Genomic DNA, 57671 nt, shown 5'->3' with positions numbered 1-57671 from the left:
GACAGCGGCAGCACCACGGCAAGAACATTCGATAACGGCCTCTACGTTGATTTCTGCCACTGTGCCATGACATCAACTCCCACGAACCTGGAGACCCATAACATGCGCACCATAGTGGCAGCCACCTACACTGCCAGCACAAGGGTTGCCATCAACGTGATCCCGGACTGGGAATATTTCGATTCGGGAGCCGGACGCAAGAAGATAATACGTATCCCACCGGGCACCCTTAACAAGAAGGTCAATGATATGCTGCATGACATCGCCCTGTACCTCTGCGAGTCCGAGCACATACTCTGGATGTGCGAGCGGATGGAGGAAGGCAGTTTCTTCATCATGGACGGCCCCATATATCCGAAGCGTCTGATGTACTGGATGGTGGTGCCCTCGGAGGAGATACAGGTCCGCACCGACCATCATTGTGCAAGGATCATGCAGAACTATATCGACATCATGGACCACCACATGGAAAAACGGAGGCCTCTTATCGGTTTTGTCAAGAACCCGGAGGATATGCAGGTTATGCAGACCCTTAAAAAACAGGAAACACAGCTTGACCTTCCATGGCTGCTGGATGCGCAGTTCTTCAAGAACGCACTGTCCCCGGAGAGAGCAGGCATACGAGGTGCCGAGGCAAGGAAGCACATAACCTACACCAACTGGTTCCTACAGCCAAACCAGTTCTACGAGAAGATGCTCAGCGCCACGTCCCCCCTTGTGAAGGACAGGCTCTCCCACAGGTTCCCTGCAGAAGATTATGCACTTGCTTTCTTCATGGTGTTCGTGCCCTCAATGGGTACGATATTCAAGATAGAGTCCCCATACGGCCTTGTCAGGGACGAGGAGATGAGGAACCTTATCACAAGGAAAGTGCTCTATGATGTGGCACTGAACGGCATACCAAGGACCCTGGCAAAGGCCGACTCGCTGGCAAAGATACAACTGTCCGAAAGGCGCCAGATAATTGACAGGTTCAGAAATTCCAGAATAGATACAACTTATAACGAAATACGATGGGGTGAAACGGATGAGAGATGAGGACATACTGTCCTTTGTTTCCAGGGTCAGCAGCGGCACCGGGACTACAAAGGTGGTTATAAGGACCAATGAGAAGGATATCAGGGAAAAGGATACTCCCTCTGAAGAAAAAAAACATCCTTTTGAGGATTATGAGCCGGGCGAGAGAAACATGCAGAGAACAGATAACGGACTGGATGCTGCGATCGGGATAATCACCACAGGCCTTGAGCCCCTGGAGATCAACGATACGGGAGCAAGGATAACCGGATATATCACCACCTCCTGCCGCAGGAACGTGCGCCTGGGGACCTACGTCCTGGTGCCCTACGGGGACGAGGACCTTTTTGCAAGGATCTGGAAACTGCAGTATGTCCAGGAATACGCCGTGGACGATGCCACCGAGATCCATTCCCGCAGGATGCTCCGGTTCAACGACACCGATGAAGTGGATTACAAGTTCCTGGCATACCTCGACCCCATCTGCATACTCTACGAACAGAGAACAAAGAACGGCAGTAATTCCCTTGCAAGAAGGATGGGGGACAGGATACCGCGCCCCAACACACCCATACTGCCGGTCACCGATAAGACAAAGCTGCAGACCGGGCTCAATATCCCCGGCGAGGGCATATTCCTGGGACACCTGAGCGTCGGCGGGGAACTTGTAAAGACCCATGCAGTGCCTCCCACGGTCCCTTATTACCTCAGGAACGACTATTCCATGGGTGATCCCCTGATATTCAGGCACATGCTGGTCTGCGGCAGTACAGGCACAGGAAAGACCTTCCTTACCAAGAACATCCTGAGACAGTTCATGAGCGAGAATAACAGGTACAAACTCAGGGGCTCCGAGGAAAGGAAGAATCCCTGTCTGGTTATAATGGACCCGCAGGACGAATATTCCCAGCTCTTCGAGGACAACCCCGAACTGACGCAGGAGGATGATTTCGCCTTCAGGGCCGAGAAGGTGAACTTCGGGGCCTGCAGGCACACAAGGACATTCGTGGCAAAGGTGGATGGTGAGGGTTATAAAGGCAGGTCAAGGGCAGAGCAGGTGGAGTTCACAATACCCTTTGAGATGGTACGCAACAATTCCTGGCTCATAGCCCCGGTGGGCATGACAGAACTGCAGTATGTAGGCGTCGACCTTCTGCTTGATGATTACTTCAAGAAGAGCATACAGCACACCTATAGCGGCTTCATGGACTTCATCGATGACGATGCCTCAAGGGACCGCTATGTGGAGAGCGGCAAGATACACGAGTCTTCCTATGACGGCATTGTGCGCAGGGTGAAGAACCGCGCCCTTGCAAGGGTATTCGACCAGCAGGCAAGGCCCATCACCGAGCTCCTTGGCCAGATATTCCGATCCGGCCAGGTGAGCGTGTTCCCCACCGAATACATCACAAGCACCCGCATACGGGACCTGATAACCCTCACGCTGATGAGCACCATAGTGGATAACAAGCTCAGCACATCAGGGGACACGGCCGTCAAGGACACACCCATCATCCTCGGACTCGATGAGGCCCATCGTTACCTTGCACAGGCAGGAGGAGAGCACTCCAGGCGCCTCATATCCAAGTTTGCCGATGCCGCGCGCCAGGGCAGGAAAGAGGGACTGGGGCTCTTCCTTATAACCCAGGACCCGCAGGATATTGATGATACCGTCTTCAAGCAGATCAACACGCGCGTTATCCTGAACCTGAGCAACGATGCCGCTATCAGCGCAATGAAAGTCAAAAAAGAGTTCGAGAAGCGCATTCCGTATCTCAAGAAGGGACAAATGATAGTGCAGAGCCCCGATAACAGTGATATGGTGGAGATCGTGGGCCTGTCTAGATGTGTGGTGAAGCATGTTTAATACCCATGCTTCATACCTTCCCACCGAAACGTATATATGAGGAAAGTACGTATGGGAGGTTCGCTCACATAAACATACAGCGCGGGCCGGTAGCTTAGCCAGGAAGAGCGATGGACTCTTAATCCATCGGCCAAGGGTTCAAATCCCTTCCGGCTCGCATTAAACTTCGTCCTTTTCTGATTTTCCGTCATATCCCGTCATAACCGTCCCTCACTTTTCTTCCGGATTACCTTCAGTTGTGAAGATGGCTGTAAAACATTAAATCCGATCAGCCCAATGTAGGTTCATTTTCTTGATAAAGGTGAGAACATGCCAAAAGTAAGCCTTGATGTCCCTCAGGAACTCCTTGACGACCTTAACCGCCATGTGGGCAATGACAAGAAATTCGTGTCACAGGCAGATGCCATAAGGACAGCCATCCGCAAGATGCTGGACATGATGGACGAGATTGACCGGAGGCACGGCCGGCTGGAAGAAGAAAATAAGTAATCTGTTTTTTACCCTGTTCACAGGCTCCTCAGGAACTCAACGCATTTTGCGCCTTCCTCAAGACTGCTCATTTCAGTGACCATCATGCCTTTGTAACCGGATAGCTTTCCCATTACCGTTTTCCAGTCGATGCTGCCCTCTCCCAGGGGAAGGTGCTCGTCATGGCCGCCGTGGTTGTCATGGATGTGAATGTGGACGACCCTGTCCAGGCACCTGCCAAGGAACTCGTCCACAAGCCCCATGGTGTTGGCATGACCCAGGTCCAGGGTCATGCCCGCATTCTTCCTGTCCACCTGTCCCAGTATGTCCAGCATCTCATCCGGCTGCCTGCCGAATATCTGGGGAAGGTGAGGCATGTTCTCAACGGCGATGACCATGTCCTGATCCGCTGCGAAGTCGCATAGCTCCCTTATGCACCGTATGCTTGTCTGCAGGCAGTTGTCAGGAAGCCGGGCGCCATAAGGTGAAAGGTATCCCGGGTGCAGCACTGCTATTTCCGCAATGCCGGATGCCAGTTTCAGATGGTTTTTCATCTGGCGCATGATCTCTGCCAGTATGCCGGGGTTGAGGCTTGCAAGGTTCATATCGGAAAATGGAAGGTGGATACTCAGCTGTAGTCCGGTGGTCTCCAGGATATCCCGGACATGTCCCATGTTCTCAGGCGTCAGGCACTGCGAACCCTCCTGAACCATCTCCCATCCTGAGTATCCTATGTCTTCAAGCTCATAAGCCCACTCGAAGGAGGGGCCGACTATCGCACGGGTGGAGAAGCTGAGGTTCCTGATTCTCATAGTTGTTTACGTTCCGTCAGACACTTGTGATATCCAGTTCGAAATTGGCTATACCGTTCTCCGTGGGAGGTGTCAGCCAGTCAAAGAACCTGAGGAGTTCCTCAGGTGAATCGGCCATGATACTTATTTCTATGGAGCCCAGAGGTTCCTCCTGTGCAGGAAAGTTCAGGCGGCCCACGGTGGCTACCTGCTTGCTGATGATAAAGGATGTCGATCTCTCATTCTTTGACATGCCTTTGTATAACTGGGTGCGGGCCGTGTCAATTATCTGCTCCTGCCTGATCATGTAATGGATGTTCACAAGAGAATGTATGTCCCCCTTAAAAGAAAAGATGCCACTGAATTCTGATATCTCCTCATAGGCTGGCTCACTTTCCGGGAACATGCTCTTGAGCGCCGCACGTACGATCTCCCTGTCTTCGGTGGGATTGGCCCCTGCTGAGACTGCGACCTCTATCATTGTGCTCCTTCCATCAGCGCTGCTATCTTATCCCTGAACTCTTCCAGGGTGCCGTTATTGGTGATCACCAGGTCTGCTATTTTCATGGCCTCTCCCATGCCCCAGCCCAGCTCACGCCCGTCCCTTACCTGCAGGGCACTGATATCCTGCATGTCATCGCTTCTGCCGCGTGCTTTAACCCTTGTGAAGCGCGTATCAAGATCAGAATCGATGGAAACCAGTGTAAAATCATCCCCGAAAGCCTTCTTGAAGCACTCGACCTCAGGAACACTCCTGACACCGTCTATGGCAATGAGATCCTTGTTCGCAGCCCTTATCTTCGGGATACAGCGCCTGGCTACAGCATCCCTGCCTTCCGTCTCACGCAGCTCGGTGCCGATGCCGCCTGTGTTCACATCAGTGGGCTCCAGTCCCCTGCGCATCACTTCTTCCCGGATCGCATCACCCATGTTTATAACTGTGATGCCCTTGCTGCGCAACACGGAAGATGCCTCTGACTTTCCTGAAGCCGGCATGCCTACAAAAGCTAAGATCTTTGTCATTTAATTAACCTGTCATAATTTGTGGATCAGGACGTAAGAAGAATTATCCGATATCCTTTATGTATTGTATAGGTCTTTCCCCATACATCCTACTTATATATTAGTATCCCCTGATACAGGGAACGCCGGATAGTTCCTATCATGCATGGTGCCGGTAAAAGAAAATCGCTCAGGTAAATATGAGATAAATGCGGACGAACAGGGTTTTATGAAGATAGAGAAAGTGCATTTCCCGGGGAACATTTTCCTTGCTCCCATGGCAAATGTGACAAACATGCCTTTTCGCCTCATGTGCAGGAAATATGGCGCATCAATGACATATTCTGAAATGATAAGTTCCGATGCCGTAGTCTATGAGAGTGTAAAGGCCTTTGACAGGGGTCTGAGCTGCGAGGAGGAGAGGCCTTTCGGGATACAGATATTCGGGAATTCCCCTTCTATCGTGTCAAGGGCAGCCTTGGCTATAGAAGAGACATATCATCCGGACCTGATAGATCTCAATTTCGGGTGCCCGGCACATCTGCTTGTAAAGGACGGGTTCGGCTCAGCCCTGCTACGATCGCCTGAGATCATTTACGAGATAGTCAGGGAGCTCTGCGAAACTATCTCCACACCTGTGACAGCAAAGATACGCGTACTGGAAGATATGGAAAGAACGCTGCATATTGCAAGACTGATAGAGAAAGCCGGAGCCTGCGCCATAACTGTCCATGGAAGGACCCTGGAGCAGCAATATACCGGGAAGGCGAGCCACGAGTACGCAAAGAGGATAAAGGAAGAGCTATCCATACCTGTGATAGCGAACGGTGACATCGTTGATGAGGCTTCAGCTTCAAGTGTTCTTGAGCACACGGGCTGTGATGGGATAATGATAGGAAGGGCTGCAATGGGTAACCCTTTCCTCTTCAGGAGGATCGCTCATTACCTGGAGACCGGGGAACTGCTGGAATATGACGAATGCCTCCAGAGGATCGCAGATCTTGAAACCTATATGAGATCACTTCAATACTACGGTATGACGCACACAGTCAATCTCAGGGCCCATGCCCAGTGGTTCACTAAAGGCATTCGCGGGGGCAAGCATATCAGGACAAGGATAGCAGAAGCAAAAGACATTGAGGGGATAATTAACAGCGTAAAGGAAATGTGTGTCGATGGACCCTGAAATCCCCATTAGATTAATTTAGGGGTATTTCAATAAAAACAATTTTAATTAAATTCATGGTGTAAATCACCGAAAGACTAAATAGTGATAAATCGATTCTACACAATTAAACATGGCATTTAACGGCAGATGTCGAAAAAAGGTGTGCGGCAAGCCACATAAATAAGAATCTGCTATTGTGCGGCACTCTGGAAAGGGCATGCCCTGAAAAAGCGCTCTTTCCTGACCATTGATCTGATTATACTACTATGGAGAATTCTACAATGAAAGAGATAAGAATACACGGCCGGGGAGGTCAGGGGTCGGTCACTGCTGCTGAGCTTCTGGCAGTTGCTGCTTTTGCGGACGGCAAGTTCAGTCAGGCTTTCCCAGCTTTCGGAGTGGAAAGAAGAGGAGCACCTGTCCAGGCCTTCACAAGGATAAGCGATGCTCCCATAAGACTGAGAAGCCAGATATACAACCCCGATTATGTGATCGTGCAGGATCCGACACTGCTTGAGTCTGTCGATGTGGCCAGTGGCCTGAAGGATGACGGGATCCTTATAATTAACAGTGATTTCGATCCGGAAACATTCAAGCTCGATACAAAGGCAAAGATAATGACAGTCAATGCTACAAAGATAGCACTGGACATAATCGGAATGCCAATAGTCAATACCGTCCTGCTTGGAGCCTTTGCCGGAGCAACCGGTGAGATCAGGCCGGAATCCATAATGGGAGCAGTCAGGGAAAGATTCCCGGGAAAGGTCGGGGAAAGGAACGCACAGGCAATTATGAAAGCATACGAGATGATGGAGGGACAGAAGTGAAGATAGTACCCGGAGCCATTTGCGAGGCAGGCACCAGCAGGGTCAACAAGACCGGCGGATGGAGGACCTTCAAGCCTGTCTACGACTATGACAAGTGCATAAAATGCAAGCTGTGTGAGCTGTTATGTCCTGACAGTTCAGTTAAGCCAAGGGAAGATGGTTACTTCGAGTTCGATTACGATTATTGTAAAGGATGCGGCATATGTGCCAACGAGTGTCCGAAAAGCGCTATCACAATGGTCCTGGAGGAGAAATAATGGCACGCGAAACCAAGATGGACAAGCAGAAAATGGTCGTCGTGGAAGGATCATATGCAGTTGCAAATGCAGTCAGGGTATGCAGGCCAAATGTCATATCCGCTTATCCGATCACACCGCAGACGCACATTGTCGAGGAACTCTCCAAGTTCATCGCAGACGGCGAGATACCAAACTGCGAATACATTAACGTAGAGTCCGAGTTCTCGGCACTCTCAGCCCTTATAGGATCCTCAGCTGTAGGTGCAAGATCCTACTCGGCCACAACATCCCAGGGACTTGAGCTCATGCACGAGGTCCTGTTCAACGTGGCGGGTATGAGGCTACCTATTGTCATGACCGTTGCAAACAGGGCAGTCAGTGCACCCATCAACATATGGAACGATCATCAGGACTCCATATCCCAGAGGGATACAGGATGGATCCAGCTCTATGCCGAGAACATACAGGAAATCTCCGATATGACTGCGCAGGCTTTCAAGATCTCCGAGGACAGGGATGTCATGATGCCATGCATGACCTGCATGGATGGTTTCATCCTCTCACATGTGTACGAGCCTCTGGTGCTTCTTGAACAGGAGATAACTGATGAGTTCCTGCCACCGTTCAGGCCGGAGCGTATCCTTGACTCTAAGAATCCCCTGACCTTCGGTGCGTTCGCAGACCCCAACTTCTACACTGAGTTCAGGTACCAGCAGGAGCGCGCCATGCAGAACTCCCTGAAGAAGATCGAGGATACAGCCAACGAGTTCTATGATATGTTTGGCAGGCACTTCGGAGGGCTTATCGATGAGTACTGCACTGAGGATGCAGACATAATAATAATGGCAATGGGCTCCATTATAGGAACCATCAAGGATGTCATCGACCGTCTCAGGGAGAAGAATGTCAAGATCGGACTGCTGAAGGTAAGGGCCTTCAGACCATTCCCTGCACAGGCTATCATGAATGTCATCAGGGATGCAAAGGTAGTTGTCGTGCTTGACAAGAACATCTCGCTCGGTATGAATGCCGGAGCCCTTTTCATTGAAACGAAGTCCGTACTGTACAACACTGATATCGATGTACCTGTCATAGGATATATGATAGGGCAGGGCGGACGCGACATACCCATGAGCACTATCGAGAAAATAATTTCCGACGCAGAGGAAGTAATGAGATCAGGTATCAAGGTAGAGAGCCAGTTTACCGATCTGAAGGAGGAACTTGTATGAAATCAATATCACTGTTAGCTCCGGGACACAGGGGATGTGCAGGCTGCTGTGATGCAATGGCCGCGAAGTTCACCCTGATGGGTGCCGGAGAGGACTGTATTGTGGTCAGTCCTACGGGATGTCTTGAGGTCATGACCACTCCCTACCCGGAAACGTCATGGGATGTACCCTGGATACACTCACTTTTCGAGAACGCAGGAGCTGTTGCCTCGGGCATAGAGGCTGCACTCAGGGCTCTCGGGAAGCAGGGCACAAAGGTAATTGCGATGGGTGGCGACGGCGCGACCATGGATATCGGGCTGCAGGCCCTGTCCGGTGCCTTTGAAAGAGGGCACAACTTTACCTATGTGTGTATTGACAATGAAGCCTACATGAACACCGGCGTGCAGAGAAGTGCAGGCACTCCCTACGGAGCTTCCACGACCACAAGTCCCGCAGGTAAGGTCTCATTCGGAAACCCCAGGCTGAAGAAGAACATGCCTGCGATCATGGTCGCACACGGCTCACCCTATGTAGCCACAACCTCCCTTGCATACCCGAAGGATATGATAGCCAAGGTCAAGAAAGCAACCGAGATCGAAGGCCCCACTTACATCCACTGCCATGCGCCGTGCACAACCGGCTGGGGATTCGATACCTCCAAGACAGTCGAGGTTGCCAGGATGGCCGTTCAGACAGGGCTCTGGCCGCTGTATGAGGTAGAGGACGGCAAGGTTACCAAGGTCCGCAAGATAGGTGCCAATAAGAAGCCGGTCGAGGAATATCTCAAGATGCAGCGCCGTTTCAAGCATCTCTTCACCATGGAAGGCGGTGCTGACGAGGTCGCAAAGATTCAGGCTATAGCTGACAAGAACATTGAAGAGTTCGGCCTCTGATCGGCCCGCTCTTCAACTATACTTTTTTATACCTATACTGCTTCTTTACCTGTTATCAGGATATAGGTTACTTTTACATCCATTGCTGCAGCTTGTCCTGCCTTCGCGTCAGTAAATAAAAGTATTTCTATAGATGCATTATTATTTTATTTTCGAGTGGAAGCAAACGGGTTCTGAAAAAGTGATAAGAACTATTGATCCATATAGGCATGCATGGTCTCACAAGCCCCGGCACTTGTGCCTGACAACACGGAGAACTTCGACCGCATCTTCGAAATACTGAAGCAGGAATACCCTGGCGCTGCCCCAGCCCTGCATTTCAGCAATCCCCTGGAGCTGCTCGTGGCTACCATCCTTTCTGCCCAGTCCACGGATCGCCAGGTGAACCAGGTAACGCAGAGCCTTTTCAAGGAGTATCGCACGGTTGAGGACTATGCTTTTGCAGACCCTGACAAGTTCGGAAAGGAGATATATTCCTCCGGTTTCTATTACCAGAAAGCAAGACACATCATCGCAAGCGCCCGCATTATGCTTTCTGATTTCTCCGGCAAGGTTCCGGATACCATGGAAGGCCTGCTGCAGCTTCCCGGGGTCGGCCGCAAGACCGCAAACATTGTACTTTCGAGGGCGTTCGGCAAGATCGAGGGTATTGCGGTGGACACGCATGTCAAGCGCCTTTCCCGCCGTCTGGGATTCACCCGGCACGAAGACCCTGAGAAGATAGAGAAAGACCTGATGGCCATTGCAAAAAAGGAAGACCTGGAAACCCTTTCCATGACACTGATCCTGCACGGGCGCAATATCTGTGCGGCACGCAAGCCAAAGTGCGAGCTTTGCGTGGTTAACACGCTGTGCCCATCGAGCAGGGTTTGATCGTTGTTTCAGGAGCACCTGAGTACAATTGTCCCAATAGCTGCAGAGCATTTCTCATAAATTTTCATATGTAACAAAGTATATATATAGGGTCTTAACTCTAATGCGCTTTATCAGTCGAATTTTGACCCCGGTCAGCTGGCTTGATATGATGCAAACAACAAAAACAATTAGCCGATATTTCAAAGAGTCGTTCTCCAGCGATCTCAAGGCGGGTTTTATCACCGCCATAGTAGCGCTTCCCCTTGCCATTGCCTTTGCCATGGCTTCGGGTGTCGAACCTGTTCTGGGACTTTATACCGCCGTAATTGCGGGAATACTGGCATCTTCCGTGGGAGGTTCGCGATATTCCATCACCGGGCCTACCGGTGCCATGACAGTCATCATCCTTTCAACAGTGCACAGCTTCGGACTTGAAGGGCTGCTCCTTGCAGGATTCCTGGCAGGTGTTTTCCAGTTGCTCTTCGGGCTGCTCAGGCTCGGCAAGGTAGTCAAGTACATCCCGCTGCCCGTTATTTCCGGTTTCACCAGCGGCATAGGTGCAATAATCCTGATCGGTCAGATACCCAACGCACTCGGTATCTCCTTCCCGGCACAGGAACGTGTATGGGAAACACTTTATGAGATATACGTCAGGCTCGATGTCCTGGACACTGCAGCAGTGCTGATATGCATAGGAACAATACTGCTTCTCATTTACCTGCCCGCCATCTTGGCAAAGGTCAGATATTTAAGCAGCCTGCCGGCTTCAATAATAGCCCTGTTCCTGACAGTGTTGCTCACCTACAATCTCAGCCTGAGCGTACCTCTTGTGGGAAGCATCCCCACGGAGCTCCCCAGCATCAGCATGATAAGCCTGAACCTGGACCTTGTGATGGCCGTACTGCCCGCAGCCCTTACCATTGCGCTCCTGGGTGCTATTGAGGCGCTTCTGTGTGCTGTCGTATGTGACGGTATGACAAACACAAAGCATGACAGCAACAGGGAGCTGCTTGGACAGGGTATTGCCAATGTCATATTGCCCTTCTTCTCAGGGATTCCATGTACAGCTGCCATTGCAAGGAGCGCTGTCAACATCAGGGAGGGAGCAAAGACACAGATGTCAGGTATCATACACGCCCTGATCCTGCTCGCAGTGCTGCTCTTCCTCGGTCCCGTAGCCGCGTTCATCCCCAAGGCTTACCTTGCAGGTGTGCTGATACTGGTATCCCTCAGGATGATTAACATCACGGAGTTCAGGACCATCATGAGCATCAGCAAGATGGACACAGCCGTACTGGTAGTCACTTTCCTGCTGACCGTGCTCACCGACCTGGTCTTTGCCGTACAGATGGGCATGTTCCTGGCTATAATCCTGCTCTTCATCAGGATGACAAATGTTATCGATATCCACACAATGGAGAGATATGACAGGACAAAGGGCATCAACGCCACTATCTTTGCCGACCCATACCTGGAGAAGAACGTTTCTGTGTATACCATCAACGGCCCATTCTTCTTCGGAGCCATGAACGTGTTCGAGAGCAAGATAAATGAGCATATGAACATCAGTAAGCCTCATATTATCCTGCGCATGCGCTACGTCCCGTTCATCGACACCACCGGCCTTGAGCGACTGAGAAGTTTCATCCACTCCAGTAAGAAGATGAAGCAGAAGGTCTACCTTACATCCATACAGCCTGAAGTGATGAGCAAGATCGATAACGATGCGGAGCTCAGGCATATGATAAGAAATAAAGAGGTCCTCATCTTCAGCAGCACCCAGGAGGCCCTGGCTTACCTCAAGAACGAGAACGCAAGTGGGAAAGGCGGCTCTGACCTGAAGCCATCGGAGGCCGCTTCATCCCACGGCTCAACAGCTGCCAGATAAGCTTCCATCCACAGGCCTTTGGAAGAGCTTCTTTCAAAAAAGGCCTCTCTATTTTTTTGGTGAATTGGTTATAGAAAACTTTCTAAGTGTTGTAAGTGTTGGTGACATAAGCATTATGAAATAATGCATATATTGGAGGGACGTTTGTGAGCCTTCAGCAGGAACTGAACGAAATCGCCCGGGACAACGGTGCCTATTACTTTGGCGTAGCTGACCTGGCGCTTGCCAGGGATTTCATTGCAGAGCAGGGCGGAGATGAGTTAACTGTATATCCCTATGCTATCTCGCTCGGGATAAGACTGATATATCCTATAGTTGACAGGCTCCCGCACAGGAAAGAGAGGTCTGCGGCCCTGAATTACAGGCACCATGCCTATAACGTGATCAACTCAAGGCTCGACCTGACAGCTTCAGTTGTAAGCAGTTACATCCAGGAAAGAGGTTATATGGCATTGCCTCTCCCGGCATCCGAAAGGATCGATAACGAAAGGATATGTGCGCAGTTCTCCCACAAACTGGCCGCACACCTGGCCGGCCTGGGATGGATAGGCAAGAGCTGCCTCCTGATAACTCCCGACAGCGGGCCAAGGGTCAGATGGACGACTATCCTGACCGATGCCCCCCTCATACCCACAGGCAGCACAACTGAGAGCAAGTGCGGAACATGCAACGAGTGTGTGAAGATATGTCCTGTTAAGGCCTTTACCGGAAGGGATTTTGTCGAAAGCGAAAGCAGGGATTACAGGTACGATGCCGGGAAATGCGAGGACTATTTCAATGAAATGAAGGGCAACGGGCAGATACCTGTGTGCGGGCTGTGCCTGTATGTGTGCCCGTATGGGAGAAAAAAGGATCAGGCCGCCGTCCGGGAATACAGGCCCTAGATTCTCAAAGCTCAATCATCATCCCTTAGCCATACTCTCCCGTCGGCCTTTTGAAAAAGCCGAACTTTTCGTAGAAGGCCTCTTTCCCTTTTGCCGACATCAGGGCAATGTAAGAATAATCCTGCACCTGCTCTTTCAGGTAGGACATTATATTTTCCATCAGCACAGTGCCGATGCCCTGACCCTGATACTCGGGCAATACGATGACATCGGCAACGAAATAGATGCCCCTACCAGACGGGACATGCCGACGACCCTGTCTTTGTCAACAGCGCAAACGCAGCAGGTGGAGTTACCCAGACTTTTCTCTATCGCCTGGTTACCGGGGCAGGGCCAGCCGACGGACTTCCGCAGGCTGATGTACTCTTCAACTGTCGGGAGTTTTTCTTTGATGATGTATTTTGTCATCTAAGCTCAGTTTATAGTTTCCAAGATTATGCTTTATACTTTAGGTGCTCATTATGAATCAAACTTCCAGCCCACTCCACTTAACGAAAGCCCTTTTTAGCACATATACGGATACCGGCACGAGAAGCACTGCTGCAAGCACGAACTGGAAGTTCAACTGCCCAAGGAAGATCATCCCCAGTACCACAGGACCTATGGCCAGCAGATATGTGGTGAAAGTACCTGCACTGTACAGGGTGAAGGATGTATTGAGCCCTGTCAGGTAGACCGTTATAGAAACCACGTACATTGACACGGCAACGAACAGCAGAACTATGTGGAACATGTCCTGCAGCCTGCCTGCCCGGAGGACGGTAAGCAGGACCACTCCAAGAGGGATCACGTTCAGCAGGGAATAGCTGTTGAGCTTGCTTTTAAGTACATCCGGCACCGTCAGGGGCAGGAAGGAATAGGAGCCGAACATATCGAATTCCACGAGCCAGTTGTACATGGTCGAAGCCATCATTCCCACAACCACTGCGAAGACCACAAGTATGTCCAGCCCGGAAACCACTTTCAACAGCTGAGGCAGGAAAAGCCATAAGAGCGCCACCGGCACCAGGAATGAGAATACGATTTTTCCGGGACCGCCCTCGCTGCGGCTGAAGTCAAGGTAGTCCTTGGCCATGAAATGAGAGTAACCATAGAACCCCAGCTTTCCGGCTATTTTGGAAAAACTGTTGGAGTAGTGCTTTTGCGACTGAGGATAGTCTACCTTGATGAATATTATGGATATCATCGAAGGCACCATGATAAGTGCAAGGCAGGTGACAAGCAGGTTCACCGATGGTTCCAGATAAAAAGCCAGGGAAGGCAATGCATAGAAGTCAGCACTGCGTAAATCCCGGAACATGAAAAGAAGCGCTACTGCTATCAGGAGTAACACCAAAAGTGCCTTCTTTCCCAGATGGGCGTAGATAGTCGACAGCAGGAAGACCAGGGACAGCCCGATACAGAATGATAGGAACAATGTTATCAGGAGCAGGAAAAACGAGTACTGCCAGCCTGTGAGAAGAGCACCTGCCGCAAAGCCTGAGGTAAACGGCAGCACGTAGAGGAAAAAGTAGTAGATGACATCCTTGACAACAAAGTTGGAAAAAATAACCCTTTCCGATACCGGAAGTGTCCTTGAGCAATATGCCAGCAGGCTTAACTGCCCGAAGCGCCTGTTCATGACCTCCCTGCCCAGCAAGCCGAATCCTCCCACCATGCAGCCCATAAAGAGGAACAGGTAATGCAGTCCGAGCAGCACTTCAGCCTGGCTTATTATTCTTCCGAACAATACCATTGACAGTGAGAGCAGCATGGAAACGGCTGCTATGACCAGCGGAAAGAAGGCAAATCCCCTGTCACCGAAAAATGACGAGTGCATGCGCCACTCTTCCTTCATCATGCTCCTGAACAGCTCAAGCATTGCAGACACCTCAGCTCACAAGTTCAAGGAAAAACTCTTCCAGCGGCCTGCTCCCGATGGCAGGGTCATCCATCCTGCCGGAGAAGACCAGTTTTCCTTTATATATGATGGCAATACCGGTGCATATCTCCCTGGCTATCTCCAGTATATGGGTGGATATGAAGACGGTACCTCCCTTTTTTACGTAGCTTTTAAGGAAGTCCTTGATCCTGCGCTGCATCAGCGGGTCCAGGTTGATAAGCGGCTCATCGATTATCACAAGCTCCGGTTCATGCAGGAATGCCTGTGAGAGCATGAGCTTTTGCCTTGTGCCCCTGGAAAGGTCCTTGCAGAGCACATCTTTCTGATCTGCGAAATCAAGGTAGGAAAACCACCAGTCACATTGTTTTTCAAAATCCTCCAGCTTCCTGACCTTTGCAACGAAATGCAGGTACTCTTCCGCCGTGAGAAAGCTTGGCGGATTTTCCTGCTCCGGTATGATACCTGTAAGTTCCTTCACTCTTAAGGGACTGGAAAGAACATCCACCCCACGCACGGTGACTTCACCTGACGTGGGTCTGGTCTGGCCTGTGAGCATCCTGATCATCGTGGTCTTTCCCGAACCGTTGGGCCCCAGCAGACCGAACAGTTCTCCCTTTTCCACCTCGAGACTTACCTCGTCCACGGCCCTGGTGCCGCCAAAATGTTTTGAGAGATTCTTTGCACGTATCAAGTGAATCTACCTGCGTATATTTCTATACTTTTATAGGCAAAAATAGTATAAAAAACTGGGCAAAAGCCTGAGATCCTGCAAACCCGGAGAAGAGCTCAGCACTCACTTTTTACGGACAGCTGAGACACTTGATACATCTCATTTCCTTACAAACATCCTCTTTGCCGTCTCCACCCTTGCCCGGAGGTCAGCACCTTCAAGGTCCCTTACAACCTCCTCCAGGAAATCGGGTATCGGCAGGTGCTGCGGACATGCATCCACGCATTTGCCGCACTTGATGCACTGGGAAGCAAAATGCGGTTCATCGTCCGCACTCACAATACCCGCAAGCCTTGTAGCATACATCATCTTCGATTCCATCTCCTTCCTGAACATGTACAGGTTGTTGTATATCTCAAGACAGCCCGGAATGTCCACCGACGCGGGACATGGCATGCAGTACCTGCAGCCCGTGCAGCCTGCTTTCATTATCTCGCGATACTTCCTTTCCACCCTGCCCACAAGCTGCAGTTCGGTTACAGTAAGGCTTTGAGGCTCTCCTTCGTCTGCTATCCTGAGATTCTCCTCAATGTGGGACTCCTCGTTCATGCCGGACAGCACAACAGTGACCTCAGGGCGGTTCCATATCCAGCGCAGAGCCCATTCAGCAGGAGACCTCTTTACCGGAGCCTCATCCCAGATCTCCTGTACTTCAGCCGGCACGGGGTCTGCAAGATTCCCACCGCGCAGCGGTTCCATGACAATTACGCCAAGACCTTTTGAAGCTGCATATTCAAGCCCTTCAGTGCCGGCCTGGTTCTTCTCATCCAGGAAGTTGTACTGGATCTGGCAGAAGTCCCAGTCATAGTCATCGACTATCCCTGCAAAATCCACGCCTCTGCCGTGAAAAGAGAAGCCGGAGTTAATGATGCGGCCATCTGCCTTTGCACTGCCGAGGAATTCTGTAACACCAAACCCCTTCATTTTATCCCAGCTTCCCCCGGTAAGGCCGTGTACCATATAGTAGTCTATGTGGTCCGTGTCCAGTCTCTCAAGCTGGGCATTGAGGAACCGGTCCATATCCTCGCGGCTGTTGACCATCCATGTGGGGAGTTTGGTGGCAAGTCTCACTTTTTCCCTGTATCCATCTGCAAGTGCACGACCTAGGAAGGGCTCGCTCGCTCCCATGTGATATGGCCAAGCCGTGTCGACATAGTTTACACCTCTGTCTATTGCATAGCGAAGCTGTTTTGTTGCCCTTGGCTCATCTATGCTCCTGTCTTCTCTCACAGGCAGGCGCATGGCACCAAAACCGAGTATAGAGAGCTTGTCTCCGTTTTTTGGCATTTTCCGGTATAACATCCCTTATGCTCCTCTTCCAACGGAATCACTATGAAACTGTTTTTGGCTAGTTCTCTCAACTTTAACTGGAAAGAATCTTCCGTTAACTGATCCCATCGGCATTTCTGGTGGATCCTGTATCATATCTCCGAAAGTGGATGATTGCTTGAACTATATTTAATCAGGATTAAACAGACTCTGTTATATAGCTTTACATCTGCATTTTTGTATAATTCCTTATAAGAGCACCATAAAGTATTTATCTAAAACTCATTTTTTAGTACATAAATGACTAATCAGTCAATATCAGAGATAATACATGAAGGAACAGGTCGAAGATAAAAGAAAAGCCCTTATGGAAGCGGCCCTGAAGCTCTTTACTGAAAGAGGCTTCCACGGCACATCCACAGCCCAGATATCAAAAGAAGCAGGCGTAGCCACAGGCACTCTGTTCAATTACTTCCCCACCAAAGAGGATCTTATCAATGGCCTGTATTTTGAGATTAAAGGGCAATTGAGCCGCAGTATAGGAAAAGAAATCCAGGTGCAGAGTAGCTTTCAGGATAAATTAAGGAAAATGTGGTACAACCTCATAGAATGGGGATTGGATAACCGGGATGAGTTTCTTTTTGTCGGCCAGTTCTGTTCTTCACCCTATATAACGAACTATACGCGTGAAATAGTAATGAAGGAGTATGTCTTTCTTCATGAGCTTGTAAAAGAAGGAATAGCAGGTGGCGAAATAAGGAATTATTCAGGAGAGCTGGTCATTGCAATGTTCTACCAGTCCAGCAGGACTGTAGTGAACTTTATCCTCGATTCAGAGCCAGAGGACAGGATCAAGGTCATAGAGGATGGATTCCGGATCATTTGGGATGGTCTGGCTAGCGAATAATATCTTTAGCACATGTGCAAGTCATTAGCTGTCTCTCAGCGTTTTGATAGTTATGACGTCTTCAGGATAAAGGGAAAAGCAAGAGTGAATCATTATTTGATAACTTTGCCCGATGACAATTTATAAAGCATCATAGAAAGGAGAGAATATGAATAAACTTAGAAAAGTTATTCTATATTTATTCTGTGTTTTACTTCTCTTGGGTTTTGCCACAGTATTGTTCATAAGCATACACCCGGCTTTCGGCGGAACTCCAACCTCGGAACAGAAAGAAACTTATCGGGAGTCGGACAATTATATCGACGGGAAGTTCATCAACGATGTGCCAGCAAGGGATTTGGCAAATCGCTCAAGTAACTCATCAATCAACGGGAATTCTGCTTCCGGGGACAAAGACCGCAACCCTGCCGGCCCGATCCCTGTTTCTCCCATCGACTGGGAGCGGATCGAAAGTGAGAACGATAGTCTGACATGGCTCGGACACTCTGCTTTTCTGCTTAGCGTGGACAATAAAAAGTTACTGGTAGACCCCATGCTGAGTCCTGTTGCCTCACCGGTCTCACTTGTGGGAATAAACAGGTACGAATACAGCGAAGATATCATGCTGCACCTGATTGATGATATGCCCCCGATCGATGCAGTTCTTATTACGCATGACCATTACGACCACCTAGATTACCAGTCCCTCGTAAAGTTCAACAGCAAAGTATCGCATTTCTTTGTCCCTCTCGGATGTGGTGCTCATCTGGTCCGGTGGGGTATTCCGGAAGAGAAGGTCACGGAACTCAACTGGTGGGAAGAAGCGGAGTATCAGGGCCTCACTGTTGCTTTGATACCGTCCAGACACGGCTCGGGAAGAGATCCGTTCAATATCGACACCACACTATGGGGAGGATGGGCCATTCTGGGAAACAGGACCCGGATATACACAAGCGGGGACGGCGGATACGGTCCACATTTCAGGGAGATCGGGGACAGGTACGGACCTTTCAATATAACCCTGATCGAAGGCGCCCAGTATGACCGCAACTGGCCGGACATACATATGGTGCCGGAGCAGGCTGTCCAGGCCCATCTGGACCTAGATGGCAGGACAATGATGCTTATGCACTGGGGAGCGTTCACACTGGCCAGCCATGCCTGGAACGAGCCGATAGAAAGAGTACTGGAGGAAGCAGATGAAAGGGAAGTGAACATAATAGCCCCAATGATCGGTGAAACGATCATGCTGGATTCAGATCTGCAACTGCCTCTAACTGAATGGTGGGACCTCTGACCTGGAGATTCTGCTCACAATTATCAATAGTCTCAGTAAGAAATTAATTTATAGCAACTCGATGAGTGATTAGTCAATCAAAGCAAATATATACCACAGACCATATCTATAAATGACTGTTCAGTCAGTCACGAATCACACTATTTGATACAATTCTAATATTCAGGAGAACTAAGATGTTATACAGACAAATGCCAAAAAGCGGAGACAAACTCTCGATACTTGGCTTTGGTGCCATGCGTCTCCCTGTAAAAGAAGACGGTAGCATAGATGAAGAAAGAGCCGCCAGGCAGTTACGCCACGCGATCGATCGGGGAGTGAACTATGTCGATACTGCCTGGCCATATCACACGGGAGCAAGTGAGCCATTTCTGGGCCGTGCACTTGCTGACGGATACCGCGAAAAGGTAAAAGTTGCAACAAAACTTCCTTCATGGCTCATTGAGAGCAGGGAAGACATGGATAGGTTCCTGAATGCCCAGCTTGAGAAACTGAACACCGGCCATATTGACTATTATCTCGTACACGCTCTCGTTGGTGACCTGTGGGATAATGTCAAAAAACTGGGTGTGACCGATTTCCTTGACAGCGCAAAGGCGGATGGGCGCATAATAAACGCTGGTTTCTCTTTCCATGGTGCAGGGGAGGATTTCAACCGCATAGTGGAGGCTTATGACTGGGACTTCTGCCAGATCCAGTACAACTTCCTGGATGAGAAGAACCAGGCAGGCAAAGACGGTCTGGAATACGCAGCCTCAAAGAACTTAGGGGTCATTGTCATGGAACCTCTTCGCGGAGGAAACCTTACAAAGAACCTGCCGCAAGCCGTGAAAGAGATCTGGGACGAAGCCCCGGTAAAGAGGTCCCCCGCAGAATGGGCACTCCGTTGGGTGTGGGATCATCCGGAAGTCACAGTGGTTCTTTCAGGTATGAACGAGGAGGTCCACGTTCAAGAGAACTTAAGGATCGCAGAACAGGCATATCCGGATTCCCTGACAGGAGCGGAACTGCAGCTGGTAAAAAGAGTGGAGATCAAGTATCGTGAGCTGATGAAAGTAGGATGTACCGGCTGCCAGTATTGCATGCCCTGCCCGGCAGGTGTGAATATTCCCCTATGTTTCGAGCATTACAACAATTTGTACCTGGTAAATAATCCCGAAGGAGAAAGGTTCATGTATGCTGCAAGGCTAGGCGGCGCTGTCGCTCTCGGCGAACCGGAGTTTGCGTCCCTGTGTGTTCAGTGCGGGCAATGCGCTGAGAACTGCCCGCAGCACATTGATATACCAACAGTTCTCGGATCAGTTGTGGAAGAACTTGAAGGGCCTGATCTGGAGCAGAGAGCTGCCATGGCGAGAGAGATGTTCAAACAGATATAAAGAGCAGAGACAATCCGTAGTGAGGAATATAAAGATTGACAACAGACCCTCTGCAAAGGAAATATAAGGCAGCAAATAGTCCAAATTCATACATGTCTTTCGCAGGATCATCAGAAAACAAAACCCCTCACATGCCTGAGGACTACGATACCAAGATATCCACGATGCTCCCCTATTATTCATGCTTCCATCAGGAAACCATCAACCTTGTCAGATCATTGCCCTCTGCGCCGAAGGTCTGGCTGGATACCGGATGCGGCACCGGCTCGCTGGTCTCCAGGGCGATCGGACAGTTCCCTGATACGAAGTTCCTTTTGCTGGACCCTTCGGAAGGCATGCTGCAGCAGGCCCGGGAAAAGCTCTCATCCTGCACTTCCGGGAGACTGGAATTCCTGAAGGCTTCACCAACCCAGGAGTTCTCCGGGAAACTTGACGAAAAGCCTGACATAATCACAGCCATTCAGTGCCACCACTATCTCAGCCGCAGGGAGCGGGCCAGGGCTGTCAGGGTGTGCCACGAACTGCTCAGGGATGGCGGGATCTTCATCACCTTCGAGAACATCAGGCCACTGACAGAAGAAGGGGTCGCCGTAGGAAAGCGATACTGGGGCAGTTTCCAGTTGGCACAGGGCAGAAGTGAGGAGGAGACAGAACAGCATCTTGAGCGCTTTGGCACCGAGTACTTCCCCATAACAGTCGAGGAACATCTGGAACTCCTGAGGGAAACAGGGTTCAGGTCTGTGGAACTATTCTGGTACTCATACATGCAGGCGGGTTTCTACTGCATCAAGTGACGCTTCCGGCGTGAGTTTTGCAGGGCACTTCCCAGCAGTCTTAAATTCCATGCACGACAAGATTTAATGGGAGTAAGGATCAGGATCCCAATCATATGGGACCACCGTTCAGGATTTTCTCTGAGCGTGCTTTATGGCGCTGGTCCCCATTCCTGACAAACTAGGGGAGGAACAATCTTGGGAGAGACAACTAGGTTTCCACCCGGCTTTGAAGATATAATGAACTTCAGACTTTCTGATGCGCTTTTCGGGAGAAGGGCGCGCCGCTTCTTCATGGGGGCATCGATACCTGACGGTTACTTCAGGTATACGTCAAAACACAAACCAGTGCCGCTATCTGAGATCGAGCAGATGGTACTGCTCACGGCAATGGCAGGGAATACAGGCTGGCACAATCTCATAATGAGGGCACGGCGCTACGCTCCATATCTTTCAAACTACGCCTGCACTGCCGGAGGGAGAACATATCCCTCGGCAGCAGGTTTCCATACCAGCGAGCTGTTCTTTACCGACGATGAGGGCGTGTACTTGTTCAGGACAAGGGACGCGCCCGCCATGGCTGAAAGGAATGAGGATGGCACATTTGACCCTGATAAGCTCATGGAGGTGCACAGGAGCCGTGTGCGAAAGGTCTACGACAGCCGCCTGCAACTGCCTCCCGAGACACCGCATGTGGAAGCTCACAATAGCTGGGTTGTCAACAAGCCGGGCACTACATTGTTCATTCCTGTGGGTGACCTTGCCCAGCATGTACTTGCAGGGATCTGCTATTACGTGCAGAACGGTATTTGTTTCTTTGACGACGTGAACGGGAGGCAGATAGAGGGAATCGAGCAGTTCTCCGATATAGTGAACGTGGAGGCGCCATACCCGCTGACCTTCCTTGAGACATGGTCCCTTGGCGAGCTGACAGCCGAGCTCAGCACGTCGTGTTATGCCGGTATGCTGATGCTGCAGGCCATGGGTCTTGGAGGATGGATGTTCGATGGTATAGACCCCTATTCCATGCTCGGGGCAAGCGGGAACCCAAAGGTAAAGGGACTGGGCTTCAGGTACGATACCGACGAGCGCTGGCATTTCCCGAATCCTACCGGCCTGGAAGGCATTTTTGAAGGTTTTACCCCGCCTCATTATCCGGATATGCGTCGGGCCGTGAATGCCCTGATGGAAAGGAAGTTCGGTCCCGGAGGTCCCTTCAATACCGGAACACCAGGATACTACAGGGACACGCCAAAGGTCCGCAGCAGCGCGCAGGTCCCGGATGAGCATTTCAGGGAATGTGCAGCCCTTCAGGCTCAGTACATATACGATACCTTCGGCAAATTCCCCGGCACAGTGCCCAGCATTTTCGTGCTGCCCTACCTGCAGGCCCACCACCTGGACCTGGATTTCTATGACAGGTTCTATGAAAAAGGAGCATACCTGAGAACACATGCAGAGCACATGCAGCGCTGGCATCCTGACAGATGAACTATATGAGTAGCTGTATGCAGGGCTTGAATAATATCTTAAAGCTGGTGGCAATATGGAAAATGGGACAGAAGAACCTCACAGTAACGGGGAGCATCCGGACACTACTAATGCTCCTGTCATTCAGGCTGAGGAGCCCGGAAAGCTTGAACTGGACAGAGCAGGATACTTTGTTATCGTGCCCCTTCATGAAAGAATGGTCATTCTGGCCAGGCACTATTCCTATGACAAGGAACTGCTCAGGGTCATCGAAGGAAGGGATGCGCAGTCCATCTACCGGATGCTTGTCAGGCACGGATGGGTTAGCACGCTGAACCACGCCGCCTACCTGGGCCAGGAACTGACAAGGGCGGAGATAGCGATGAAAGCAGGGTTTGGTTATATACAGAAATAGTTCAAAGTTCTTAAATGCAATAACCGATAATGGGTACATGGGGATATACGGGCATAGCCGGAATAATGCCTGAAGTTGCAGGAAAAAGCATACTTGATGTCTAAACACTGTTAACAGCGTTAACATTATAAGGTATTGCAATGAAATTACTGATTGCAATAGTAATCCGGAAGGAAAGAATATGGTCATTGAAGCAGAAACAGAACAAAGAAGATGCGCCATCCTGAAATCGCTGGTGGACAACAGGTACCGTTCTCAGATACCCCGTGTGGTTGATTCTGTTGTCAGCAGTTGTTACGACAGGGACTGCTTTGACCATGTTGATGCAGCAGTGATACCCTCAAGGGAGTCCATGATAAAGATAATCGGCCTGGTAAAGGATATTCTCTTCCCGGGTTACTTCGGGGAGCAGACCCTTGACAGGAACAACCTGCGCTATCATCTCGGAAGCGAGGTGACAAAGCTCTTTGAGCTGCTATCGGAGCAGATAAGCAACAGTATCATCCATGACTGCAGCAGGTTAGAGGAGAACTGCTCTGAGTGCATCGACCGCGGGCAGGCGGAGACCATTACATTCCTGGAGAAGATACCCATGATACGCTCCCTGCTGGCATCGGATGTCAGGGCTGCCTACGACGGTGACCCTGCAGCCAAAAGCTTTGACGAGATTATCTTCAGTTATCCCGGTATCTTTGCACTCACTGTCTACAGGGTCGCCCATGAACTGCATCAGCAGGGAATATCGATACTGCCCCGTATAATGACAGAATACGCCCATAGCGCCGTTGGCATTGATATCCATCCGGGGGCAAAGATAGGCAAGGCCCTGTTCATCGACCATGGCACCGGTGTTGTCATCGGGGAGACCTGCGAGATAGGCGACAATGTCCGCATCTACCAGGGAGTGACCCTGGGATCTCTCAGTTTCCCCAGGGACGAGAGCGGGGAGATAATCCGGGGAAAGAAGCGTCATCCAACCATAGAGGATAACGTGATAATCTACTCCAATGCCACCATCCTGGGAGGGGATACTGTCATTGGAGAACGCTCCGTTATTGGCGGGAGCGTCTGGATAACCAGGTCGGTCCCTCAGGACACGAAGGTCCTGATCGAGGAGCCGCGTCTTGTATTCAAAGGTAAGTACGGGCATCTCTTTCCTGATTACATAATATGAGAACGTTTAGCATTTAAACAGTTAATTCCAATATTAGTTTGATCGATATCAGGGGTTGTTAAAATAGGGAAGATATATAGTGACATTACAAAGACCGTCGGCCACACGCCACTTGTGCGGCTCAACAGGATAACCGAGGGATGCCATGCAACAGTCGTGGGAAAAGTGGAGGCTTTCAATCCTCTTGGCTCTGTCAAGGACCGCATCGCCCTCAATATGATAGAAGAAGCTGAAAAACAGGGCCTCATTAACAAGGATACGGTCATCATTGAGCCCACATCTGGTAATACCGGCATCGGACTGGCTTTCGTCTGCGCGTCCAGAGGATACCGGCTCATACTCACCATGCCCGAGACCATGAGCATGGAGAGGAGGAAGATCCTCAAGGTCCTTGGAGCGGAAATAGTGCTTACCCCCGGTCCCGGAGGAATGGCCGGTGCTGTTGAGAAATCCAAGGAACTGGCTGCACAGACTTCTGGGGCCTTCCTGCCTCACCAGTTCATGAACCCTGCAAATCCCGATATACACCGCCGTACAACCGCTGAGGAGATATGGAACGATACGGACGGGGCTGTGGATATCCTGGTGGCCGGCGTAGGTACCGGTGGGACCATTACAGGTGTATCGGAGGTTATCAAGTCCCGCAAGCCCGCCTTCAAGGCAGTTGCAGTAGAACCAAAGGATTCACCCGTACTTTCCGGGGGAAAGCCGGGGCCTCATAAGATACAGGGCATTGGTGCAGGTTTCATACCTGATGTCCTGAACATGGACGTGGTTGATGAAGTGATCCAGGTCAGTAACGAGGATGCCTTTGAGACTGCCCGGCAGCTTGCAAAGAAGGAAGGGATATTCGGAGGGATATCCTGTGGTGCAGCCCTTTACGCCGCCCTGGAAGTGGCCAGGAGGGAGGAGAACAAGAACAAGCTCATAGTGGTGGTGCTGCCTGATACAGGAGAGAGGTACCTGAGCACGGCCCTTGCGGACTGAGATGAGACTATTTCCCTCGGGGTCAGTTCTGAAAGTGAGCGGGAGTTAACCATAAAAAGTCTCCCGCCCAAATCAATGTGATGCAACGCGTGATAATCCATGTGGACATGGACTACTTCTACGCCGCCATAGAGGAGCGGGAAGACCCTGACATCAGGGGTAAGGCCGTGGTTGTGTGCATGTACTCCAACCGCGGAGAGGAAGGAGGCGCTGTGAGCACCTGCAATTATGTTGCCAGGGGAGCGGGCATACGTGCAGCCATGCCCTGCCGGCAGGCCAGGTCCCTTAAGCCTGATGCCGTGTTCCTTCCTGTACGCAAGGGCTTCTATGAAGAAGTTTCAAAAAGAGTGATGACCATACTGCGCTCCTATGCTGACAGCGAGGAAGCGTTTGAGCGGGTCAGCATAGATGAAGCTTTTCTTGATATCACACGTTCCTCCGAATCCGATTTTAATCTTGCCAGGGATATAGGGATGCGTATCAAGGAAGAAGTCAAGGCGCAGGAGAACCTTACCTGCTCCGTGGGTATCGGCCCGAATAAACTGATATCCAAGATGGCTTCCTCCTTCCGCAAGCCTGACGGGATAACCGTCGTAAGGCCGGAAGAAGTGCAGGATTTCCTCAGGCCCATGCCTGTGAGCAAGCTCTGGGGCATCGGCAGGGTGACAGAGGAAAAGCTTGCGGAAATGGGCATCAGGACAGTGGCGGACCTGGAAGGGCACGATATACAGGAACTTGTGAACGTCTTCGGGAAGAACAGGGGCACCTGGCTCAGGAAAGCAGCTTCCGGCATCGATGAGACGCCCGTCAGGGAAAGGGATGCCAGCGACCAGATCGGCAGGATGGCCTCCCTCAAGCACGATACGCGCAACTGGCAGATGGTATTCTCACTACTGGAGGAGCTTACCGATGATGTGATGAACAGGGCCGATGCACGCAAAGTATCTTTCAGGTCCGTCACCGTGACAGTCATTTTCTCAAATTTCAAGACATCCACGAAGAGCAGGACACTGAGCCATCCCTTGGCCGACAGGCGGGCCCTGCAGGAGATCTCCAGGGAGCTCATGCGCCAGTTCCTGGCCGAGACATCCATGGACTTCAGGCGCATTGGAGTGATGGTGGGTAGCCTCAACGAGAGGATGGGACAGAAAAGCCTGTTCGACTTCGCGGGGGCATGATGTTCCCTGACAGCAGGCTCCCGGATAACAGAGCCTCAGGTGAAGATGGAGGACAGGAGCGAGCCGGCTCAAAGAAAGAGTGCAGTAAGTGCAGATATCAAGGACGTGATGCTGACGCGCTCTTCTGCAAACCGTGCGGGGTGAATTCCGGATATTTGAAGAATCTGGTTTGTGACCTGCCTGAAAATATGCTAATGATGATTATCATCATTCCGGCTCCATGGAATACATATAAATAATAAAAAAAAGGAGGACTTTTTACTCACTGAGTTATATGTACCAGTTCAAGAGGGATAGCTATTCCAGTCTATGAGATGAAAAACGAAAATGAGAAAGATTTCCAGCTTGAGATGCTCAGGAGAGTGCTGGAATCGGTCCAGGATCACATTTCTGTTATTGACAGGAACATGCGGATCATTGTGAGCAACTGGAATCACTGTGACTCTGTTTCTGCACGGGACAAGCAGGGTTATCCCTATTGTTACAGCTGCCTCATGAAACGCGCAACACCGTGCGAACCCTGCTATATGCTGGAAGTGCTCACTACAGGTAAGTGCCGCAAGTACGAGATCGAGGACCCTCTTGACGGCAGGATAAAATCCGTGGAACTCTCTCCTGTTTTTGAGGAAGGGCACAATGTCGCCATGGTGGTAAGGCATACCAAGGACATCAGCGAGCGCAAGCATGTCGAGAGTGTTCTCAGAATGCGTGAGAGCCAGCACGCTGCGGTTGCAAAGCTGGGACAAGAGGGGCTTTCAGGTGAGAAACTGGACAGCCTGATGAAGGAGGCTGTCAGACTTGTTGCAAAGACCCTTGATGTGGAGTATTGCAGGATAACGCAGCAGGGGAAAGATGGGAACGACGTGATGATCGCGGGGGTCGGCTGGGAAGAAGATAAGGAAGTCAGGAACCGGCAGGCTGAGGATGACTCACGCAACATACTCTGCTATACCCTCTATGCAGGCGAACCGGCGGCAGTCATGGACAGGGAAACCAGGGACAGGTTCAGCGGCTATTCCCTGCTCAGGGAGCACTGGCTGGTGAGCGGCATGGATGTGCTCATCGGGTGCAGGGACAGGCCCTTCGGGACGCTGAGCGTGCACACCGGGCAGAGCAGGGTGTTTACCGAGGATGATATCCATTTCATGCAGTCGGTGGCCAACGTGCTTGCTGAATCAGTTAACCGCAGGGAGAACGAAGAGAACCTGCACAGGTACGCGAAAGAGCTTGAATCCAGCACTGAGCTGAAGGTGCTGTTCACGGACATACTTACCCACGACCTTCTCAATCCTGCAAATGTCGTCCGCGGGTTCACAGAGGAACTGCTTATCCAGGAAGATGACGAGGATAAGATAAAACTGCTCGAAAAGGTCCACAGGAACAACGAAAAGCTCATAGAGATGATGGAGTCCGCTGCAAAGTTCATTAAACTGGAATCCATAGCAGACATCAATTTCGAAGAGCAGGACATTGCCCCCATAATAGAGAGAGCTGTGAGGGCTGTAAGGGACGATATGGATAAGAAGGGGATCTCACTTGTGTTCAACCCTGTCTGCAACTGTACTGTAAAAGCCAGTCCGCTGCTGGAAGAGGTGTTCATCAACCTGCTGTCCAATGCTATCAAGTACAGCCCCGAAAAAGAGAGGATAATCATCAGTATCCAGGATCTCGGGGACGAGTACAGGATACAGGTAACTGACTTTGGCCCGGGCATCAGTAACCGGGACAAGCCAAGGATATTCGAAAGGTTCAAGAGGGCGGACAAGGGAAGCGTAAAGGGTAGCGGCCTCGGGCTTGCTATTGTGAAGAGAATTGTGGATCTTCATATGGGCAAGGCAGGCGTCGATGACAATCCGCTCGGCAGAGGCAGCATCTTCTGGGTTGCACTGAAAAAGCAGAATGATCTTCCTGAGCGATAATCTCGGCTCCCAAAGGGTTTTTATCCGCTTCTACCCCACTATGTAGTGAGCTTATAAGATAAGCGGGTTTAGATAACTGCGTAAAAATCAATGGGGTATTGATGTGGAAGACGACAGGATATCATATCATGATTCAGTACGTACGGTTTACAGGCGTATAAAGGAAGACGGCATGACAAATGTCTGGGACCGCTATGAGGCCCAGGGACTGGGAGGTAACCCGGACAAAAGATGTACCTTTTGCCAGGAAGGCATCCGCTGCGACCTGTGTTCCAATGGGCCCTGTCGTGCCAATGCGGCAAAGGACAAGAGAGGGGTTTGCGGGATAACGGCAGACGGGATGGCAATGCGCATGATGCTTTTGCGCAATGTGATGGGAGCCTCCACTTACCATTATCACACGGCACAGACAGTAAAGACCCTGAGGGCAACCGCAAAGGGGGAAACTCCCTTCGAGATTCGCGAGGAAGGAAAACTGCGGACCTTTGCAGGCAGGCTGGGCATCGACACCAGTGGCGATGTGAAAGACGTTGCCCTGAGACTTTGTGATTTCGTTGAAGATGACTTTGACAGGGAATACGGGCAACCGAGCAGGATCGTCGAACTGCTTGCCCCGGAGGAGCGGCAGAAGTTATGGAAAGAACTTGGCATCTTTCCCGGCGGCATCCATACCGAGATGATGCGGGCTACAAGTTCCTGCCTGACCAATGTTGACGGCAATTATGTCAGCCTGGCGCTCAAGGCAATGAAACTCGGAATCGCGATGGGCTACCAGAGCCAGATAGTCAATGAATATTGCCAGGACATGATCTACGGCATTCCCAGACCGCACAACATGCGCGTGGACCTCGGTGTACTGGACCCTGATTATGTGAATGTTTTGCCTAACGGTCACGAACCTTTCCTGGGATTTGCCATGGTGCAGCTTGCAAGGGAGCAGGAGTGGCAGGACAAGGCAAAGGAAGTGGGAGCAAAAGGACTGAGAGTTATTGCCAACATCGAGACAGGACAGGAGATGATCCAGAGATGGAAGATGGATGATGTGTTCTACGGTTTCACCGGGAACTGGATCATGCAGGAAGCGGTACTTGCCAGCGGCTGCGTGGATGTTTTTGTTTCCGATATGAACTGCTCCATGCCAATTGATCCACTGTATGCCGAAAAGTATAAGTTCAAACTGATACCTGTGAGCGACCTTATTTCATTCGAGGGTGTGACGGAACGGTTGAACTACATACCACAGAAAGCACGCGAGCAGGCGGGTAAACTTCTCCGGATGGGGATCGATAACTTCAAAGAACGAAGAGTGGCCGTCGTGCCGGTCACAGGCCTGCCGGTAAGGGAAGCTGTCGTGGGATTTTCCACCGAGAGCATACTCGATGCTCTGGGCGGGAAACTCGATCCCCTGCTGGACGCCGTCAAGGACGGGACATTGAGAGGAATAGCCGGCATGGTGTCCTGCACCACTCTCAGGGACTACGGACATGATTCCCACACTGTGGATGTCGTTAGAGAACTGATCAGGCGTGATGTGCTAGTACTCTCCATGGGATGCGGCAACGGGGCCGTACAGGTCGCCGGATTGTGCAGTCCGGAAGCAAAAGAGCTTGCAGGCCCGGGTCTGAAGAGTGTCTGCGAAGCGCTTGGGGTTCCTCCCGTACTGAGCTACGGGACATGCACCGACACCGGCAGACTGGCGGACCTGCTGGCTGCAGTATCGGACGGGCTCGGGGGAGTACCGTTGACCGACCTTCCGGTCGTTGCCACCGCTCCCGAATACATGGAACAGAAAGCAACCATAGATGCTGTTTTTACCCTTGCCCTGGGACTTTATACACACGTGAATCCCGTGCCGACCGTGACAGGGGCTCCCAGTCTTGTAAAGCTGCTCACGCAGGATTGCAAAGACGTTACAGGTGGACTGCTGAATGTGGAAATCGATACGGTCAAAGCCGTCGATTCGATGATGGAACACATCGAAAGCAGGCGCCACAGGCTGGGAATCTGACGATTCCCGGCTTTTTCTTTTCTCAATATTTGAATCGAAAACACCAGGAAAAACAAATTTCAGTTCCGTAGAAAACCTATTTCAATAAGAATAAACGCAAGGATTCCAGGATGTAAAGACGTAAGGGAATTTCTCTGCGTCTTCGCTTTCCTGCACCTTTGCGCTCTTTCACTAACTTCTAATTCAACCCGCCTGCACCAGTCCAAATCCAAAAGTTCCATCTTTCCCGATAGCTCCCAAATCAACTGCATTATAAGCCAGTAGATTTCGAATTTCCTCTGAACTGAAAGACGGATTTTCGCTTTTAATCAGTGCGGCAACACCACTTACAAAAGGTGCTGCCATTGATGTACCGCTACTAGTAAAATAGCCTTCTTCTAAATAAGTAGAGTAAATATCAACACCAGGTGCAGCTAACTCTACTTCGGTTCCGTCCGCACTCCAGATTGATGTATCATTATTGCAGTCTATCGCTGCAACGGCTATTACGGAATCAAATTTAGCAGGATAATCAACATCATTTGTATCCGGGTTTCCGTTCCCACTATTACCTGCTGCGGCAACTAAGAGAATATCTGAGTTGTAAGCAACTTCACAAGCATCTTCCAACGCCTGTGAGTATAGGTTAGTACCAAGGCTCAAGGAAATTATGTCCATATCATTTTCCATAGCCCATTCTATGCCTTCTATTACATCTGATATCTGTCCATTGCCATTACTATCCAAAACTTTGACTGCATATAATTCGGAATCATATGCTACACCTACAACCCCTATTGAGTTATTACAAGCACCAGTTATACCAGCAACATGTGTGCCATGCCCATTGTCATCATCCCACTTTTTATTTTGTGCTGTACCTACTAGATTCACTCCTCCACTTACAGTAAGATCGGGATGCTTTTTGCTGATGCCTGTGTCGATAATGGCTATTTTTACACCTTTTCCGGTGCAATTTGTCCACGCTTGAGGTGCATTTACGCAATAAATTCCCCACTCAGCTTCTTGAAGTGGTTGCAAATTCTTTTTTTCGACATGAACTGTAATATCATCCTCTACATAACGAATATTTTTGTCAGTTCTGAGTTTGCAAAAAGTGGATTCTGAGATGTCAGTAGAAATCGCTTTAATCTCTTTATGCATTGTATAATTTGTTATCATGTATGCTTCAATGACTATTGGGTTTACTTTCTCCTTGAATCCTATTATTACAGGTTTGGATTCAACAGGAGTTGCCAATAAAACAATCAGGATAATCGTCAAGTACATTACTTTTGTACTCACTTTTTCACCCATCTAGTAATAAAAGCCCGATGCAATAATTGCTTTCCTTCGAGCATGAATGTTGTCACCCTTAAACAGCTTATAGTTTTGGCTACTTACCAATTGCGTTCATTAATGATATACCTAATAGTAGTCCCAAAAACAACCCGACAGCAAATACAAGTTCACCGAATCCTAATTTTGCTTGTGCTTCCCATGAATTTATATTTAAATATATCAATAACTGGATGAATAGCAGAAAAATAGAGAATATTTTCCAAATCAATGGTTTCATTTGTTTACCTCCTTCTAAAAAAAGAAGATAATTCATAGATTATCTTCATAATGGTACTTTATAATAATGTGACCCTATTTTCACAGAAAGGTATTGTGTTCCTGACTTAAGAACATAAACTGGAATTAAGGCCAACTGAGTGTACGAGATATATACATCTATACTTCCATCTGAGTTTGATTCGATATAATCAACCGCTATTATTACTATAGCTAGGGCAGCTATAAAAACAGTCGCATATGCTCCAACTGGTGGGCATACTGCCACAATAATAGCAGCTACTAGCACCATCGTTGCTTGTGACATTTCTTTGATCGACTGCTTATCTGTTGAACTAAAATGCAGATGGAGCCCAGAACTATCTGTCCAGTAGTAGGAACCCTTGCCAAAAGAAATACTGGATGCTGTAATTGATTTTTCTTCATTTACTTCAACTATGTTAAATCTCCATACAGCCTTTCCATCAATTTCTTCTTGCCAATGACTTGCAAAATAGGTTTTATATTCTCCATCTATTTGAGCAGTTGCATAATATTCTTTTTGTGATTCCGTATTAGTGACCCATTCTATCTCTAAGTCTTGCGATAAATCTGTAATATCTTTGACTTTTTTCTCTACTTCCTTTTCAACATTAGACACTTCTGCCTTAGCACTAACTGCAGGTACAAAAACCATGCTTAAAATCAGCATCGCCATTAACAGCGAAGCAATTCTTATTCTGTTATTCTTCATTTTCTTACCTCTTTTGTACTTATTCTGAGGCAAGATCACGCAAGCTTTAATGCTAATTAAAGCAAAACATAACCATGCCTTTGGGCATGAGGAGTTCAGTCTCATCGTCAAATCTGCCTGGACTCCTCACACATATGTAACAAGTGGGTAGTTCTATAAAATAATTTTTAATTTTTTTTTATTTATAAAATTTATTTTAGATTACATAATGAAATTTAAGCTTATACTAGAAATAATTCTTAATTGAACAATTTTTTTGTGTTTTGCATTAGTAAATGCAGATTTTAAACTCAATTAATCCTATGTTTTTAAAAAAATTATTTTTTGTGGTAAAATAATTTAGTTTTAAAGGATCACATGAAAGCTGGATGTCACCTATCTGCTTTACGAGATTGAGATGGCAAAGGATACTTAGGCAGCAATGAAATTTTAACTGCTCTAAATGTTTATAGAAAGTACACTATTCACTTACCATGAAATGTTGACGACAATCCCTGGGCAGGAGCAGCATCTTCTGGGTTAATCTGAGAAAAGTCTGATATGCCAGAATGCATCGAAGCAGCTGATCATTTCCTTTTGGCCAGTATCCTGGCCCAGGAGCGTTTGCCACAATCAGGACATTTAAGGTACTTTCTTGTGCCCCCGTTTGGCCCCAGCAAGTTGGTAATGACGGATATACCGAAACTTTTGCCGCAATTGGAACACTGATATGCATAGTTCTCCGTATGCCACACAATCAGGAGGTAGGTCCCAAGAGCGATTACCGCAAGCCAGAGAAGCCAGTTTTCAGGCAGCAGCAAAGCCGATGCAGTGATGAGCATGACAGAGTATGCAAGAATGTACAGGAAGGCCCTGCGCCAGTCAGATCCGGTGACTTCCCTGTAATACGTTCTATCGATATCATTCCTTTGCGTCACCTGTTAATAGGTTCAGAGCGAGCGGATATAGATAAACATTGCTATGGTCGTCCGGTTTTCCCACAGATATCCTTAATCTTTCGGGATGTACTTTTCACAACAGATACATGTGAACCGGGTCATGAGGCCTGAACAGAGGTAAGGTTGCTATCTTTTCAATATATATATATAATTAAAAATAGAAGATATAGTTCTATGCAGATCCTGATCACAAATGTCGTTGACACCGGGCTGATAATTGGCGTCATAGCAACTTTCCTGCTCATTGATATCATTGCAAAGAACAAGCTGAAGATAGGCATCAGGGATATAGGTGCGGACCTGGCCATAGGTGCGATCGCGATCCAGCTTGCATTCATTATCACACTGCTGAGAAGCCAGGAAATGGAGTACTTCTACAGCAACATCCTGTTTGCCGCTGGCTTTGCAGTCATCTGGGCAATATGCCTCTGGCTGCCGGGCAGGAATGAAGTTCTGGGAAGCACATTCTCTTACATCCTCGGAGCCTTTATACTCTCCCTGTCAATACTGCATGTCCTGGGGACTGCCGATATTACCGGGATAATAATGCTGCTTGCAGCCTCTCTGCTGCTTTCTGTTGCAGGCTTCCTCTTTGCGGATTATCTCAGTAACGAAAGGATAGACCAGGATTTCCTTGACATCACAAAGGACCTTAATACTTACCAGATGAACGAGGACTACAGAAGGATAGATAGCGGCAAGTCAGCCTTCGATCCCCTTCAACCGGTTATCGATATCATTCGCGGGGCCTTGAGAAATAACGATGAGCTTACCGCAATAAAGGGAATACGTGCTCTTGCAGCACTTGGAGCAACAGTACTTCTGTCTGAGGGAAAGAATTCCCTGGTAATCAGGCACCTGAATGCGCATCTCTACAGGCTGGGGACCTTTACGGATGAAGAGAATAAGATCAATGCCACAAAAGAGATCGTGAGCACTTTCGGGGATCTGGGTATCAAGTGCGCCGAAAGGAATATGGAAGGTGCAGTGCTCCAGATAATAGAGCATATGCACAATCTCTTCACAACCTACAAGGTAAGGGACGACATTGATCCGGAAAGCAGGATATACCTCGTGAAAAGCGCAAACACGCTTAAGGGTGTGTACAGTGCCCTGGCCGGCAGCCAGGATTCCACTCCCAGGCACGAGTTCGTTATATCCGCAGGCAGGATAGGCCAGACAGCGGCCAGGCAGAAGATGATCGAGCCTGTGGAAAAGGCAGTCAGTTTCCTCAGATCGGTTGCACTGGATGCCGCAGCTAATAAGGATGTCAGCACACTTGAGCATGTGCGCAAGGCTCTTGTCGGTATCGCAGCCGCGGTGAAGGAGAACAGGCTGGAAGCTGCTGAAAAGCATATAATCATAGCTCTCCGGGACATCTGCATAAAAGCCGTACAGGAATCATCTGACAGGAAGAGGGATGATGCTCTCCGGACAGTGATCGCTGCACTGAGGGAGACCGGAGACATATTCGGTGAGCACTCATACCCTGAGGTAGCAGGCTGCCTTAAGGATATTGGCGTCACCGCCGCGAGGAAGCATTCTGATGACAAGGTTTCTGCCGTCATCTCACATATTGAGCATCTGTGCCTGTGTGCTGCTGACAGGAACCTGGATGAGGAAGCCTCAGCATCCGTAAATGCTCTGATGCAGGTGTGTGAGGCCTCTATCAAGGAGCAGATGGTTGAGTCCACCGCCATGTCCTCCAAGACCCTGGCTGGCCTGTCTCAAAGGGAGTCACTTGCAGTACTGGTCAATGATGCTGTTTTCGAGATAGCCAAGTACAGGGAGCTGGACAGGGAAATGTTCGCGCTCTTTGAGAAGACCTACAGAAGCTCAGGCGGACAGTAGGCCCCCTTTTCGAAGGATATATGTACTGCAATAGTGTTCTAATATGCTGTAGTTGTTACGTTGCACGTAACTCTCTATGGCAAATTCCGGATTAATATAAGCTTGGAAGTAAGCTTAAACCTGATATAAGGCTTTAAAAAGGGATCATTATGGAAATCAACGGAGTAGAAATAGAAGATACTTTTGCTGAAGCGTTTTCGATCAAGATCGCAAGAGTGCTCATCACGGCAGCAACAAAGCGCTGGGCAGAAGTCGCAGCACTGGAAGCAACAGGGTTCGGTACATCTGTTATCATGTGCCCCGCCGAGGCAGGCATCGAGAGATACGCAAGCCCCCAGGAGACACCCGACGGAAGGCCGGGATACTATATCCAGATATGCACCTTCGGATACGATGCACTGGAGCACCAGCTCCTTGAGCGCCTCGGGCAGTGCGTGCTCACAGCCCCGACAACAGCAGTCTTTAACGGCCTCCCGGCAGCCGAGAAGCAGTTCAATGTCGGCTTCAAGCTGAAATTCTTCGGGGACGGCATGGAGTCCGTAAAGGAAATAGAAGGCCGCAAGATGCACAGCATCCCCATCATGGGCGGGGACTTCCTTGTGGAAGAGAACATCGGCGCAGTTGCAGGTATCGCAGGCGGTAACTTCTTCATCTTCGGTGACAGCCAGATGACCGCACTCACGGCAGCAGAGGTAGCCGTGGACACCATCAAGGAACTCGAAGGCACCATCACCCCCTTCCCGGGAGGCATAGTTGCCAGCGGCTCCAAGGCAGGCTCCAACAAGTACGCCAAGTTCATGAAGGCAACTGCCAACGAGAAGTTCTGCCCGACCATCAGGGACAAGGTTGAAGGCACCGAGATCCCTGCCGATGTGAAGGCAGTGTTCGAGCTGGTCATCAACGGCCTTGACGAAGCCTCTATCAAGAAGGCCATGCAGGTCGGTATCAAGGCAGCCACCACAGTCCCCGGCGTCAAGAAGATCACCGCAGGCAACTACGGCGGCAAGCTCGGCAAATTCCAGTTCCACCTGAAAGACCTCGTATGAGGTTCTTTCTTCTTACTTCTTTTTTCATTCATATCTTCATCAGGAATCATGGCATCACTTGAAGAGTATCTCAGACCGACACCTATCATAGACTGGAACCACACCGCTATCCTGAAGAAGGCAAAGGAGATCGCAGGGGACAGCAAGGAACCCATGGAAATATCCAGAAGCTGTTTTGAGTGGGTCCGGGACGAGATCAGGCACAGCCACGATTACCGGATGAACCCGGTCACGCTGAAGGCCTCGGAGGTTCTCGAGCATGGCACAGGCTACTGTTATGCAAAAAGTCACCTGCTGGCAGCCCTCCTCAGGGCAAACTCCATACCTGCAGGGCTCTGCTACCAGCGCCTGAGCAGGAACGATGACGGTGCTCCGTTTTGCCTGCACGGACTCAACGCCGTGTATCTGGAGGGGATCGGATGGTATCGTGCGGATCCCAGGGGAAGCAAGGAAGGAGTGAATGCACAGTTCTGCCCGCCCCACGAGCAGCTGGCGTATTATATAAAAGCAGAAGGAGAGGCTGACCTGCCAGAGATATGGGCGGACCCGCTTCCGGTCATTGTCGAAGCACTAAGCAGGTACAACAACTACGCTGAGCTTTATGACAATATGCCTGATATCCCTGTGATCTCAAAAAAGAAATAATACTGAGTCATCCCAGTCCCAAGGCTGTCAGACCTGCACTTATCCCTGCCTGTATCATTGCCTTAGGGTCTATTCCTGTGACTTCAAGCATCACGTAGACTCCCAGGAATGTGCCGGCCATGCTACCGAGGTTTGCCAGTGCTGCCACCAGTATGACCCTGAAGAGGTTGTTGCTCATCATCTCGCTGGTGGAGTCAGCATCTATCAAAGTCTTGAAATCATCAGTTGTGGGATTGCGGTACTTCGCCTCGGTGAGTCCTGCGAACCAGCCTGCAGCCATCATGGGATTCAGGGATGTCAGCCAGGCCACCGAAAAGGCCGTGAGCACGGAGTACGGATGTCCCCTGGCAAGCAGGGCGCCTGCTGCACTGAGCACGCCGTTGATGATGAACCACCAGGCAAAGGCGACCATCATCGTCTCAAACGGAACGCCTGACAGCAGGAGCAGTATAAAGGTCGCAATGGCAATACCTACGATGGCAAATCCCAGCAGCTTGGCAAGGCTGAAGCGTTTCTTTGGAGCTTCGACGTCATATTCCACCTTGGGAAGGGAGGCCGGATTCTCAAGATAACGCTGGATGCCGGCCCTGTGACCTGCCCCTACAACAGCGACGATCTTCTTTCCTCCGGTGCCGGCGGCCCTCAAGAGGTTCCTGGCCATGTAGGCATCCCTCTCATCGATAAGTACCTTGACAGCATTGGGGGAGCTGCCCCTGAACTCCTCGACAAGGACCGATACTATATCCTGGTTGGTGATTGTATCCATATCTATGTTCTTGGTGCCGCCAATACCCAGCACTGCAGCAAGAAGGCCTCCCATCATCTTTATCTTCTCAATGAATCCCATCTTGCTCCAGAAACGCTGGAGAGTGACCTGCACATTCCTGTCAATGAGCAGGACCTGCGCACCACTGGCTTCCGCGGCCTCGATGGCTCCGATCATCTCGGCTCCGGGCTGGATACCCATCTGGTCAGCAAACTTCTTCTGGATATGGGCGAGCAGCATGTGCACGATATAGAAGTAGATCTTACCCCCCTTGAGCAGTTCTTTCACAGGGATCTGGGCATTCTGCACATTGCCCTTGATGGACTCATACCTGGCCCGGCATAATTCCACAGCAACAATATCGGGTTTTACACGACTTATGGTGTCATTGACTTCCCTGACACTCTTTTCGGATACGTGGGCGGTTCCGACGATAATAATTTCCGTCGGCGGAAGAGGCCCATCAGCTCCCACCTGACCTGCTGGCTGCGGGATGATCTCCCTGACAAACTCGATTCCCGTTTCCCTGTCAGAAGAAACTGTGTGGCCCGTTTCAATGTTCTCAGGGTCAAAGCTGCCGCTTGCACTATTATGGGAGTACATGTAAGGCGTGCCCTGGGAATCATCATAATTACTGGACTTATTCAATTCTCATCCTCTTGGAATCCCCTTGGGATCATTCATTTAGCAACATCATGGCCCGCATGAGGTCCGATCTTGAGAGTATCCCTACAAGCTCCCCGTTATCCACTACCAGTACACGCCCGATATTGTTCCGGGTCATGACCTTGAATGCCTCGGATGCAGGGTCCTGGGGATTCACAGATATAATGTCCCTGGTCATGATATCAGACACAAGTTTTGCATAGCGCTCATGCGGTGGTATATTGCGTATATCCGTAAATGTCACAATCCCTTTTAAAGAATTACCCTTGAGCACGGGATAACCCAGGTGTTTTTTCTCGAACATGAATTTGGAAAGCTCTTCCACGTTGATGTCAGGAGAGACGCCGACAACCTCAGGGGACATTATTTCCCTGACTTTGTATCTTTCCAGCAGCACAGTGACTGTGGTGGCCCTGTCCTCCTCTGAAGCACCGATGTAAACGAAGAACGCTATCAGGATGAGCCAGGGATTAAAGAACAGGCCGAATATTCCCATGAGGAAGGCAAACATCTTTCCGAAGGAGGCCGCATAGTGAGTGGCCTTGACATAGCTCATCCTCTTTGCATACCATGCCCTGAGAAGGCGCCCGCCGTCCATGGGGAAAGCCGGCAGCAGGTTGAAAAGCCCAAGTACGATATTGATGGAACCCAGGATGTTGAGCATGAGGAACACCGAGGTGGCAGAGTAGCCTGCCATATAGGAAGCCAGCAGCACATTAAACAGCAGCAACGCGACCCCTATCACAAAGCTTACAAAGGGGCCCGCAAAGGCCATCTTCAGTTCCTGGGAAGGTACCCTTGGGATCTCCTCCATGGAAGAGACACCTCCAAAGAGCAGCAGGGTTATGTCCTTGATCTCCACGCCGAAACCTTTGGCAATATATGAATGTCCCAGCTCATGCAGCAGCACGCAGGTAAAGAGCAGGATCGTTGTTATCAGTGACAGGACATAGACCATGGCCGGAGAGGCAGTTCCTGCAAAACCCAAAGGAGGTACCGTTGTGGCAAAAACAAAGGCAAAGACAGGCATTATCAGCAAGAAGGTAATGTGGAGTTTGACAGGTATCCCTATTATAGTCCCGATCTTTAAAGATGTCCTCATAACGTGATGTTAGATTACGTTCATATATAGTTTTATCGAAAGTTAGTATAGTATGGCGCGTAGGTCGGGCATGAAAATACTTTCACCCTGCTTGGATCATGAGTATATACCCAAAAGTCATATTACAACTTAACGCAGGCTGGAAGTACAGATGCCTTACGCGCTTCTAGGCAAGGTACGATCAGCCTCTCCCCTCACTTACTTATTTTGGTTTATCTTCTCTGATGCCTGACGGTTTCCACTACTTTGGCCAGATCTGAAACGAACATATCGATCATCCCACGGCTCATGTGAGGCATTATCACAAGGCGCAGCGCTTTTGGCTCTCTTGTGATGGAAACATGCCAGTTGTATTCCCTGGAAAGGGTGCTCCTGATAAAAGCCGGATCAGGAACTTTCAGAGTTACGACATTCATTACAGGATCGATGACAGGTTCAACGCCCAGTACTGAAGCTTCCCTGATAAGATAACGGGTCATTTCCATGCATCTGGAGACAGTCGCTGTATAGCCTTCTTTTCCCAGGAACTTCATGACTGCAAAAGTAGCCGCAACAGCTGCTCCGCTGCGGGTACCTGTGAGAGTGTACTGGCTGTCTACCGTAAGATAGGGGGCATGAGCCTTAAGGCAGTCAAGATGCCTGAAATCCCGGAAAAGCAGGATGCCTGCGGGAATTGTGCTCAGGCCCATCTTATGGGGATCGACCGCAATTGAGGTGACACCCTGAAGGGAAAAGTCAAATGCATGCTTTTCCTCAAGGAAGGGAAGCACGAAACCTCCGAAGGCTGCATCTATGTGCAGGGGAAGGCCGTGTTTGAGTGCAAGTCCTGATATTTCCTCAACAGGATCCACCTGGCCGAATTCTGTGGAACCTGCAATTGCAACAAGGCCAACTGTATTCTCATCTATGAGAGATGCCATTGCTTCCGCCGAGGCTTTAAAATCCCTGTCCAGAGAAGCTTTCCTGACTTCAATGTCAAGGACATCAGAGATCTTGTCAAAGGAGAAGTGAGCTGAAGCAGGCACAACGACATTAAGCCTTGGGCCGGAATTTTTTCGCTCATGCAGATTTCTCATGGAACGTACTGCCTGGATATTCGACTCGGTTCCTCCGGTGGTAAGATAGCCTTCTGCACCGGGACAGTGAAGCATGTTCCCGGTCATCCGTATAACTTCCTTTTCCATTGCATGAGTTCCTTTGAAAAGACCAAAGTCTCCCATATTGGACTCAATGAATTGCATGTGAGCTTTGACAGCAACGGCATGAGGAGTGGTGCACATGGAACTGAGGACACGATCGTAGCTGAAGTCCTTTGATTTCGCATCGCCAAGAAGGGAGATAATCTCTTCTTCACTCAATCCGGTTTCGTTCATCTGGACAGATGAATATTAGAGGATATTTAAAAGAATTGTGTTCAAACACTGTGTTCAAATTTGATTCCGGGAACTGCTCCGGGAAATGGCGCCTCAAAAAATTGACTTGATTATAGCTCTGAGAGCTACCCCATGATTTCTACTGGAGTCCAATGGAGGAATTTTGCTTCGGATTATTTGTATTAAGATGAAAGAAAATTATATATACTAACAACTCTATACTTACACTGCCAGGTTTTTTTTAAATGTTAAAAAAGTTGTTTGCAGCTTTTTTTTGGTTTCCATTTGAAATCATGGGGTCTCTCTTCTTTATAAAAGCTCCAGTTGAAATAAAGGGGTTTAATTCCACATGAAATATTAATAACCATCAATTTTGTTCCAGTTTCTATTCCGGACAGGAGTTTTCTTGTCTCCGGATTTGCTTTTCTTTTGCCTTCTCATTTTGCTGCAGTGCTCCACTTGAAACAAAGGGGTCTTAACCATAACCGTTAATAACCTACCCTTCCTATGTATCCTTTGGAACAAAAAGGGAAACGGATGAAAAACCCTCTGTTATTTATGGTGGCATTGTTCCTGAAAAATTGGTGTGCTAAATGTGCTTTATTATGAGTTTATCAGGGTGACGCAAAAATGCAAAATAAGTCATTGGATGGTTTATTTCAGGAGTTACTGGAAAACGAACCTATTTTTAAAAACAAGGAGGTTTTAAGGCATTCTTATACTCCGGATTCACTGGTTCACAGGGACGATCAGATAAATGGTCTTGCTTCTATCTTGGTCTCGGCTTTGAGAGGAGATACCCCCTCGAACATTCTCATCTATGGTAAAACAGGCACCGGAAAAACAGCTGTGACCCGCCATGTGGGTATCGAGCTTGAAAGGAAAGGCGAATCCCTGGGGCTTTCCTGTAAAGTGGTCTACCTCAACTGTGAAGTGATCGACACCCAGTACAGGCTTCTGGCCAATCTCTCAAGACAGTTCGGCGAGGATGTCCCGATGACGGGCTGGCCGACGGATCAGGTCTTTGCAAAATTCAAGGAAGCTATTGATTCTGAAAAACAGGTTATCATTATAATTCTCGATGAGATCGACAAGCTTATCAAAAAAGGCGATGACGTCCTTTACAATCTCTCCAGGATCAACACCGACCTCGAGCAGGCAAAGGTCAGTATGATAGGTGTTTCCAACGATCTGAAATTCACGGAGTTCCTGGACCCCAGGGTCAAGAGTTCCCTGGGAGAAGAGGAGATCATTTTCCCGCCCTACGATGCCGAACAGATCAGTGATATCCTCAGGGAGAGGGCTCAGATGGCCTACAAGGAAAATGCGCTTGATGAAATGGTCATCCCCCTGTGTGCCGCATTCGCTGCTCAGGAACATGGTGATGCCAGGCGTGCACTGGATCTTCTCAGGGTTGCAGGGGAGATTGCCGAGCGTGAGAACAAGTCCCGTGTCGAGGAACAGCACGTAAAGACCGCGCAGGAGAAGATCGAGATCGATCGTGTCATTGAAGTTGTGCGCACCCTTCCCACCCAGTCCAAGCTGGCCCTTTACAGTGTCATGCTCCTGAGGAACAACGGTTACAGGAATGTTACGACAGGTGAGGTCTATAACGTGTACCGCCAGCTCTGCATGCATGTGGATATGGACATCCTCACGCAGCGCAGGGTGACAGATCTCATGTCCGAGCTTGATATGCTTGGCATCGTCAACGCGGTTGTCGTGAGCAAGGGCAGGTACGGCAGGACAAAGGAAATAGTCCTGAGCGTTCCCATTACAAGCACCAAAAAAGTGTTGTTCGAGGATTACAGGCTCAAACCGCTTGACGGTTTCAAGCCCGTGATGACAACCCAGCTGCATCTGTGATAAAAAGAGAAATAGAGGCCGGATCAGAAACTTGGCAGCATGAGTCTGAGATATCCGATATAAGGTATCCTGTACTTTGCCACGCCGATGACCCATTCTTCCTTCACAGGCTGCATGTAACTGACCTGGCCCTGCTGGTCATAGTAGCGGTTTGTCACCTGGTTGTCTCCCTTGGTGATATAACCCGAATGTGGCGCCGCAGGTCCTCCTTGCCACATGGGCTCGCCCTCTTCCACATGATACATGGCCCTGTGGATTATGGGCGTGACACCATCCCTGCCATAGGGCTTGTACAGGATGACGTTCCCGTAGCTGCTGAAGGAAGTATAATCGTTCGTGCCCTCTTCGTATGTCACCACCTGTGTCCGGTCAATGCTCTGGATGAAAACGATATCCCCGACGTTCATGTGCGGTTCCATGCTCCCCGATTCCACGGCGACCATGGGTGTCCACATCCCGAATACCAGATAGGAGAGAGATGCAAACGCGAGAACGGCTATCAATACCGATACAAGATCGCGGGTGAGAGACACAAAGAAATTGTCGCTCTCATTGAAGGCTTTATAGGATTCTTTAAGGTTCATTATCTGTCCTGCCTGTGTCAAGCACGCAAAAAGATATTTAGCGATAAGAATATACTGCAGCCAATAAAATCTTAACGTATATATTAACTACCTGCAACTATAATTGCGTACTGGCCCATTAACAATCGTTGCCTCAGACAGGTCCCGTACAGACAAACAGGCAAAGAGCCCGATGAATGCATGACAATCATGAAACAAGCCGATGTCCTTACAGCTTTCATAGAAGAAGGCTACCAGATAAGTCCCGAGGCAGTGGAGCTGATATGTGCCCATTGCTCTCCCAGAGAGCTTGTAAGCCATGTGCTCAGGACCATCGATATGTCGGTCCTTGTAATCGGAATTGAACATATCGATCTCGAATCCTTCGCTCCCGATAAGTATAGGCTCGATAAGCTTCAGCCTGATAAGCCTGGCAAGCCAGATAACCCTAACATACTCACATTACAATCCTCGGCACCCATATCCTCTGTCCTTGTAAGTGATCCTGAGCCGCTGCCCCTTGGCCCTGTTCTTTCCTGCAGTCCTTCAGGTTATTCTGTTCCTCTAAGGTCCCGTGATCCCGGGGCTGCAGTCAGGCATCCGGGCAATAATCCGGTGACTGTGCTTTCCGATATCTCTGACAATTCCACATGTGTAGGCGAGTACATGGAGTTTGTCCAGTATTTCAGGAACCGCTACAGCAGGCTGAGTGACATCATTCGCTCCCGCGTTAATGCAAGGCCCATAGAGAGCCTGAAAAAGAGCCGCTCTGCAGCCAGCTCTGTCAACAGGCGCGGTAATGGTGAGCAAAGCGAGCTCTCCATAATCGGCATGATATCCGATATCAAAAGCACAAGCAATGGACACAAGGTCCTTGAGGTGGAGGACCCTACAGGTATATTCTCGGTGCTTGTGCGCACGGCAGACAAGGAACTCTTCGAGCAGGCCATGCATCTTGTACTGGACGAGGTCGTGGGTTTTACAGGCACTCTCACAAACGACGGCAAACTGATGATAGCGCAGAAGATCATCCTTCCGGACCTGCCGAACACCATGTCCAGGAAAAGCGGCACTCACGGGAAAGCGGTGCTGACGTCTGATGTACACATAGGCAGCTCCACATTCCTTGAAGAGCCCTGGGAGCATTTCATCGATTTCCTAAAAGGGAATACCGACAATGAGGCACTTGCAGGTATCTCCAGGGAGGTGCGCTACCTGCTTGTGGCAGGTGACCTCGTGGACGGGGTTGGTATATATCCGGGACAGGAAAAGGAACTGAACATCGAGGATATATATGACCAGTACAGAAGGGCCGCCGAGTACTTTGACGAAGTCCCGAAACATATAAGCATTGTAATCTCCCCTGGTAACCATGATGCGGTGCGCCAGGCCGAACCCCAGCCGAAACTTCCGGAGCGCATCAGGGCGGATTTCCCGGAGAATGTGACCTTCGTGGGTAATCCCGCAATGGTGGACCTGGACGGTGCCAGGGTGCTTTTATATCACGGTCGCTCCATTGACGATCTTGTGGCATCTGTCCCCGGCGTTTCATACCATGCGCCCACAAAGGGCATGGTGGAGATGATGAAGTTCAGGCACCTCTCTCCCATTTACGGGAGCCGCGTTTCCATTGCACCGGAGAAGCAGGACCATTTCGTGCTTAACCAGGTGCCCGACATCCTGCACTGCGGGCATGTGCACACCTTAGGCGTCGAGTGGTACAAGAACGTCCTGCTTATAAACTCAGGCACCTGGCAGTCCCAGACCGAGTTCCAGAAAAGGATGAATGTTGTCCCGACCCCGGCTCAGGTGCCGGTCGTGGATCTCTCGACCTTCAAGACAACGATACTGAAGTTCGATGACTGAGCCTTCCCAGTCATTCACTCTTTTTCCTTTATCTTCAAAAGGGAATGGTTTATCGTCTGCTCGGGGCAGATCATCACGCAGCGCCTGCAGCTTGTACCAAGGCAGTTCTGGCTGTCAATGTCCACGAAGCGACCGCCGTCCTTCTCGATAATGGCCAGCGCATCCTCAGGGCACTCCTCCTCGCACTGGTGGCACAGTATGCACTTTACCACAGGCGCTTCCAGTATTATCCCGATGTTCTTGACAATGTCAAGTCCAAGGTAGCCGACATCATCGATATCCTTCCTGACCCGTTTCTCTATCTCCACGTCCTTACGGGCTGACGGGAATGGCGGAATCCCGTACATCTGCAGCATCTGGTCGTACATCTCGTCAGGCATGCCCTGCTGCCATGAAGCAAGCTCGCACATGTAGATCTCCTTGAAGGTCTCGCTGGTGGCCATCATCACATGGTCGGCCTGTATCTTCTTTGCCACCGCTATCACCTCATCGAGCTTGGAGCGGTCCATGGCTATCTTGCGCGCAAGTCCGATGGAAGTGTTCCCGAACTGGACTATTCCCTGGGAGAAGTCAGGCACCGAGCCGATGTGTCTTGCCTTTTCAGCATCCACATAGGTGCCCGTTGCACCGGACATGTAAGAATACCTGAGGTCTTCGTATCTCATTCCCGCCTCCACCATGAGTGTCATGTGCGCTGCCCGGATGGCCCCTATGGCCTTCCCGACCTCCTCCACGTCCCTGTCCATGATGAAGATCCCGTCCCCAAGGGTTATCTTCCCGTTGGGGAGCTTGGGGAGCTTTTTGATAAGGCCCTCCTTAAGCGCAAGAGCAATGGTAGAAATGACTCCCGTACCCGTAATGCCTTTTGGTACTACATCCGAGGTTTCGATGGTGTCTCCTGTTATAGGATCCACAAGAGGTCCCTTCACGGGATTAAGGCTTCCGTCAAGCACAGTGAGCCTCCAGTAGCCGTTCTCGACATTGACATCGCTGATTGCACCCGGACCTGCAAGCATGCCGCAGTCTATGCCCTGGCCTTCTATTGCCGGGCCTGCTGCCGCACTTGCCGTCATTATCCTGTCGCCTATCTTCAGAGCCATTTCTGCGTTGGTGCCATAATCAGTAACTAAACATGGTTCTTTCTGGTTTATAAAGTCAGTCTCCAGCATCATTGCCAGTGCATCGGCGCCTATCTCATGCTTTATTGCAGGGGGAACGATTATCTCGCAGTTGTCCATCTCAAAGATACCTTTGAAGATATCGTTTGCAGGAAAGACCCTGGCATCCCTCTTGACATCCAGGACACCAAGCGCCTCCTGCTTGTTCTTTCCGGCGTATGCAAGGTCCCTGATCTCTATGTTCTGGAACAGGGAAAGCTGGATAGGATTTCCGCACACTGCGATGCGCAGGACACTTTCAGGCTCTACCTCGAACTTCTCCAGGATCTTCTTCACGGTCTCCACCATGAGCCTGTGTGCCACATCCGCTCCTGTGACAATGGCAAAGTCCAGGTGGTCCATAACATTCCCGCCGGGTAGCGGATGACCCATGGTTATGACCGTTTTGACGGTCTCCTGTTTCTCAAGGTCTATCAGTTGCGACCTGAAACCGCTTGTTCCAAGGTCCAGGGATATCACATACATGTTCAACTCTCCTTTTTACTATTACATAACCGAATACAGCATAGATGCCACCCCTATGACCAGGGGTTCCATGACAAGGTCCACACGGTACTTCCTACCGATCTCCGGAGGCAGGCCACAGGGTATGCCAGGTGTCGATACCAGGCACCTTTCCTCGATCATGCCTTCGGATATGGTGTCCGGATTGGGGGTAGCCTCAAAGACCATGGAGAACCTCTTCCTGTCCTCCCTGCAGTAAGGACTGATTCCCAGCTCCTGCACGGCCTTTTCCAGGAATGCCCTGTTAGGGTCGCAGGCATACACATTGAACCCTTTCCTGACAAGATGTGCAGCACCTGCATAACCCACCCTGCCAAGGCCTATGACAAGAATATCCTTTGATGTTGCCTCCCTGAACCTGGAAGCGATCTCGGCATAGATGACACCCGTGGCAACGTGATTGCTCGCGATCCTGCCGTTGCGCAGGTTATGCGCGACGAACATGTGGTCGTCTGCCATTAGTATTATATCGGCTCCCTGGGAGACTGCCTCGTAATAGCCGGTTATGTCCGGATGTTCTGTAATGAACCCGTTAAGTCCGAAGTATTGTGCAATGAACAGGAGGGAGGATGCAAAATTACCGATGATGCCCTCTCCTGAGCTTATGGGGATGATACCGATCTTCTGCGAATCCGGTTTTGTGCCATACAGTTCCCCGCATATGCCACGGACATCAAGTCCTGTGACCTTTTTAATGGTAGCATCGTTCTCTTCCAGCTGCACGGACAGGTTCTCAAGGTCCTGGGGTGTCAGGAGTGCCATGTTCAGGCCCCCTGGCGAATCCCTAGGTATTCCCGCAGAATTCCAAAGCCTCTCTGCCTGTTGGCATCCGAGCCTTCCTTATCCGGGGCCCAGCTGACCATGGTGAACACTTTCCTTTCCCCGTTGCATTCGAATATCTCAAGGCCCTCGGATGCATGGAACTCATGGTAATCAACGCCCTGTGACAGCACATGCTCTCCTACAGGAACCAGGTCACCGTCCCTGAAGAGCAGGTGCTCGTAGGTGCAGTGGTTCTTTTCGGGGACTCCGTCATTCTCACGGACCCCTGATACGAATGCCTGCAAGAGAAGCTCTATGAGGTTCACCCCTGAGGAATGGTAGACTATAGTGGGAGTCTGGCTGGGGAATCTCGCATCGATCTCAAGGACTTTAAGTCCCCTGGGACTGTCTATGGCCTCGACGTCCATGATGCCCCTGAGGTTCAGGTGCTTTGCGAGCTTGTACGTTATCTCCCTGAATTCGGGATAGTTTCCGAGGGGTGTTACCATATGGCAGTCATAGGTCCCGTCGATGTGCACCTTTGTTTCCTTTACAACCTCAAAACGCTCGCCATCCCCTATAACTTCAAGGGAGACCACATCTCCTTCCACGTATTCCTCGATAAGCATGGACGGGTCAAGGCCTTCAAGGCCGCTGTCATCGTAGATAATGGCTGTCCCTATACTGCTGCTCTCACAGGGCGGCTTCACAAAATAAGGCGGTGATGTGGGATTGTCCAGGGGCATGGGAATGTCGATGGAACGGAAGTATTCCTTTGAGCGCTTCTTATCCATGCTGATGTGATAGGCATCAAAATCAAAGAGCATTGGACATGCAAGCTTATTGCTGATGGTCCTGAGGAAATTAATCGTTCCCAGGTTCTCGTTCACGGGGAGTACTGCCACGGCTGACCTTGAGAGCTCGATGAGCTTTTCCGGCTCCTTTGTAACATCAAAGCAATGGAACTCGTCGGCTACGTTCTTTATGAGGGGCCTCTCTTTTTTATCGATCAGCACCACGCGCAGCCCTGCTTTTTTTGCAAGGTAGCTTGCCTCAAAACCCTGCAGCTTTCCTCCGATAAGGATTATGTTTCTCATGCTGTCAGCCCCACTATCCTGTTGAAGTCAGACTGGCTTGCAGGCTCCATTCCCATGGTCTTCAGGCACTCAACAACGCTTTTCGGGTCCCTGTGCCTCTCCTGGAAGCCCCTGTCGTAGTTGACCACTCCTTCCAGTGCGGAATCAGAGGGTATTATGGATGTGACCACGTTTGCCCCTGCATTGAGCCTGTGCACCATCCCGGGAATACCTTCAAGGTCAAGGGATGCGGGTATGAGCCTGCCAGGGAACATGAGCCTGAGGACAGCGATTATCTTCAGCTCCTCGGTGCTTGATATCCGGTCAGCCTTCTCAAGAGGCGTTCCTTCCTGGGGTACGAAGGTCATCACTCTCACCATGTCAGGGCTGTTGGCTTCCATGCCCCTGAGCGACTTTATGGTGGACTCGACATCATTGCCCACACCTGTGAGTATCCCGTCCTCTACACAATAGCCTATGCTTTTGGCGAACTTACGTGCATTGGCCCTGTCCTCGAAGGACTGCCCAACCCTCAGTTTCCTGTAGAGATCCATGTCGTGGGTTTCCTGGTAGAGTGCAAGGAAGTTGGCTCCGCTGTCATGCAGTTCCCTGAGGGCATCATTTCCCATAACCCCCGGAGATATCATGATTGGAAGGCCAAGTTCTGATCTCACTGTCTTTACCAGGTCAACAAACCTCTCAGGTTTCTCATGGAAATAGGGGTCCTCTCCCATGGTCAGGTCAACCATGTGGATACTCTCTCCTTTGAGTCCCCTGCAGATGTTGCGCACCTCATCTATGCTCAGGCGGTACCTGTCTATCCCGTGTGATTCCCTGTAGTAGCAGAAAGCACACTTGTTCTTGCAGTAGGTGGAAAAATAGACGAAGCTGTAGAGGAAGACCTTGTTGCCGAAGAAGTGGTCCCTGACCTTCCTTGCTGCGTAGAACAGTTTTTCAAGCTGGTTATTGTCATTTATCTGCAGCAGTTCCCTGAGGCTGTTATCTGAGAGCTGTGCTCCTTCAATTATCCTTCCTGCGAATTCGTCAAGATCTTGTTGTGTCATGTTATTCAGCAAGTTACCACCTCAGAGATTTGTGCAGATCCCGTTATAGTAGGACTCGGACCTTGCAACGGACCTTATGTTCTTGAAATCGTGTTTTGCCTTCAGCAGCCTCTCCAGGCCGAAGCCTGCCCCTATCCAGGGCTTGTTGATGCCCCAGTCCATATCCATGGGTATGGGTCCCACGACTGCGGATGAAAGCTCCATGTTCCTGTGCATGACATCGATAGTGTCACCATACACCATGCAACTGTCAGCAACTATCTCATATTCGATGTTCAGGAAATCAAGGAAGTCCCCGATGATGGATTCGAGGGTCTGCCTGGTGCATCTGGAGCCCATCTGGCAGAAGTTGAGCATGGTGAACTCTTCAAGGTGGTTGCCACCGTCAGATTCTTTCCTGTAGCAGGGACCTATCTCGAATATCCTGATAGGGTCCGGGAGTACGTTATCGAACTTGCGAAGATGATTGTAAAGACCAGGTGCAAGCATGGGGCGCAGGCACATGTTATCGCCGACCCTGAAGATCTGCTTTGAGAGCTCCTTATCCTCTCCAACTCCCATGCGTTCCATATATTCAAAGGGAATGAGTATCGGTGATTTCACTTCAAGGAAACCCATGTCCACGAAGAACTCGGTAATAGTGCGCTCGAGCTTGCCGAGCATATTCTCCCTGCTGTCCTCGTACATTGTCCTGAGGTCCTTCTTTCTCTGTGTGAGCAGGACGGACTCGAGTTCTGCAAAGGAGCGCTTCTCCTTTGAGAAGGATATCATCTCGTTCGGGGCCAGCAATGATAATATCCTGTTCTTCTGTGTCTGGGTGAACTCATTCTTCTCAGGCTTGGCGTGCTTCTGGAATGAATGATTTGTGGGTTTTGTTATCTTGGGCTGTTGTGTCCTTGACTGTGGCTTGAATGTCTGTGCAACAGCAGGTTGCGGCTTTTCTGCAGGCGAACGATGAGCCGGCTGTTTTGTAGTATTAGAGGGCTGCAGATCTCCGGACAGCACTGTCATATCCGGTATTTCGCTTCTGGCAGAATTGAACTGCGAGGACTGCACAGTCCTTACCGTGACCCTGACTTCATCTTTCCTTGAAGTCTTATTAGAAAATTCCTTTATCCTGTCTTCAGCAAGCCTGCATCTTTTACACGGCTTGTGATATTTGTGGTTCCTGAGGGACCTTGCGGCCCGGCTGGATCTGGAGTTCCTTACCTGGATGACCTCTCCGCAATCCATTGTTATTCGAATGTATTTTTGTGATGTCTCGCAACTTCTTATCCCGTGCAGATGCCCGTTCCTCGACACCCATAGCCCGGTTTTGGATATTAATGAGTCTAATGGTTTTCTTTCCATGCTGTCAGCTCCTTAAGTGAAGACCGCTTCCTAAGCATCTCCTAGAACCCGAGGTATTCCAGTATCCAGTTACTTCCTTTGCTCTTATTGAATGACATATTCGTATGCTCCTGTTTATTGTTGCTTTTCTGTCACTGTGATATTTCGCCAGTGTGATCAAAGATAAGTCTCTTATGTTTTGAGCGTCCTGACATTATAGAATCTCGTTATCGGCATATATATATATTCCCCACAAGCACGCTATTTAAACTTTGCTCAAAAGGCGCCAGGATTATACTATTTATATTTAACTATAACTGATCCTGGTCCATGGAAGTGAAGGGACGCATGGCCTGCATCCCTTCCTATGGATATAGACCCTCAGACTATAAAGGGTCAAAATGCGGAGGCATTCAGGACTGCCAGGCAGGAATGCCTGTTTTCCTGGCCTGCTATCCTGATAATTACTATGCAAGGCTGCTATATAGCATAAATCCGTCTCACTCTTCAATGAGTCTTTTACTCTGCAGGCAACTTGTGATTTGTCAGGTGATACGATACTCTGGAAGAGATGAATGAGTTAAAAATAAGCTCCTTCACAAAGGTTTCATCCTTAAGTATTTATATTTTGCTATTTTCAGTTTCTCTCAGGCATTCTCTTTCTGATACCTGTATAAGGCCATCTCGATGACAGCACGCAGATCCTCCTCTTCAAAAGGTTTCAATACGTATCCATAGGGCTCAGTCTGTTTTGCTCTTTTCAATGTCTCGTCATCCGAGTGTGCTGTAAGATATATGACCGGGATACCCAGATCCGTCCTTATTTCCTGTGCGGCCTCAATGCCATCCATTTCCCCCTTAAGCCTGATATCCATGAGCACCAGGTCCGGGAGAAATCCCCTTGCCTTGTTTATGGCCTCTTTTCCGGAAGCTGCAACACTTGGCACCACGTAACCGAGCCTTATCAGCCTCTTCTTTATCTCCAGCGCAACAACGTTCTCATCCTCAACAACCAGGATCTTTGCATTCTCCATGTTCGCACCTTACCTAAGTTCCTTAAACCGAATAATGAATTCAGTTCCTTCATTCACATCAAGTTCAATAGTTCCGTCTATCTGGTCCACCAGTGTGGTGACAAGCTGCAGGCCAAGCGATTCAGTATTCCTGAAATCTATCTCAGGAGGCAGGCCAACCCCATTATCCTTCACCTGCAGTACAAGGGTGCTGTCCTGTGTGCTCAGATTGACACTGATCATCCCATGCGCACCACTCTTAAAAGCGTGCTTCATGGAATTGGATACCAGTTCATTGATTATCATTCCAAGAGGCACTGCAGTATCAACACCCAGATATACATTCTCAATATTTGACAGAAGATCGATATCCTTGTCATCTATCCTATATGATTTAGACAGATATTCCAATAGGTTTTTTGTGTAATCTGCAAAGTCAATATTTGCTATATCCTTTGACTGGTATAATTCCTCATGTATAAGTGCCATTGATCTGACCCTGTTACGGCTGTCCATGAAAGCCTCTATCACAGCAGGGTCCCTGAAATTCTCAGATGCCAGATAAAGCAGGCTTGAGATGACCTGCAGGTTATTCTTAACCCGGTGGTGGATCTCTTTTTTACGTATTTTCTCTGTCTGCAGAAGTGCCTCTTCCGCTTTTTTACGCTCTGTGATGTCAAGTATGATTCCCTGAAGAGTGATATTGCCTTGTGTGTGACGATTGATAAAAGTTCTCTCGTCCACCCATCGTACATCTCCGGATTTGGTAAATATCCTGTATTCCCAGTTGACATCACTGGATTTCCCATGATAGTACTTAGAAAGCTGGTGATGTACTCTTCCAGAGTCCTCAGGATATACGATATCAGCATACTTGATGCGGTTGGATGTAAAGTCCTCCACTGTATAGCCAAGCTGAGTGACATTGCTGGATACGAACTCTACGGGCCAGTCCATCTCAGGTTTCCATTTAAAGACTATGACCGGGCTGTGATTGATAACGCTCTCCAGCTCTTCCTTGAGCTCATTGGAATGCTTGAGGTCCTCGGCATATTTTTCCAGTTCCTTCTCGTTCTTCTTTCGGTTGCTGATGTCACGTGCAATGGTAATGATGGCATTGCTTGATTCATATTTTATTATACGGCTGCTCAGCTCTACCGGGAAAGTGGAGCCGTCCTTTCTCATATGCACTGTCTCCAGCAGGTTGCTTTTTGATTTACAAAGCGTCCTGATCACTTTGAGCACCTGTCTGCCCGGATAGTAGACATCGATATCCATGTATCTCATAGTAAGGAAATCTTCACGGGTATATCCCATTCTTTCACATGCAATCTCATTGACCTCAAGGAAATTGCCTTCCATATCATGCAGATATATAGCGTCATTGGGACTTTCGAACAGCGTCCTGAACTTTTTCTCGGAATCCCGGAGGGCCTTCTCGGCCTTTTTCTGTTCCGTGATAGCTGCACTAAGCGAGTGCCTTGTTTCCTCTATTCCGTCCGTGAGGATCTTGAAGTCTCCTTCCCCGTGTACCTGCACACTGCAGGAGAAATCATTGTTCTGTATGGCAGTAAGTACGCTGTTTGAATCATCAATTATATTATTGAGTGATTCCGCAAAATTATCCAGTGTATCTCCCAGTTCCTTGAACTCTCCCTTCAGTTCCAGTTTCGTACGTGTTTCAAGTTCTCCCTGGGCAAGAGCATTTGTGACTCTTACTGTTTCACGTATAGGGGCTACCACGGCCTCAAGGATCTCGTTAAGCCCCAAGGGGATTTCCTTGAAGTCCCGCTGCACATCGGTGTCCGCCCTGGTATCCAGTTTCCCGTTCACAGCATCCTTAGCTATCTGCCTGAAGTTAAAAACGATCTCATCTATCGGGGAAGTTATCGATATAGCTATAAGGTAAGAGACCACAGCCATGAACCCTATCGAGATGGCAGATATGAATATCAGTTTATTCCTGAGTGTAGTGACACCCGCGAACATCTCCTCTTTTGGAACTACAAGTACGAAGGAATAGTTACCCGTCCTGACAGGCTCATAGAACATTATTATTTCCTTGCCTGTAACAGGGTCTATCGTCTCCACACTTCCCCCCTTTCCTTTCCTTATATTACCAGCGGCCTCAGATATCTCAGGTATGCCAAAGTCGTAAAGTGTTTTTGAGCCGATCCCTTCTTTATATTCCGGGTGCGATACAAGAATGCCGGTATTCCCTGTCACGAAAGCGTAGCCTGTCTCAAAGGCCCTTATCTCACTTACAACATCGTCAATATACTGAAGGGACACATCGACCCCGGCTACGCCTAAAAACTCTCCGTCTTTCATTATAGGCATATCATAGCTCACCATGAAAATACCCTGGTAAAAATACGGCTCAGTGACGAGTGCAGCCTCTGTCCTTTTTGGAACTTGGTAATAGTCTAACTCTTCATAGGAAACAAGGGGCTCAACACTCACAGAACCCTGTATGGTGTTCCAGTAGGGTACGAACCTTCCCGTTGAGTCGTGTCCCGGGGCATTGACGTACTCACTATCCCGCCCGTCAAAAGCGTTTGGTTCATATCCTACATAGACCCCTGTAAGGGCAGGATTTTCCATCATAATATTCTTAAGAATATTATTAACTTCCTCCCTGTCCGCAGAATTATACTGTTCCATGGTTTTTCCAAGGGTATGTGCAATGGCCTCGTTTGCCTTCATGTCCCCGTCGAACTGGTTTGCGTAATCCCTTGCCATCTCCACGGACTGCAGATATGCCAGCTCCCTCTGTTGCGCTGTTACTGTGGAGATGCTTACTGCTGTTGATGCGGCAAGCACAAGGAAGACGCCTATTACTATATATGCGATCAGTTTGGCTTTGATTGACAGATCCTTTTGTTGCATTTACACATACCTCTTGCCAGGAAACTTTCTGGGAGCTGGTCCGGGCAACGCTGATTAAGGCGATAAGCTGGATAATTCCCGGGAATCCTTTTTGTAGTAGTCGAAGAGGCACCTGCCCCATTCAATTGACCCTTTAGCAAAGCTTAGTACATCCCTGTGATCGTATCTCCCGCCTTTGGTAAAAAGACCGGCAAGGAACATTCTATCTGTGTTGACAAGTGATGGAGGGACAGTATTCTTATCACAGACAAAAAGCTGCATGTTTGGGAGCTGCAGGACATTTTCCATCTCTTCCATGCAATCCTCGCGCATCCTCAGAAGCACGGATTCAGTGAGGATGAGCTCTATTGGGATTCCTTTTCTTGCAATCTGGCAATAGAGCCTTGGATACAGTGGATGGTAGATAGAGAAAACCACATGTATGCGACTGGCTGAGTGAAGCGACTGAAGGAAACGTTCAGGAAGCTCGAACATGTTGTTCAGGTCAGGCTCGACTATAGTATAATCATCTATTTCCCCGATGCGGTCCAGCAGTTGCGGAGGGATCTCTCCCAGATCACGGTCTGCCCAGTAATCAGTGTTGTCTTCAAGAAGATTCAGTATCCCGTCGATGGGCTTCACATTCTCAGCTATCATTTTTCCAATGCTGGAGAGTTCATACATGCTGTCATTGTTCAGTATGAGCTCATCTTCCCTGAGCTCTTTGAGAGGAAGTATCAGCGAGTGCCATGACACGTCGAAAGCATCCTTGATCTCCTCGGGACCTTTTGCCCCCTCCAGCAGGAACAGGAGTAATTTCCTTCTTTTATCTGAGAACCAGACAGTATCCATTAAAGATGATCCCATTTTGCATCCCTACTACTCATTACCGAAGTACTTCCTCTGAGTCTTTCCTGTAAGATTCGAAAAGCTCACGGCACCATTTCAGAGCGCTGTCGTCAAAACTGATTATATCTCTGTGGTCGTATCTGCCTTCTTCATTGAAAAGACAGATATAACCGAACCAGTCTGTCACTGTTATCATTGGCAGTTTCGGATTCTGGTTTAAGAGATAGATCCTGGCATTGCCTGATCTCATAATTCTGTCAAACTCGCTGCTGTATTCGTTCTTAAGTTTCTCAAAAGCCTGTACTGTTAAGAACAGGGAGATATCGTTCACTGAACCCGATGCCTCTGAATAGAGAGCAGGAAAAGTTGGATGGAGATATGATGCAAATGTCATTATGCTCTTTGACCTGGGGATATTGTCCGTAAACTCTCTTGGAAGCTCGAAAAGGTGGTTGATATCGGGCTCTATCAAAAAGTAGTGACCAAGCTCCATGAGCCTGTTGAAAAGATGAGGTGGTATCGCCTCGTAGTTCCGGGAGGTCCAGAAGTCCTTGTTCTCCTCTATCACCCTTGACATCTCCAGAAGCGGCAGCATGTTCTTGACAATTATCTCCCCGGCAACTGTCAGACTGAAATTCTCTCCTTTCTGGCCGATCAGATGCTGTTGCTTCAGGATCTTTATCTGGGGCATTATAGCCCGCGTTGTGACATTCAGAGACTTCTTTATCTGCTCAATATCGCGTGTACCTTCGCTGAGTAGTAATAACAGGTTCTTCCTTTTTTCAGAAAACCACACGGTATTAACAAGTGATGTTTTCATATTGCATTTCCCTATCAATCTGACTAAATTGTGCAATTAGTACACTTGAACATACCTACATTAAATCATTGCTTGAAGATATCCGGCATATCCCTGAGGTGATGTTTATTAAACCAAGTTTCGACTGGTCATATATTAATTTAATTTACAGGTATAATAACAAGGGTGCTTACAAGTCACAAGGCAGTTGACAAGTCACGTAATATATGCATATCTTAAGATACATGCCGAATAAAGCGGCTCCTTCCTGTCACATGCTCCTGTCCTTGTTCTGTACGCTGGGATACATAATGCAGTTAGTGAAGAATCGGGATGAATCAGGCTATATGTCACCACGACATTCCAGTTAATAACAGCAGCTATTTACTGAATAACACCTCGTCACAACTTTGTTTTCGGGGAAATCATCCTGAATAGTTGCAACTATGTAAAATCTACTATATGATGAAAAATCCAAGGTGACTAAATGGGAAAGCAGGAAATCTTAGACAAACTCAGAGATTCAATAGTCAAACAGAACATCAATGGTACTGTAGAAGCTGCCAAGGAAGCCCTGGCTGCCGGTATACCGGCATTCGAGGCTATCGATAGCGGCCTTGCAGTGGGAATGAAGATAGTTGGTGATAAGTTCGAGGCAGCAGAGATCTATCTCCCCCAGATCATGATGTCCGCAAAGGCCATGAACGGCGCAATGGAGATACTCGCCCCTGAACTGGAGAAATCAAAAGCAGGTGAAGGCGTGGGAACAGCTATCACTTT

The 57671-nt window shown here is 49.4% G+C and carries 52 protein-coding genes and 1 tRNA gene (1 of these 53 running past the window's edge); 29 read left to right on the top strand and 24 right to left on the bottom strand.

The window, feature by feature from the left end:
- The 4 genes from PV02_RS12635 to PV02_RS12620 form a co-directional block, all read left to right on the top strand.
- Window positions 1-1038, top strand: partial view of a DNA double-strand break repair nuclease NurA gene (locus tag PV02_RS12635; protein WP_256623774.1) — the 3' portion only. 246 nt of this gene lie to the left of the window's left edge; 1038 of the gene's 1284 nt are visible here — the last part of the coding sequence; its start codon lies beyond the left edge, outside the window; the stop codon is at window positions 1036-1038.
- Window positions 1028-2884: an ATP-binding protein gene (locus PV02_RS12630; RefSeq protein WP_256623773.1), complete on the top strand. Its 1857-nt coding sequence runs from the start codon at window positions 1028-1030 to the stop codon at window positions 2882-2884. Before PV02_RS12635 ends, PV02_RS12630 begins: the two co-directional genes overlap by 11 nt.
- An 83-nt stretch (window positions 2885-2967) precedes the next feature.
- Window positions 2968-3041, top strand: a tRNA-Lys gene (locus PV02_RS12625).
- Between the two features lie 152 nt (window positions 3042-3193).
- Window positions 3194-3373 carry a ribbon-helix-helix domain-containing protein gene (locus tag PV02_RS12620; RefSeq protein WP_256623772.1) on the top strand — a complete coding sequence of 60 codons (180 nt, stop codon included), beginning with the start codon at window positions 3194-3196 and terminating at the stop codon, window positions 3371-3373.
- 17 nt (window positions 3374-3390) lie between these two features.
- Here PV02_RS12620 and PV02_RS12615 read toward each other — a convergent pair whose 3' ends face one another.
- Genes PV02_RS12615 through PV02_RS12605 form a run of 3 tightly spaced genes read right to left on the bottom strand, consistent with a single transcriptional unit; the run spans window position 3391 to window position 5166 of the window.
- Complete coding sequence (locus tag PV02_RS12615) at window positions 3391-4164, bottom strand: sugar phosphate isomerase/epimerase family protein (RefSeq protein WP_256623771.1); 774 nt, start codon at window positions 4162-4164, stop codon at window positions 3391-3393.
- A 16-nt stretch (window positions 4165-4180) separates the two neighbouring features.
- Window positions 4181-4624: an RNA-binding domain-containing protein gene (locus PV02_RS12610; RefSeq protein WP_256623770.1), complete on the bottom strand. Its 444-nt coding sequence runs from the start codon at window positions 4622-4624 to the stop codon at window positions 4181-4183.
- The gene (locus PV02_RS12605; RefSeq protein ID WP_256623769.1) at window positions 4621-5166 is read right to left on the bottom strand and encodes an AAA family ATPase; all 546 of its coding nucleotides are present in this window, start codon (window positions 5164-5166) and stop codon (window positions 4621-4623) included. Before PV02_RS12605 ends, PV02_RS12610 begins: the two co-directional genes overlap by 4 nt.
- Before the next feature lie 208 nt (window positions 5167-5374).
- Between PV02_RS12605 and dusB the strand changes: the two genes are divergently transcribed.
- From dusB to PV02_RS12565, 8 genes are all read left to right on the top strand, one after another.
- Window positions 5375-6331 (top strand): tRNA dihydrouridine synthase DusB, encoded by a 957-nt coding sequence (gene dusB / locus PV02_RS12600; RefSeq protein ID WP_256623768.1) that lies wholly within the window; start codon window positions 5375-5377, stop codon window positions 6329-6331.
- Between the two features lie 263 nt (window positions 6332-6594).
- Window positions 6595-7140 (top strand): pyruvate ferredoxin oxidoreductase subunit gamma, encoded by a 546-nt coding sequence (locus PV02_RS12595; protein WP_256623767.1) that lies wholly within the window; start codon window positions 6595-6597, stop codon window positions 7138-7140.
- Window positions 7137-7397, top strand: a complete 261-nt coding sequence (gene porD, locus PV02_RS12590) for a pyruvate synthase subunit PorD (protein ID WP_256623766.1) — start codon at window positions 7137-7139, stop codon at window positions 7395-7397. The genes PV02_RS12595 and porD overlap by 4 nt, the downstream gene beginning before the upstream one ends.
- The gene (gene porA, locus PV02_RS12585; RefSeq protein WP_256623765.1) at window positions 7397-8611 is read left to right on the top strand and encodes a pyruvate synthase subunit PorA; all 1215 of its coding nucleotides are present in this window, start codon (window positions 7397-7399) and stop codon (window positions 8609-8611) included. Before porD ends, porA begins: the two co-directional genes overlap by 1 nt.
- Complete coding sequence (gene porB, locus PV02_RS12580) at window positions 8608-9486, top strand: pyruvate synthase subunit PorB (RefSeq protein ID WP_256623764.1); 879 nt, start codon at window positions 8608-8610, stop codon at window positions 9484-9486. The genes porA and porB overlap by 4 nt, the downstream gene beginning before the upstream one ends.
- 213 nt (window positions 9487-9699) lie before the next feature.
- Complete coding sequence (gene nth / locus PV02_RS12575; protein ID WP_256623763.1) at window positions 9700-10359, top strand: endonuclease III; 660 nt, start codon at window positions 9700-9702, stop codon at window positions 10357-10359.
- Window positions 10360-10507: 148 nt separating this feature from the next.
- A complete protein-coding gene (locus PV02_RS12570; protein ID WP_256623762.1) occupies window positions 10508-12229 on the top strand; it encodes a SulP family inorganic anion transporter in 1722 nt (573 codons plus the stop codon).
- A gap of 146 nt (window positions 12230-12375) precedes the next feature.
- Window positions 12376-13113: a 4Fe-4S double cluster binding domain-containing protein gene (locus PV02_RS12565; protein ID WP_256623761.1), complete on the top strand. Its 738-nt coding sequence runs from the start codon at window positions 12376-12378 to the stop codon at window positions 13111-13113.
- A 25-nt stretch (window positions 13114-13138) separates the two neighbouring features.
- Here PV02_RS12565 and PV02_RS12560 read toward each other — a convergent pair whose 3' ends face one another.
- From PV02_RS12560 to PV02_RS12540, 5 genes are all read right to left on the bottom strand, one after another.
- The gene (locus PV02_RS12560) at window positions 13139-13312 is read right to left on the bottom strand and encodes a GNAT family N-acetyltransferase (RefSeq protein WP_256623760.1); all 174 of its coding nucleotides are present in this window, start codon (window positions 13310-13312) and stop codon (window positions 13139-13141) included.
- On the bottom strand, window positions 13273-13521 hold the full coding sequence (locus tag PV02_RS12555) for a hypothetical protein (protein WP_256623759.1): 249 nt from the start codon (window positions 13519-13521) through the stop codon (window positions 13273-13275). Before PV02_RS12555 ends, PV02_RS12560 begins: the two co-directional genes overlap by 40 nt.
- 58 nt (window positions 13522-13579) lie before the next feature.
- Complete coding sequence (locus tag PV02_RS12550; RefSeq protein ID WP_256623758.1) at window positions 13580-14974, bottom strand: hypothetical protein; 1395 nt, start codon at window positions 14972-14974, stop codon at window positions 13580-13582.
- Between the two features lie 10 nt (window positions 14975-14984).
- The gene (locus PV02_RS12545) at window positions 14985-15686 is read right to left on the bottom strand and encodes an ABC transporter ATP-binding protein (RefSeq protein ID WP_256623757.1); all 702 of its coding nucleotides are present in this window, start codon (window positions 15684-15686) and stop codon (window positions 14985-14987) included.
- Window positions 15687-15824: 138 nt separating this feature from the next.
- Window positions 15825-17027: an aldo/keto reductase gene (locus PV02_RS12540; RefSeq protein WP_256623756.1), complete on the bottom strand. Its 1203-nt coding sequence runs from the start codon at window positions 17025-17027 to the stop codon at window positions 15825-15827.
- A 298-nt stretch (window positions 17028-17325) separates the two neighbouring features.
- Between PV02_RS12540 and PV02_RS12535 the strand changes: the two genes are divergently transcribed.
- The 11 genes from PV02_RS12535 (at window position 17326) to cooS (ending at window position 30477) form a co-directional block, all read left to right on the top strand.
- Entirely contained in the window at window positions 17326-17901 is a 576-nt protein-coding gene (locus PV02_RS12535; RefSeq protein ID WP_256623755.1) for a TetR/AcrR family transcriptional regulator, read from the top strand.
- A 199-nt stretch (window positions 17902-18100) separates the two neighbouring features.
- A complete protein-coding gene (locus PV02_RS12530; RefSeq protein WP_256623754.1) occupies window positions 18101-19177 on the top strand; it encodes an MBL fold metallo-hydrolase in 1077 nt (358 codons plus the stop codon).
- A gap of 176 nt (window positions 19178-19353) precedes the next feature.
- Entirely contained in the window at window positions 19354-20553 is a 1200-nt protein-coding gene (locus PV02_RS12525) for an aldo/keto reductase (RefSeq protein ID WP_256623753.1), read from the top strand.
- Window positions 20554-20645: 92 nt separating this feature from the next.
- The gene (locus tag PV02_RS12520) at window positions 20646-21347 is read left to right on the top strand and encodes a class I SAM-dependent methyltransferase (RefSeq protein ID WP_256623752.1); all 702 of its coding nucleotides are present in this window, start codon (window positions 20646-20648) and stop codon (window positions 21345-21347) included.
- 177 nt (window positions 21348-21524) lie between these two features.
- The gene (locus PV02_RS12515; protein ID WP_256623751.1) at window positions 21525-22817 is read left to right on the top strand and encodes a hypothetical protein; all 1293 of its coding nucleotides are present in this window, start codon (window positions 21525-21527) and stop codon (window positions 22815-22817) included.
- A 55-nt stretch (window positions 22818-22872) separates the two neighbouring features.
- Window positions 22873-23211, top strand: a complete 339-nt coding sequence (locus PV02_RS12510; protein WP_256623750.1) for a DUF4346 domain-containing protein — start codon at window positions 22873-22875, stop codon at window positions 23209-23211.
- A gap of 181 nt (window positions 23212-23392) precedes the next feature.
- Window positions 23393-24385 (top strand): serine O-acetyltransferase, encoded by a 993-nt coding sequence (locus tag PV02_RS12505; protein WP_256623749.1) that lies wholly within the window; start codon window positions 23393-23395, stop codon window positions 24383-24385.
- Between the two features lie 63 nt (window positions 24386-24448).
- Window positions 24449-25372 (top strand): cysteine synthase A, encoded by a 924-nt coding sequence (cysK, locus tag PV02_RS12500; protein ID WP_256623803.1) that lies wholly within the window; start codon window positions 24449-24451, stop codon window positions 25370-25372.
- A gap of 80 nt (window positions 25373-25452) precedes the next feature.
- Window positions 25453-26550 (top strand): DNA polymerase IV, encoded by a 1098-nt coding sequence (gene dinB / locus PV02_RS12495; RefSeq protein ID WP_256623748.1) that lies wholly within the window; start codon window positions 25453-25455, stop codon window positions 26548-26550.
- A 314-nt stretch (window positions 26551-26864) separates the two neighbouring features.
- Complete coding sequence (locus PV02_RS12490; RefSeq protein WP_256623747.1) at window positions 26865-28469, top strand: sensor histidine kinase; 1605 nt, start codon at window positions 26865-26867, stop codon at window positions 28467-28469.
- A gap of 103 nt (window positions 28470-28572) precedes the next feature.
- A complete protein-coding gene (gene cooS / locus PV02_RS12485) occupies window positions 28573-30477 on the top strand; it encodes an anaerobic carbon-monoxide dehydrogenase catalytic subunit (RefSeq protein WP_256623746.1) in 1905 nt (634 codons plus the stop codon).
- A 183-nt stretch (window positions 30478-30660) separates the two neighbouring features.
- Here the strand turns inward: cooS and PV02_RS12480 are convergent, their stop codons facing one another.
- From PV02_RS12480 to PV02_RS12470, 3 genes are all read right to left on the bottom strand, one after another.
- Window positions 30661-31773 (bottom strand): S8 family peptidase, encoded by a 1113-nt coding sequence (locus tag PV02_RS12480; protein WP_256623745.1) that lies wholly within the window; start codon window positions 31771-31773, stop codon window positions 30661-30663.
- Window positions 31774-32080: 307 nt separating this feature from the next.
- Entirely contained in the window at window positions 32081-32767 is a 687-nt protein-coding gene (locus PV02_RS12475) for a hypothetical protein (protein WP_256623744.1), read from the bottom strand.
- A 566-nt stretch (window positions 32768-33333) separates the two neighbouring features.
- A complete protein-coding gene (locus PV02_RS12470; RefSeq protein ID WP_256623743.1) occupies window positions 33334-33684 on the bottom strand; it encodes a hypothetical protein in 351 nt (116 codons plus the stop codon).
- A 195-nt stretch (window positions 33685-33879) separates the two neighbouring features.
- Between PV02_RS12470 and PV02_RS12465 the strand changes: the two genes are divergently transcribed.
- The 3 genes from PV02_RS12465 (at window position 33880) to PV02_RS12455 (ending at window position 37247) form a co-directional block, all read left to right on the top strand.
- Complete coding sequence (locus PV02_RS12465) at window positions 33880-35556, top strand: hypothetical protein (protein WP_256623742.1); 1677 nt, start codon at window positions 33880-33882, stop codon at window positions 35554-35556.
- A gap of 149 nt (window positions 35557-35705) precedes the next feature.
- Window positions 35706-36602, top strand: a complete 897-nt coding sequence (gene fhcD / locus PV02_RS12460) for a formylmethanofuran--tetrahydromethanopterin N-formyltransferase (RefSeq protein ID WP_256623741.1) — start codon at window positions 35706-35708, stop codon at window positions 36600-36602.
- A 48-nt stretch (window positions 36603-36650) separates the two neighbouring features.
- Window positions 36651-37247, top strand: a complete 597-nt coding sequence (locus tag PV02_RS12455; RefSeq protein ID WP_256623740.1) for a transglutaminase-like domain-containing protein — start codon at window positions 36651-36653, stop codon at window positions 37245-37247.
- A gap of 7 nt (window positions 37248-37254) precedes the next feature.
- Here PV02_RS12455 and PV02_RS12450 read toward each other — a convergent pair whose 3' ends face one another.
- The 3 genes from PV02_RS12450 to mfnA all read right to left on the bottom strand — a co-directional run bounded on the left by PV02_RS12450 (window position 37255) and on the right by mfnA (window position 41154).
- Entirely contained in the window at window positions 37255-38661 is a 1407-nt protein-coding gene (locus PV02_RS12450; RefSeq protein WP_256623739.1) for a TraB/GumN family protein, read from the bottom strand.
- 28 nt (window positions 38662-38689) lie between these two features.
- Window positions 38690-39781, bottom strand: coding sequence for a CBS domain-containing protein (locus PV02_RS12445; RefSeq protein ID WP_256623738.1), 1092 nt, complete (start codon window positions 39779-39781; stop codon window positions 38690-38692).
- A gap of 212 nt (window positions 39782-39993) precedes the next feature.
- Window positions 39994-41154 carry a tyrosine decarboxylase MfnA gene (mfnA, locus tag PV02_RS12440; RefSeq protein ID WP_256623737.1) on the bottom strand — a complete coding sequence of 387 codons (1161 nt, stop codon included), beginning with the start codon at window positions 41152-41154 and terminating at the stop codon, window positions 39994-39996.
- A gap of 630 nt (window positions 41155-41784) precedes the next feature.
- Here mfnA and PV02_RS12435 point away from each other — a divergent pair.
- Window positions 41785-43020, top strand: a complete 1236-nt coding sequence (locus PV02_RS12435; protein WP_256623736.1) for an ORC1-type DNA replication protein — start codon at window positions 41785-41787, stop codon at window positions 43018-43020.
- Between the two features lie 23 nt (window positions 43021-43043).
- Here the strand turns inward: PV02_RS12435 and PV02_RS12430 are convergent, their stop codons facing one another.
- The gene (locus tag PV02_RS12430; protein ID WP_256623735.1) at window positions 43044-43604 is read right to left on the bottom strand and encodes a signal peptidase I; all 561 of its coding nucleotides are present in this window, start codon (window positions 43602-43604) and stop codon (window positions 43044-43046) included.
- 189 nt (window positions 43605-43793) lie between these two features.
- On the opposite strand from PV02_RS12430, the gene PV02_RS12425 reads away from it, so the two are divergent.
- Entirely contained in the window at window positions 43794-45449 is a 1656-nt protein-coding gene (locus PV02_RS12425) for a DNA-directed DNA polymerase II small subunit (protein ID WP_256623802.1), read from the top strand.
- A 14-nt stretch (window positions 45450-45463) separates the two neighbouring features.
- Here PV02_RS12425 and PV02_RS12420 read toward each other — a convergent pair whose 3' ends face one another.
- The 9 genes from PV02_RS12420 to PV02_RS12380 all read right to left on the bottom strand — a co-directional run bounded on the left by PV02_RS12420 (window position 45464) and on the right by PV02_RS12380 (window position 56912).
- Window positions 45464-47092 carry a methylamine methyltransferase corrinoid protein reductive activase gene (locus tag PV02_RS12420; RefSeq protein WP_256623734.1) on the bottom strand — a complete coding sequence of 543 codons (1629 nt, stop codon included), beginning with the start codon at window positions 47090-47092 and terminating at the stop codon, window positions 45464-45466.
- Between the two features lie 21 nt (window positions 47093-47113).
- A complete protein-coding gene (gene pylD, locus PV02_RS12415; protein WP_256623733.1) occupies window positions 47114-47893 on the bottom strand; it encodes a 3-methylornithyl-N6-L-lysine dehydrogenase PylD in 780 nt (259 codons plus the stop codon).
- A 2-nt stretch (window positions 47894-47895) separates the two neighbouring features.
- The gene (pylC, locus tag PV02_RS12410; RefSeq protein ID WP_256623732.1) at window positions 47896-48990 is read right to left on the bottom strand and encodes a 3-methylornithine--L-lysine ligase PylC; all 1095 of its coding nucleotides are present in this window, start codon (window positions 48988-48990) and stop codon (window positions 47896-47898) included.
- Complete coding sequence (gene pylB, locus PV02_RS12405; RefSeq protein ID WP_256623731.1) at window positions 48987-50033, bottom strand: methylornithine synthase PylB; 1047 nt, start codon at window positions 50031-50033, stop codon at window positions 48987-48989. Before pylB ends, pylC begins: the two co-directional genes overlap by 4 nt.
- 21 nt (window positions 50034-50054) lie before the next feature.
- The gene (gene pylS / locus PV02_RS12400) at window positions 50055-51383 is read right to left on the bottom strand and encodes a pyrrolysine--tRNA(Pyl) ligase (protein ID WP_256623730.1); all 1329 of its coding nucleotides are present in this window, start codon (window positions 51381-51383) and stop codon (window positions 50055-50057) included.
- A 626-nt stretch (window positions 51384-52009) separates the two neighbouring features.
- Window positions 52010-52396 (bottom strand): response regulator, encoded by a 387-nt coding sequence (locus tag PV02_RS12395; protein WP_256623729.1) that lies wholly within the window; start codon window positions 52394-52396, stop codon window positions 52010-52012.
- A gap of 9 nt (window positions 52397-52405) precedes the next feature.
- Window positions 52406-55264: a PAS domain S-box protein gene (locus tag PV02_RS12390; RefSeq protein WP_256623728.1), complete on the bottom strand. Its 2859-nt coding sequence runs from the start codon at window positions 55262-55264 to the stop codon at window positions 52406-52408.
- 54 nt (window positions 55265-55318) lie between these two features.
- Window positions 55319-56110 (bottom strand): helix-turn-helix transcriptional regulator, encoded by a 792-nt coding sequence (locus PV02_RS12385; RefSeq protein WP_256623727.1) that lies wholly within the window; start codon window positions 56108-56110, stop codon window positions 55319-55321.
- 19 nt (window positions 56111-56129) lie between these two features.
- The gene (locus PV02_RS12380; protein ID WP_256623726.1) at window positions 56130-56912 is read right to left on the bottom strand and encodes a helix-turn-helix transcriptional regulator; all 783 of its coding nucleotides are present in this window, start codon (window positions 56910-56912) and stop codon (window positions 56130-56132) included.
- Window positions 56913-57378: 466 nt separating this feature from the next.
- Here PV02_RS12380 and PV02_RS12375 point away from each other — a divergent pair.
- A partial coding sequence (locus PV02_RS12375; RefSeq protein ID WP_256623725.1) for a B12-binding domain-containing protein occupies window positions 57379-57671 on the top strand: 293 nt, incomplete at its 3' end.

This window comes from Methanolobus chelungpuianus (genome assembly GCF_024500045.1).
GTDB lineage: Archaea > Halobacteriota > Methanosarcinia > Methanosarcinales > Methanosarcinaceae > Methanolobus > Methanolobus chelungpuianus.
The sequence above is the reverse complement of the archived record's forward strand: the minus strand, read 5'-3'. Positions and strand labels throughout refer to the sequence as shown.

What these genes read in the sequence shown, in the direction of transcription:
- PV02_RS12630 (WP_256623773.1), top strand. Translation starts at nt 1,028, where the DNA reads ATGAGAGATGAGGACATACTGTCCTTTGTTTCCAGGGTCAGCAGCGGC.
- PV02_RS12620 (WP_256623772.1), top strand. Translation starts at nt 3,194, where the DNA reads ATGCCAAAAGTAAGCCTTGATGTCCCTCAGGAACTCCTTGACGACCTT.
- PV02_RS12615 (WP_256623771.1), bottom strand. Translation starts at nt 4,164, where the DNA reads ATGAGAATCAGGAACCTCAGCTTCTCCACCCGTGCGATAGTCGGCCCC.
- PV02_RS12610 (WP_256623770.1), bottom strand. Translation starts at nt 4,624, where the DNA reads ATGATAGAGGTCGCAGTCTCAGCAGGGGCCAATCCCACCGAAGACAGG.
- PV02_RS12605 (WP_256623769.1), bottom strand. Translation starts at nt 5,166, where the DNA reads ATGACAAAGATCTTAGCTTTTGTAGGCATGCCGGCTTCAGGAAAGTCA.
- dusB (WP_256623768.1), top strand. Translation starts at nt 5,375, where the DNA reads ATGAAGATAGAGAAAGTGCATTTCCCGGGGAACATTTTCCTTGCTCCC.
- PV02_RS12595 (WP_256623767.1), top strand. Translation starts at nt 6,595, where the DNA reads ATGAAAGAGATAAGAATACACGGCCGGGGAGGTCAGGGGTCGGTCACT.
- porA (WP_256623765.1), top strand. Translation starts at nt 7,397, where the DNA reads ATGGCACGCGAAACCAAGATGGACAAGCAGAAAATGGTCGTCGTGGAA.
- porB (WP_256623764.1), top strand. Translation starts at nt 8,608, where the DNA reads ATGAAATCAATATCACTGTTAGCTCCGGGACACAGGGGATGTGCAGGC.
- nth (WP_256623763.1), top strand. Translation starts at nt 9,700, where the DNA reads ATGGTCTCACAAGCCCCGGCACTTGTGCCTGACAACACGGAGAACTTC.
- PV02_RS12570 (WP_256623762.1), top strand. Translation starts at nt 10,508, where the DNA reads ATGATGCAAACAACAAAAACAATTAGCCGATATTTCAAAGAGTCGTTC.
- PV02_RS12555 (WP_256623759.1), bottom strand. Translation starts at nt 13,521, where the DNA reads ATGACAAAATACATCATCAAAGAAAAACTCCCGACAGTTGAAGAGTAC.
- PV02_RS12550 (WP_256623758.1), bottom strand. Translation starts at nt 14,974, where the DNA reads ATGCTTGAGCTGTTCAGGAGCATGATGAAGGAAGAGTGGCGCATGCAC.
- PV02_RS12540 (WP_256623756.1), bottom strand. Translation starts at nt 17,027, where the DNA reads ATGTTATACCGGAAAATGCCAAAAAACGGAGACAAGCTCTCTATACTC.
- PV02_RS12535 (WP_256623755.1), top strand. Translation starts at nt 17,326, where the DNA reads ATGAAGGAACAGGTCGAAGATAAAAGAAAAGCCCTTATGGAAGCGGCC.
- PV02_RS12525 (WP_256623753.1), top strand. Translation starts at nt 19,354, where the DNA reads ATGTTATACAGACAAATGCCAAAAAGCGGAGACAAACTCTCGATACTT.
- PV02_RS12520 (WP_256623752.1), top strand. Translation starts at nt 20,646, where the DNA reads ATGTCTTTCGCAGGATCATCAGAAAACAAAACCCCTCACATGCCTGAG.
- PV02_RS12510 (WP_256623750.1), top strand. Translation starts at nt 22,873, where the DNA reads ATGGAAAATGGGACAGAAGAACCTCACAGTAACGGGGAGCATCCGGAC.
- PV02_RS12505 (WP_256623749.1), top strand. Translation starts at nt 23,393, where the DNA reads ATGGTCATTGAAGCAGAAACAGAACAAAGAAGATGCGCCATCCTGAAA.
- dinB (WP_256623748.1), top strand. Translation starts at nt 25,453, where the DNA reads ATGCAACGCGTGATAATCCATGTGGACATGGACTACTTCTACGCCGCC.
- PV02_RS12490 (WP_256623747.1), top strand. Translation starts at nt 26,865, where the DNA reads ATGAAAAACGAAAATGAGAAAGATTTCCAGCTTGAGATGCTCAGGAGA.
- PV02_RS12480 (WP_256623745.1), bottom strand. Translation starts at nt 31,773, where the DNA reads ATGGGTGAAAAAGTGAGTACAAAAGTAATGTACTTGACGATTATCCTG.
- PV02_RS12475 (WP_256623744.1), bottom strand. Translation starts at nt 32,767, where the DNA reads ATGAAGAATAACAGAATAAGAATTGCTTCGCTGTTAATGGCGATGCTG.
- PV02_RS12465 (WP_256623742.1), top strand. Translation starts at nt 33,880, where the DNA reads ATGCAGATCCTGATCACAAATGTCGTTGACACCGGGCTGATAATTGGC.
- fhcD (WP_256623741.1), top strand. Translation starts at nt 35,706, where the DNA reads ATGGAAATCAACGGAGTAGAAATAGAAGATACTTTTGCTGAAGCGTTT.
- PV02_RS12455 (WP_256623740.1), top strand. Translation starts at nt 36,651, where the DNA reads ATGGCATCACTTGAAGAGTATCTCAGACCGACACCTATCATAGACTGG.
- PV02_RS12445 (WP_256623738.1), bottom strand. Translation starts at nt 39,781, where the DNA reads ATGAGGACATCTTTAAAGATCGGGACTATAATAGGGATACCTGTCAAA.
- mfnA (WP_256623737.1), bottom strand. Translation starts at nt 41,154, where the DNA reads ATGAACGAAACCGGATTGAGTGAAGAAGAGATTATCTCCCTTCTTGGC.
- PV02_RS12435 (WP_256623736.1), top strand. Translation starts at nt 41,785, where the DNA reads ATGCAAAATAAGTCATTGGATGGTTTATTTCAGGAGTTACTGGAAAAC.
- PV02_RS12430 (WP_256623735.1), bottom strand. Translation starts at nt 43,604, where the DNA reads ATGAACCTTAAAGAATCCTATAAAGCCTTCAATGAGAGCGACAATTTC.
- PV02_RS12425 (WP_256623802.1), top strand. Translation starts at nt 43,794, where the DNA reads ATGAAACAAGCCGATGTCCTTACAGCTTTCATAGAAGAAGGCTACCAG.
- PV02_RS12420 (WP_256623734.1), bottom strand. Translation starts at nt 47,092, where the DNA reads ATGTATGTGATATCCCTGGACCTTGGAACAAGCGGTTTCAGGTCGCAA.
- pylD (WP_256623733.1), bottom strand. Translation starts at nt 47,893, where the DNA reads ATGGCACTCCTGACACCCCAGGACCTTGAGAACCTGTCCGTGCAGCTG.
- pylC (WP_256623732.1), bottom strand. Translation starts at nt 48,990, where the DNA reads ATGAGAAACATAATCCTTATCGGAGGAAAGCTGCAGGGTTTTGAGGCA.
- pylB (WP_256623731.1), bottom strand. Translation starts at nt 50,033, where the DNA reads ATGACACAACAAGATCTTGACGAATTCGCAGGAAGGATAATTGAAGGA.
- pylS (WP_256623730.1), bottom strand. Translation starts at nt 51,383, where the DNA reads ATGGAAAGAAAACCATTAGACTCATTAATATCCAAAACCGGGCTATGG.
- PV02_RS12395 (WP_256623729.1), bottom strand. Translation starts at nt 52,396, where the DNA reads ATGGAGAATGCAAAGATCCTGGTTGTTGAGGATGAGAACGTTGTTGCG.
- PV02_RS12390 (WP_256623728.1), bottom strand. Translation starts at nt 55,264, where the DNA reads ATGCAACAAAAGGATCTGTCAATCAAAGCCAAACTGATCGCATATATA.
- PV02_RS12385 (WP_256623727.1), bottom strand. Translation starts at nt 56,110, where the DNA reads ATGGGATCATCTTTAATGGATACTGTCTGGTTCTCAGATAAAAGAAGG.
- PV02_RS12380 (WP_256623726.1), bottom strand. Translation starts at nt 56,912, where the DNA reads ATGAAAACATCACTTGTTAATACCGTGTGGTTTTCTGAAAAAAGGAAG.